Genomic DNA, 45,780 nt, shown 5'->3' with positions numbered 1-45,780 from the left:
AACAGCAAAAGAACAATAAATCAAAATCACCCCAGTTCTCACAAATTTGGGTAACATTTAATTTTGAGGCAACGGGGACTGAACGCCACAATACCCTGCAACCAGCCTGATCCGTGCACCTTTGCCGCCGGTAGCAGCAGGAGTGCGCGCTTGTTGCATGTTGCTCCGGGAATCTTTACATTGCGCTCCATTCAATTTTTGTGGATGAGGCTGCCTCTGCCTGCAACTGGACGATTCACAATTCGCCGTCGAGGTGATGCCGAGTTATTTTCTATTTTCCGATGCGCATTTGGGTGCCCCCCATCGCAGCGATGACCCGGAACGGGAGCGAAAGGTCGTCGCCTTTCTGCAGCATGTCAAGCAACATGGCGCCGGCCTGTTCATCGTCGGCGATCTCTTCGACTTTTGGTTCGAGTATCGCCATGCGGTGCCGAACCGTCACTTCGCGGTGCTGGCCAAACTTTATGAGCTGCGCCAAGCCGGACTGCCCATCGACTACCTGGCCGGCAACCACGATCTCTGGCTGGGAGAGTACTTTCGCAACCAAATCGGCGTCACCGTGCACGCCGGCGGCATTGCGCGCGATCTTTGCGGCTATCACTGTTTCATCACCCACGGCGACGGCACCGCCCAACGCGACGTGGGCTACCGCTTGCTCAAACGAATCATGCAGCATCCGGTCAACATCTTTTTGTATCGCCTGCTCACGCCCGACCTCGGCGTGCCGCTCGCCAAGAGCATGTCACACACCAGCCGCACTTACGTCCAGAGTGACAGCCGCTGGGAGCGCGAGTATCGCGCCTACGCCGCGAGCAAAATCATGGAGGGGTTCGACGTGGTCTTGATGGGGCACACCCACCAGCCCAAGGTGGAGCAGATCAACGGCAAGACGTTCATCAATCTCGGCGACTGGATGACGCATTTCACCTATTGCCGCCTCGATGAACGCGGCCCGGTGCTGTTGCGGTGGAGCGACGCCGGCCAGCTCGCCGCGGCTGCCGCGCAAGCGGCGGTGTCACCGCCTTGACGCACCGCACTTCCGCCCGGCCGTTCGTCTCGCTGTCGTAAACATCACCAGAGTTGAGGCTCAAACATGCAATCTTCTTCAAGTACGCTGCAGTCGAAAACCACCTGGATGGTCTTTGGCGCCTTGTTTCTGCTGGTCGGGGTGCCATTGGCGCTGCTTCTGAATGATCTCAGCCACGACTTGCCGGATCCGAGTCAGCTCGAGAGCTACAAGCCCAAACTCGGTTCGGAAGTCTATTCGAGCGACGGCAAACTCATCAAGGAATTCTTCGAGGAACGGCGGGCATTCATGCCGCTCAGCCAGATTCCCACCCATCTCAAGCAGGCACTGCTCGCGACAGAAGACCGCAATTTCTACAACCATTGGGGCGTGAACACCCTGCGGCTGGTGCAGGCGCTGGCCATCGATCTCATGTACATGGAGAAACGGCAGGGCGCCAGCACGATCGCGCAGCAGCTCGCCCGCCTGCTGTATTTGACGCCGGAGAAAACCATCACCCGCAAGATCAAGGAGATCATGACCGCGATTCAGATCGAGCGGACCTATACCAAAGACGAGATTCTCGAGATGTATTTGAATCACGTCTATCTCGGGCATGGCGCTTACGGCGTGCAAATGGCGGCACAGCGTTATTTCGGCAAAAACGTGCAAGACCTCGAGTTGCAGGAAGCGGCGACACTGGTCGCGCTGGTGCAACGGCCGGAGCCACTCTCACCGATTCGCAACCCGGCCGGCTGCCAGGCGCGGCGCAATCTCGTTTTGCGTAACATGTACAACACCGGCTTGCTTGCCGCCGCCGAGCTGCAGCACCTCACCGACCTGCCGCTGGGCGTGCACGCCACGCTCGCCAACGAATATTACGGCACCGCGCGCTACTTCACCGAGCACGTACGGCAATTGCTCTGGCAGAAATACGGCCGCGACCTCCTCACCGAGGGCTTCAAGATTTACACCACGCTGGACACCCGCACCCAGTATCTGGCCGAACGCATTATCCAGCAGCATTTACGCGAAGTGCAAAGCCAGGTCAACAAGAATGTCATCCGCAAACGCGAACATCTCAAACTCATCACGCCGACAATGCTCGACAGCCTGGGCCTCACGCTGCAGCAATTCGTGGCCGATTCCGCCCTGCTCAACAATTTCCTCAGCAGCCAGCGCGCCGTGCAGGTCGCCTTCATCTGCATCGAAACCAAGACCGGCTACGTGCGGGCCATGATTGGCGGGCGCGATTTCGACGAAAGCAAGTACAACCGCGTTATCCAGGCGCAGCGCCAGCCCGGCTCGGCTTTCAAGCCCTTCGTCTACGCCACGGTGATCGACAACGGCTACCAGCCCACTTTTGAAGTGCTCAATCAGCCGGTGGTGGTCAAACAGGTCGACGGCACCGAATGGCGGCCGCAGAACTTCGACGGCTCGATTGGCGGCTTTGTCACCTTGCGCGAAGCACTGGCGCGCTCACTCAATTTGCCGACGGTGCGGCTGGTGCAGCAGATTGCCAATCCCGCCACGGTGGTGAAATATGCCCAGAAAATGGGGTTGACCACCAACATTCCGCCCTACGAATCGATCGCGCTCGGCGCCGGCGAAGTGATTCCGATCGAAATCACCTCCGCCTACTCCGCTTTTCCCAATCAGGGCGTGCGCATGGAGCCGATTTTCATCACCCGCGTCGAGGACAAGGACGGCAACCTCATCGAAGAAAACCGGCCGCACGGCAGCGAAGTCTTGAGCAAGGAAACCGCCACCATCATGACCGACATGATGCGCGGCGTGTTGGATTTTCATGCCGGCCCCGGGCGCTTCGGCACCGGCGTGGGCGCGCGCAGCAAATACGGCTTCACCCGGCCCGCCGGCGGCAAATCCGGCACCACCAACGAATATCGCGACACCTGGTTCATCGGCTTCACCCCGCAACTCACCACCGGCGTGTGGGTGGGCTTCGACCGTCAGGATATGTCCTTTGAACGCGGCACCGGCTCTTCGATCTGCCTGCCGATTTGGGCGCCCTTCATGAAAGTCGCGCATGACACGCTGGGTTTGCAGGTGGAAGACTTCAACCAGCCGCCGACCGTCTACAAACTGGAAATCTGCACCATTTCCAAAGAGCTTGCCAACGAAGAATGCCCCAGCACGACCTACGCCATCTTCCGCGCAGGCACTGAACCGAAAACGCGCTGCCACATCCATCACGGCCGCGAAAAGAGTCAGCAACGCCGCCGTTCCGCGCACCGCACGTGAACCAAACAAAAAGCCCGCTGCCTCATACACGTGAAGCAGCGGGCTTGTTCGCTCGCGTCTCTCCCGCCCCGTTGCAGCCGCCACCGTACGAGTGAACGCAGCGCGGCCGCGGCCCGTCAGTTTTCGCTCATGTGCTCGTGCACGAGCTTCCAACCGTTCTCATACACCCACACGCGGGTGACCTTGCCGGAACCTTCCACGAACTTCTCGCCCAATTTTCCCTCGGTCATGTAGTTGTAGGTCACCAGCAAAACTTCGCGGTAAACCTCCCCGCTGGAGTGGATGACGCTGGTGGCGCCGATGGTCTGTTCCATCTGGCTCTTGACCCGCTTGAGCACCTCCCCGGAGCCGTCGATGCGAAACGGCAGTTTGGGCTGAAAGCGTGAAGACTTGGGATGCAGGAAGTCCGCGTAGGCCTTGTCGTCCTTCTTGGCCAGCGCCTCATCCAGTTTCTTGTTGTGGGCGATGGCGTTCTTCTTCCATGTCTCCCGGTCTTCTTTCGTCACCTTGGCCTTTTGAAAGTAGATTTTCGCCAACATGCCGCCGCCGATCACAATGACGAGAAAGACGAGAATCTGCAGAACCAAGTTGATCGAGACGATAAGACACCTCCCGGTCTATTGATGAAGAAACTCCTCCAGCCATGCAAGGAATGCAGTCGGAAAACGGGGGGAATATTGTATTTCCGGGGGAAATTAGCAAGGAAGAAAGCAGGGCGGCCGGCTGGCCGTCATGCGAACCGGTACGCCGCCCTCTCATTTGGCAGGTTCAATTCGACAGTTGTTTCAACTTCTCCTGCGCCACCCGCGTGCGTGCAGCGGCCTCAGCCTCACACGCCGCGCCCTGGCCTTGCGCGACCGCCGCCTGGTAAGCATCATGCGCCTGGCCGGTTCGCTGCAGCGCCTCGAAGGCCTGGCCCAGCGAGAACTGCATTTCGCCGCAATCCACCACCTCCGGATATCTCGCCATGATTTGATGCAGCCGCAGAATAGCGTTGGGGAAATAGCGTTGCGCCAGCAGCGCGTTGGCGCCATTCACTTCGCGGCGCCAGCGCACGGTTTCCGCCGCTGCGCTGGGCGCCGGCGCTGCCGTCTTTTGCTCGCCGTGCACCGCGCTGACATTGCCGATGCGCAAACGAGTCTTCTCCGCCGGCGCGGGAATCTTGCTGATCTTTTGCGACATCAACGCCAGAAACAATTCACGCTCGCTGATAGTGCGCAGATCCGACAGCTCCAGCCAGGTGTTGCCGCTCAAGCGGAAGGTTGCGCCCGTCGGCATCTCCAGCACGACTTCACCATTTTCAAACGTCAGGATGGTGTCAATCGTCTCCAACAGCATCCCGACCCGTGCCGGCTGCCAGTTTTCCTCCACGCCGCGGCGAACTTTCACTTCGCCCTTCAGGCTGATGATCTTCGCAGCCGGCGCCGCCCACAGCATCGAAGCCATCAGCAACCCGGCCGCCACCGCCATGCCAATTCTCTTGATCATGTTATTCCACCTCGATGACTTTGACCCAGCCCTCGGCCAGGCCGTTGCGCAGCATGCCGTCTTCGAGATATTGCAGCGCGCCCGCCTGCCACGCTTCCGCAAAGCCCTTCGCCACCAGGGTGGTCTCCAGCGGAATCCAGGCAGTGGCTTGGCCGATGCGATTCTCGCGCAACAGATAGCGTTTCTCATTGCTGCTCAGGCTGGCGGCCTGCGCTGCGGTCACGCCGGTATCGAACATCAAATAGAGATGCGCCAACTCCTTTTGCGGATCGCGCACATCGACAAAGGCGGTGTGAATGCCGGCGCTTTCGAACAGGGAGGCACACAACACCGCCAGATCATCGCAATCACCGGCGCCCAGGGCCAGCGTTTCGGAAGCAAATTGCACGCGATCATCGCGATAGAACGGAATGTTGGGATCACTGTGATAGCGCAGACCGGTGTGCGCGAGCGCGCCGAAGAGCGCCTGGGCTTTAGCGAAGACGCCGGCCGCGCTGGAATCGCGCAGGACGCGCCGGCTCAAGCCCAGCACGGCTTCATCTTCCGGCGTCACAAAGTAACTCAACTTATCGACTTCACCATTCCAGGCGTTGCGGCTGTGCACCGTGAGCTGCGCGCTGGTCTCCTTGCGCACGTTACCGCCGGCGCGCGCCTCCACCCGAATGTCGAGAATCGCGGGCTCGCGCCGGGCCACGGCTTGCAGGCGCGGACTCAAAATCGCGGTGACTGGAATGTCCTTGGTCTCCTTCTTTTCGATGCGAATGTAGCCGCTGTCCTTCGGCCGTTCCGAGAAGCCGCGAATGCTGCTTTGCACATTGACTTCAATGGGAAAGCCCGCCGTGTTCTTGATCGTCACCAACGCCAACGGATAAGTCTGATAGAAAGGATAATAGGCCGGGTACAAATCCTGCACCACCAGCTTGGTCGATTTGATTTGAAACAACTCGCGTCTGCTGCCCCACATGAAAGTAAGACCCAGGCCGAAATCGAGGCCGCTGAATTCGTTGCCGGCATGCAGCCCCGCCAAACCCCGCTGCGTTTTGATATCGACAAAATGATACTTGACGTCGAAGTTGAACGCCACCCAGCTTCGCATCACCAAATTCAAGCCGCCGCCGGCATAGGCGCCAAACAGGCTCCTGCCGCCGCCGGAGACCGTCTCGCCCGTGCCGACGTCGCGCATTTGAAAGGAAGAAACCCAATAAGGGCCAAGCCCGGCAGACAAGTAGGGCTGCGCCGCGCTGCTGCTCTTCGCCGGCAGCATCTCATAGCGCATGCCGGCAAGAATGGGAAGAACAACGGCGACATCGAGATTGGTGCCGCTCGCCGGCGTTTCATCGCCGCGCACGCGCGCGATCGCACCCAGGCTGAACTCCACCGACCAACTGTCGTCCAATCGCGAAAAATAATTGAGCCAGCCGCCGACACCGCTGACCGTGAACTTGGTGTTGGTGGTGGAAATGTCGAAACGCGTCGCTTGATCACCGAGATTCCAATAACTCGCGCGCACGCCAATGCCATTTGCCCGCGAAGGTCTCTGCGCCCAGAGCGCGCCCGGCAGCAGTAACACGGCCGCCACGACCACCAGAATGGATCCACGCATCGCTTCCCTCTTTGCCATCATATGATTGCCGGTTTGCGCCGGAAAATACCAAATTCTCTTCATCCAACCAAGCCCAAACAACGCCGGTGCGGGCACGGCACCTCCGGCAGCCGCGCCCGCCGGGTTCGTGCCTCAGAAACCGGCGACCAGAATGTTGCCGTTCACCGTTGCCAGCGCAATCCGGCCTTCGCCGGCGCCCAGCCGGCCGCGCAGGGTTTGCGGCGAAGAAGCTGCCACCTGCAGCGTCAATCCGGAAAGATTGATGGTGCCGTTCGAAACCTTCGCTTCCAACTCCGCCGAGGTGGCTTTGGGAATCTGCAAACTGATGATGCCGTTCACCGCGCTCAGTTCACACACGCCGTTCGGCACCAGCCTGGTTTCCACCAAGATATTGCCGTTGATCAGCTCGCCACTGACATTGCCATGCACGCCGCGCATGACGAGGTTGCCGTTGGTCAGCGCGGCAGTGGCCGTGCCGCTGATCTCGTACAGCTCCACGTTGCCATTGGCGAGGTTGATTTTCGCCTGCTGTTGCAGCGAATCGACGCGAACATTGCCGTTGACATTCTTCACCTGCACCTGCCACGCCGCCGGCAGCCGGAGATGATAAACGACTTCGAGCGTGCGGCCGTGCGTATCATTCGGCTGGATCGTTTTGACCAGAACCTCCTCGCGGCTGTCACTCACCCGCACCTCGAGATGGCGCAGATACGCGGCCGCATCTTCGTGGCTCTGCGAGGTGACGCGGCGCTCACCCCAGATCTCGACCGTGGTCGCACCGGGCACCCCCACGATCTCGACCGGCCCATTGATGCCCTCCACCCGCAGACGGCTCTGATTCACGGCCTCGACTTGAAAAGAGAAAGTCTCCCGCTCGGTCGCCTGGCCGCCGGCGTCCACCACGCGGTCAATTTCACATGCGCTGAATGGCAACCACGCCAGGCTGACAAGCAGCCACAGCATACGTCTCGTATCGGTAAGTGTTTTCATTTTTTTCTCCTTTGCCTGCATGTGCACGGACAGTGCCGCAGCAAGCAGCGGCACCGCCCGGCGGTTGCTGAGTGTTGGATTCGCCTCGCAGCGCGCCGTCAGTCACGGCGCGCCGGGCGATGCTTGCCCCACATGAACTGCAAACCGAAGCCGCACTCATAGCCGCTGAAATCCGAGTTGGCGTTGAAATCGACGAAGTGATACTTGGCATCGAAATTCAGGCCGAGCCAGCTCGTGAGCATGAAATCCAGGCCGCCGCCGAGATAACCGCCGGGCTTGAGTTCGGTGTCGACGTTGACCTCTTCATCGTGGAAGTACTCTTCGCGCACGAACACATCGGCAAACCAGTAGGGTCCGCCGCCGGCTGCGAGATAAGGCCGCAGATTGCTGCGGTTCTGCGCTGGCAAGGGATAGAAGCGCATGCCCAACAACACCGGCACCACGGTCATCACCTGCGTGTCCTGGCCGTCAATGCGGGATACGCTTGCGATCTCGCGTGAAATGCCGCCCAGGCTGAATTCCATGAACCAGTAGTCGCTGGTGCGCGAGAGTAAGGTCAGCCAGCCGCCGGCGCCGCCACCTTCCACGGCGTGATAGTGCGGCCGGTCAATGATGCGAATATGGTCCGGACCTTCGTTCATATCCCAAAAGCTGCCGCGCACCACCAGGCCGGTGGACCTGGGCGTGTGTTGTGCTTGTGCTGAACCATACCACAACACTGCAAGGGCGGCGGCGCATGCCATGCCGAATGTTTTGCGTTTCATTTCACTCCTCACTTTCACTTGATGAGTATTGCTGGACTGCGGATTTTTCCGGGTGATTCTTGTGTTTGCGGAAGTCCCGCAATTGCCTTCTCATCAGGCAAGCAGAATGCCAGTTTTGCCGTAGCGCTTCAATTCGAATGATTCCAGAGAATTGCAGGGAAAGAGAGAATGGTTGGAAATGCGGAAACTACGGGCGAATGCGGAATTATTCCGCGGGAAAAGAGCGGCGCCGGTGTCTTTAGAAATGGCTTGCATCATTCGGCCGGCCTGCTAAATTGGCCGACCGTGCTGTCTCGAACAAACGATCACCCTGAAACCGCGATCGAGCCTGGTCACCAAGCTCTCGCAATCTTCAGCCCTCAAAGGAGACTGCCGTGAAGACCTACTACCGCAAACTCACGCATTACAAATATCAGCTCATGGAGGAATACCAGCAAGAGATCGACATCAAGCCGGCCGAAGACATCCTACTCAGATTCCTCGAGCTGCACCGCGACGGCCTGCTGATCGTGCGCAAAGCCTACGCGTGGGACGGCCCCAGCGGCCCGACCTTCGACACCAAGAACTTCATGCGCGGCTCGCTGGTCCACGATGCCCTCTATCAGTTGATGCGGCTGCGCGCGCTCGACGACAAAGTCTACCGCAAGCGCGCGGACGAAATCCTGCGCGAGTGCTGCCGCGCAGACGGCATGACTGCCTTTCGCGCTTGGTACGTGTTCCTGGGAGTGCGCCTGTTCGGCTTTCTCAATGCCAAACCGCGAAACGAGCCGGAGGTCAAAATCATTGCCGCGCCATGAAGACAGGCAGCGCGTCCTCGTTTCCCGCAGAATGGTGAGCCGGCGATGAACCAATGGGATCAGCGCTACAGCGTTGCCGATTACGTCTACGGCACACAGGCCAACGACTTTCTCGATTCCGTGTGGCAGCGCCTGCCGGCCGGCAGAGTGTTGTGCTTGGCCGAAGGTGAAGGCCGCAATGCCGTGTTTCTCGCGGAGCAGGGCTTTGAAGTCGTCGCGGTGGATTCGTCGGCAGTGGGCTTGGCCAAGCTCCAGCGCCTGGCGCAGCAGCGCGAGGTGAAAGTGGAAACGGTTTGCGCCGACCTGGCGGAATTCGTCATCGCACGCGAGGCCTGGAGCGCAGTGATTGCGATCTTCGCGCATCTGCCCCGCGCAGTGCGGGCGCCGCTGCATCGCCGCGTGGTGGAGGGATTACAGCCCGGCGGCATGTTTGTGCTGGAAGCCTACACCCCGGCACAGTTGCAATACAAAACCGGCGGGCCTGCCACCATCGAGCTATTGATGGATCTTCCAACCTTGTCGGACGAGTTGCGCGGCCTGGACTTTCACATTGCGCGCGAGATTGAACGCGAGGTGCAGGAAGGATTGCTGCATCGCGGCCGCAGCGCAGTGGTGCAGATTCTGGCCAGCAAGCCCTGAGCATGCAACTCCCGCGGCGGGAGTTGCGCGCAAGCCCCGGCTCGGCCGGCCAACTGGATTTCAGTGGAAATGCAATTCGGAGGGTGGCAGCGGCTGCGAGCCGGCTGCGCGGCAGCGGTGCTCAGCTTGGAGTTTTGCCGAAGCGGCTGCGCTGTTCCATCACTTGCTGCAAATAAGGCCGATATTTCTGCGGCAATCCTTTGAATAGAGAAGAAGAGGAAGCCGGCGTGGCGCCGGCAGGGATATTCTTCAAATACTCCTCGATCTTGGCCTGTACGCGGCCAATCACTTCGGCGTCAGCAGTGGCGGCGATGGCTTGCGCCGCGGCCCGCACTTCAAATCCCGCCTGAACCAAATTCTCAAAACAAATACCGCGAAAATATTCGGTGATCGTGCCGCGATCACGGTTACCCAGCGCCTTGGCCGTCTGGCTGATGGCGGCGCGTGAAAAGCGCAAGCGGCGCAGCATTTCCAGAATCTGCGCGTCGAGCGGTTTGTAGAGCACTGCCGTAGTGGCCTCTGCCGGCGGCTCGGCAAGTTCTTTGGGCAAGTCACTGGCTTGGATCAAATCACGGCCTTCACTGCGCGCCAGAATCGCCGCGCGGCGCACGAGGTTCTCCAGCTCGCGCACGTTGCCGGGCCAGGTATGGGCCTGCAGGCCGGCCATCGCCGCCTCGGAGAACCCGCGCACGGAATGATGGCCGTGCTTGGTCAGGAAATGCGCGGCCAGCAGCGGAATGTCTTCCTTTCTCTCGCGCAGCGGCGGCAGCGTGAGCGGAAAGCCATTGAGGCGATAAAACAAATCGGCGCGAAAGCGGCCGCTCGCGACTTCCGCCGGCAGATCCCGGTTGCAGGCGGCAATGACGCGCACGCTGGCATGCAGGGTTTGCTCGCCGCCCAGCCGCTCGAAGGTGCCGTCCTGCAACACGCGCAGCAGCCTGGCCTGCAGCGCCGGCGTGGTTTCGGTGATTTCATCGAGAAAGATCGTGCCGCCTTCCGCCAGTTCGAAGCGGCCGCGCCGTCGCGCTTGCGCGCCGGTGAAGCTGCCTTTCTCATGGCCAAACAGCTCGCTCTCCAACAGCGTTTCGGGCAGTGCGCTGCAATTGACCGCAACAAACGGCGCATGCGGGTGCGGCCCGGCGCGGTGAATCGCGCGCGCGATCAATTCCTTGCCGCTGCCGGTTTCGCCCATGATCAGCACCGGGAGGTTTTCCGCGGCGACTTTCGCAACCGTGGCCAGCACACGCGCCAGCGGGCTGCCGGCGGCGTGAATGATCTCCGGCGAGGGCGTGGCGCGGACCGGTTCCGCGGCAATGCTGTAATTCTGCAAATCACGCAGTTGCTTCTCGAGCGCGAGAATCGCATTGCGGCGCGCCTCCGCAAGCTGCCGCGTTTGCGCCGAGGCTGCCGTTTCCTCCTGCAATTGCTGCTGCGCCTCCTGCAACCGGGCTTGCGCTTGCGTCAGCTCGGTTTCTTTGGCAGCGATTTGCTGCTGCAACAGGCGCTGCACTTCACCAGACTGTACCTGCCGCGCCTGCTGGCGACGAATGCCGAGGAATGCGATCGCGGTGAGATAAGCCAGCGCCGGCATCAACACCGGCACGATGAGATGGGCCGTGCGAAAAAGAATTACGGCGCGCAGCGCAAGAATGGCCAGCACCGCCAGACTGAGAACGAGAATCGTTGCCGCGTGGCGGGAGCGGCCGATCCACGAGGCTGCCAGCACCAGCAGCGCAATCATCACCACCTGCACCAGTGCGGGCGCCTCGCGCAGGAAATTTTGTTCGATGAGGTTCTCTGCGATCGTCGCATGAATCAACGCGGCCGGCAAGGCCTCGGCGAGCGGCGTGGCCTTGAGCACGGGCAATCCCGGCGCCGTGGCGGCCACCAGCACGATTTTGCCGCTGAAATCAAGGGAATCCGGCGCACTGCTGAAACGCCGCAGGAGATCGACAAAACTCAGGGCCGTGACGTGATCGACACTGCCGAAATGATTGAGCCGCAGCCGGCCGGCAGAATCGAGCGGGATCTCGCGGCGCGCCGATTTGGCGCCGGCCAGCCGCACCGCCCGCGAGGTAGTTTGCACGGAGTCGGCCGCAATCCCCAAGTAAAGCCGCGCCAATTCAAAACCAAAGGCATAGCTCAGCGTGTCACCCTGCCGCAGCACCAGCGGGGTCTTGCGAATGATGCCGGCGCTGGCGAAGTTGCTGAATCCCAATGCCGCGGCATTGGCGCGGAATGCCGGCAGGGGCAGGAGAGCCGCGCGGCCGGTCGCGAGCTGGGGCGGCAGGTTGCGGCTTGCGCCGGCGGCGGAATCCGCGGGTGTCAGTTCCGCAAACGCCAGCGGCAGGCAGACGTTGCCGGAGGAACGCATGAAGTCGGCGAGCAGGGTGTCGAATTCGGGATAGTGGCGATCGCTGCGATCAAAGAGAATGTCGATGCCCACGGCCTGCGCGCGGGCGCGGCTCAAGCCGTGCAGGAGATAGCCGTAGTAGTCACGCGTGATCGGCCAGCCGCCCAGCGCCTGCACGTCTTCTGCGCCGAGATAAACCAGGACAATTTTATCCGAAAGCGGCCGTTCGCCCCGCAGCCGAAATTGCAGATCGACCACGGCCTCTTCCGCATTTTTCCGCCAGGCAAACGGCATGAGAGCCAAAACACTGAAGCACATCGCGATAATGCTGAGCATGACCGCGGGGTGTGCGCTTATCTTGCGAAAGGTGTGCGGCATCATGGCAGGCGCAAGCAAATGTCCCGGCACTCACCGCCCGGCCGCCTCGCTTCGGCAGGCGGGCGGGTGAAGTCGTGGCTTTTTCGGGAATGAGGAAGCCCAAATCCGGCGCAGCAGCGCTTCAATCATGACCGGTGGGCGCCGGCGGTGTTTTGAGTGTGGTGTGCCGCCTGGCAAATTGAAACGTCTCGCGGCGATAGGCGGAATAGTCGTCGTCGTTTTCCGCAAGACTGTTGATTTGAACGAAATCCGAGGCGTGAATGAAGCGCGGCCCGCCCAGCGAGATCGCGACGTGGCTGATCCTGCCTGCTGTCTCGCCGAAGAAGAGCAGATCGCCGGGCTGCAGATTTTCGAAATCATTGCCTGGCGCCACGGCCACGCCCTGGCGCGCCTGTTGGCTGGCATCGCGCAGCAGCGCCACGCCGTTCAGACGAAACACCATTTGTGTGAAGCCGGAACAATCGAATCCGTTGGGTGAGGACCCGCCCCAGAGATAGGGCACGCCGAGAAACTTCTGCGCGGTTGCCACCACCGCCTGGGCGGAGCCGGGTGTGGTCAGGAAGACTTTGTCGCGCTCACTGAGCAATTCCGCCTCGAGAAATCCCTGGCGGCCGTCGGGCAATTCCACCTTCACCCATTTCTGTTTGCCCGCACCGGCTTTGGGCTCGATCGTTTCCAACCGGCGCAGGGTGCAGCCCCACACCAGCGCAGTCAGGGGAAGGGCACTGGTCTTGGGTTCGAGATGCACGTGGCCATCCAGACGATTGAACGCCACCAACTCGGCGGCAAGCCAGGCATCGAGGCCTGCTTGCGTCACGACTTCGAGCGAGCCGGAGGGCAGCCACCCGAGATAGCCGTCTTCCGTCTGCGCGTAATACCAGCCGCGTTCCTTCTTGAGCAGCGCCAGCAGGCTGCCCATGAGAAGCTGGTTGGACAACTCGGCCTCGTGTTCCGGCTGGCTGCGCATGTTGGCGACCGCGGTGCGCACGATCGCAAAGCGCCTGCCGCCCAGCGTCTCGTCCGGCAACAGCCGAATTTCTTCCTCGACCTTGAAGTTGGGCGCGGCCTGTTTCACTGCCGCCACCAGTTCATTGCGCGTCGCCGTGTCGGACAGTTCACCGATGAGCTTGAGATTGGCGCCGAGCATGACGACTTGCACATTGAAGACGCAGAGCCGCCGGTCCGGACAGTGTTTTTCCTGCACACTCTTGATCGCCTCGGTCACCGCCGGCGGCAGATCTTTCTCCAGGCGCTTGCATCCCATCCCGAACAGCAACGCAATCAACAGCACCGCACCAGATCGGCGCAGCGAAGGCAAAAATGGCGGCATGATCTTACTCCCGGTTGAACTCGGCCACAAGTCGCTCGATGAGGGTGCGGTCCTCGGCCTGCGGCACCAGCTCCAGGTAACGCTTGAAATGGGCGAGGGCGCGGTGGCTTTGCGCGGGCTCCGCGTGCAAAAGATATCCCAGATTCAAGTGGGCGATGGCATCCTCCGGACAGTGCGCGAGAATCCTGTCGTAGAGCAGCGTCGCCTCTTCATCGCGTTGTTTGAAAACTTTGACCACGGCCAGACTGTGCAGCATCTCAACATGGGCCGGCAGACGGGCAGACAGATTCTCAAGATAATGCTCCAAATCGTCCAGACAGTCCTGTTCCTGCAGTACGGCGAGGTCCGCTCCCACGGCCTCCCCGAAGGCGGCCGCCGCCGCCTCGCTGCGGCCCAGTTCAAAGAGTAGCACGCCGCGGTTGAATTGCAGCACGGCGCGTTCTTCCGTGAGCGGCAGCAATTGATCGTACAACTCGAGTCGCTGCTCTTCCCGGCCGCGTGGCGGCAGCTTGTCGATTGCCGCTTCCAGCGCGGCGCGGCGTTGATCGAGACCTTCGACCACGGCACACGCCGGCGCAAAGGCCTGCGCCGGCACCAGCAGGTAGAAGGAAGCTCCCTCACCCGGCTTGACCACATGGGCCACCGCCGCTGCCGTGAGCGCCCGGCTCACATTCTCCAGGCGGACGTGCGAGTTGGACTGCAGCACCGTCTCCCATTCATCCAAATGGAATTCCGCCAACACCGCCACCGCCGCGGTTGCGAGCTGCGCAAACGCCCGGAACAATTCGCGCGCCTGCTCGACATCTTGCAGCAGAAAGGAATGCTGGTAATCCTCCTGATCCAGGAAATCCGCATTCCAAAAGGACAATTGTCGCTGCAGAATCAATTGCTCGCCCACGGCATTGGTGAACATCAGCGGTTTCCACAGCTCAGTTTCAGCGGTGATTTTGGCAAGTGCCGCCGCGATCGTGCAGGCTTGGGTTTCGCCTTCATCGCCGGCAAGCTGCACGCGGCTCAAGAGCTGAATGGCATCCAAACCTCGGCGGGCCATCTCACCGGCAAGGGCCGCGAGCGAAACTGCGCTGTAGTTGTCTTTGGAAATGGTGGTCGCACGCAACAGCTCCGTATCGGTCATGGTTTCATGATTGAGCACGGCGACCGTTCTCCTTCCTGCCCGGGCAGCACCTGCCGGCAGACAAATTGCTTGCAGCGAACCTGCATCAAACTCAACTCGCCTCGCGCGGGGCAAAGAACTTGTTGTAGAGCAGCATCAAAGCGGTGGAAACGAAGCCGACGGCGGCGACGATGTACCACATCATCGCCGGGTTCATAGTGTCGCGCAAATAATGCTGCACCAGCCAGCCGCCGAGCGGCCCGCCGACAAACGATCCGATGGCCACCGGCAGGAAGGCAAATCCCATGAACGTGCCCACCTGGTCTTTGGGTGCGAGGCCGGCCACGTATTCGTAGAAGCGCGGCGCTTGCGTGGCCTCGCCAAAGGCGAACAGCGCGATGCCGACAATGGCCGCCATCACCGTCGGCGAGCCGGCAACGATCAACCAGGAAAAGCTGGCCAGGGCAAAGCCCAGGGTCATGGCAGTGATCGGCCGCCACTTCTTCACCAGCGCGGTCATGGGCACGCCCACCAAAATGATGGTCCACGCATCGATGGTTTCCATCAACTCGAAACGCGGAAATTGGAGCACATCCGTGACATAAAACGGGAAGGAGTAAAAAATCTGCCAGAACATGATCCAAAAGCCGGAGAAGATCACCAGGAAGCTGATGAAGCGAAAATTGCCGAAAACCAGCAGCATGTCACGAAAGACCTGGCCCAGGGTTCGCGGGTTGCCGCCGATTGGCTCGACTTCCGGCTCTTTGAAGAAAAGGAAGGTGCCCAACAGCAGCAGCAGCGATACGAGCGAAGACATCACCAGCACGTACTCGATGCCCAGGCCTTCGCGCACTTGCAGGGCGAGAATCGGGCCGACCGCGCCGCCAAAGTTGACCAGGGTGTAATAGATCGAATAGCCCAGCGCCTTGACGTCGGGATGGGAGGTTTTTGCGACCGTACCCACGATGCAGGGCTTGATCAGCGAGCCGCCGATCGCGGTGAGAACCAGCACCGAGGTGATGTAGCCGGTCTTGCCGAGCGCCTGCACCAGGCCCTGGCCGGCGGACATGCCGCCCAAGCCGATGAGAAAATAACCGAGCGAGAACATCGCGAAGCAGGCCATGAGCGTGCGGCGGAAACCGTAGCGATCGACGAAAGTTCCGGCGATAATCGGCAGCGAGAAAATCAGTCCGGAATAAAGCCCGGCCAGACTACCGGCGGTCTGCGCGCCCAGGCCGATGGTATTGGCGAGATAAACGGCGAGCACGGCCTTTGAGCCATAAAAGGCAAAACGCTCGAACAGCTCCAGCACGTTGGCAATCCAAAAGGCGGATTTGAAACCGTTGCGCCAGGTGACGGCGTGCGCAGGGGGCATGGGTTCTCTCTCTCCGTTGGTTCGGCATGGGTGCGACAGACGGCATCGCGGGGCTGAAAGTGGCGGATAGTGTAACAAATTTTTTCCGCCAACACAAGCGCTGGTCGTGTTTTCCGCCCGATATTTCCAGTTGCTTTTCAGCGCGGAATTGGCTTTCATGGGGGCGCTGTGCCGGGGGTTCCGGGCTGCAATCGCTGAAGGCGGACTCTGCTATGAACACTTCCCTACGATCTGAAGCTCAAGACGACAGCGTGCTGTCGGCGCCGAAGCTCGCCGCAAACGCCGACAACGGCCAACTCGTCAGCGCGACCGCCGAAGCGGCGCTGGCGCAACAACGCATGAACAACCGCGATCTGAGCTGGCTGGAGTTCAATGCGCGCGTGCTGGAAGAAGCGCAGGATGAAACCGTGCCGATTCTCGAGCGGGTGAAGTTTCTCGCCATCTTTGCTTCGAACCTCGATGAGTTTTTCATGGTGCGCGTGGCGACCATCCGGCGGCAGATCGAAGCAGGAGTAACGGTGCCCGGCCCGGACGGATTGGCGCCGGCGCAGGTGATGGCGGCGATCTCTGAGCGCGTCAATCGGGCGCATGAACGCATGGGCCAATGCTTTCAGGAACAAATCCTGCCGGCATTGCAGCGCGCCGGCATCCTGCTGGTTGATGAAAAGAGCGCCAGCGCCAAGCAGGTGGCGTTTGCCGGCAAATACTTCCAAAGCAACGTCAAGCCTCTGCTCACGCCGCTCACCATCGACTACACTCATCCCTTCCCCAGCCTGCACAACAAGACGCTGTACTTCTGCGTGGAACTGGCGCATCGCAAGAAATCGAAGAAGAAACTCTCGCTGCGGCTGGCGCTGGTGCTGATTCCCTCACAGGCGCTGGGCCGGTTCGTGCAATTGCCCTCGGAGGACGACAAGAAGTACGTCATCCGGCTGGATGACATTATTCGCCTGAATCTCAACGAGATTTTTCCGGGCGAACAAGTGCTGGGCTGCTATGCCATCAAAGTCGTGCGGGACGCCGAGCTGGATTACGTGGAGGAGGAAGCCTACGATCTGCTCGTCACCATCGAGAAGAGCCTGATCCAGCGCCGCAAAGCGCCGGCAACGCGTTTTCTCTATGACCCGGCGATGCCGCAGCGCGTGCTCGATACCTTCGTGCATGAATTGAAGCTCTCCCCCAGCAACCTTTTTCCCGGCGGCCGCTATCATTCCTTTTCCGATTTCATGCAGTTCCCCGGCTTCAGCGCGCCGCATTTGCAGTATCCCCCGCTGCCGCCGCTGCCGGTTGCCGTGCTGGAAAAGAACCGCGATCTCTTCGCCGTCATCCGCAAGCGTGACGTGCTGCTGCATCACCCCTACCAGCGCTTCAGCTATGTGGAACAATTCCTGAAGCGGGCGGCGGATGATCCCAACGTGGTCTCCCTCAAGATCACGCTGTACCGCATTTCGGCCAAATCGGAAATCGCCAAGGCCCTGGCGCGCGCCGCGCAGAAGGGCAAGCACGTCACCGCCATCGTCGAGATCAAGGCGCGCTTCGACGAGGAAGCCAACATCTCCTGGGCCAAGAAACTCGAAAAGCACGGCGTGCACGTCATCTACGGCATGCCGCGCTTGAAGACGCATTGCAAGCTCGCCATGATCGCGCGCAAGGAGGCGGGGATGATCCGCCTGTATTGCCATCTCAGCACCGGCAACTACAACGACAAAACCGCGCAGATCTACGGCGATCTCGGCATGCTCACCGCGCGCGAGGAGATCACCCAGGAAGTCGCCACCGTCTTCGACATGCTCACCGGCGATCTCACGCCGCGGCCGTTCAAGCATCTGCTGGTTGCCCCGCACTATCTGCGCGGCGCGTTCGTCAGCCGCATCCACCGGGAAGCGGAAAATGCCCGCGCCGGCAAGCCGGCCGGGATCATCGCCAAGATGAACTCACTGGTGGATGCCGACATGATCAATGAGCTGTATGCCGCGAGCGCCGCCGGCGTGCCGATTCGACTGCTGGTGCGCGGCATCTGCAGCCTGAAACCGGGCGTGCCCGGCTTGAGCGAAAACATTTCCGTGATCAGCATCATCGACCGCTTTCTCGAACATGCGCGTATCTACCGCTTCGAGAACGACGGCAACCCGGAATACTTCCTTTCCAGCGGCGATTGGATGACGCGCAACCTCGACCGCCGCGTGGAAGTCGCCTTTCCGGTGCTCGATCCCGAGCTGCAAAAGCAGGTACAGGACATCATCGACCTGCAAATGGCGGACAACGTCAAAACGCGCGTGCTGCTGCCCGACAGCACCAACCTCCGCCGGAAAACCGAGGGCAAACCGGTGCGCTCCCAGGAGGCCTTGTACGAATACGCCCAGCGCTTCACCAAGCTGGAGCCGGAGAGCAGCGAGGCCGTGCCGCGGCCGCGCGATTAATCCACCGCCAACAAAACCGCCTGCAGATAGCGGCCTTCGGGATGATAGAGGCTGATGGGATGATCAGGAGCGTGGCCGCTCTGCCCGAGGATGCGCACGCGGCGATTGGCATCCACCGCGGCAGCGAACAGGATTTTTTGAAAGAGATCGGGTGAAACCGGCTGCGAGCAGGAACAGGTGAGCAACAATCCGCCCGGCGCGATGATCTTCAGCGCCTGCAAATTGATGTCCTTGTAGGCGCGGGCGGCGTTGTCGACCTCCTTTTGGCGGTGAGCGAAGGCCGGGGGATCGAGAATAATCAAATCGAATGGCAGCGCGGTTTCGCGCAGATAGCGGAAGAGATCCGCGGTCACGAAATTCTCCGCGACCACGGTCAAGCCGTTGCGCCGAAAATTGTCCTGCGCCAGCGCGATGGCCGCGGCAGAAGAGTCCACCGTCACCACGCTGGCGGCGCCGGCATGGGCGGCATAAGCCGAAAACGCTCCGGTGTAGCCAAAGCCGTTGAGCACGCTGCGGCCGGCGCTCAAGCGTGCCACCCAGGCGCGATTCTCGCGTTGATCCAGAAAGAAGCCCGTCTTCTGGCCGGCGCCGACATTCACTTCAAATCGCAAGTTGTTTTCGCGAATCGTAATGATTTCCGGCGGCGCCTCGCCGAACAACACCTGCACCGCCGGCGACAATCCTTCCTCCAGCAGCGCCGGGCCGGCGCTCTTCTCGAAAATGCCGCGCGGCGAAATCACTTCCTGCAGCGCCTCAGCCACCATCGCGCGCCTGGCCGCCATGCCCGCCGTGCCGAGCTGCACCACCAGAAAATCCGCATACTTGTCCACGATCAAGCCGGGCAGGCCGTCACCCTCGGCATTCACCACGCGAAAAGAGTCGGTGCCTTCGGCGGCCGGCCACAGGCGCAGCCGGCTGTGATAGGCTGCTGCGATCCGCTCGCGGAAGAACTCGCGGCCGATCTCCTGCTCCTGCCAGGTGAGCAGACGGCAAACGATTTGGGAGTGGGGATTGTAGAAGCCGCGCGCCAGGAACTTGGCGTCGGCGCCGAACACGTCGACCACGGCACCGGGTTCGGCCTCACCCTCCCGGCGACCGACGGCGCCGGAGAAGATCCAGGGGTGAAACCGGCGCACCGCGCGGTCACGGCCGGGTTTGAGGAAGAGTTTGGGCATGCGGGAACTCATTGGCGGCCGGTTGCTGCCGGCGCAGGGTGCAATACTGATTCGCGCGGAGGAGCACCGGCGAAAGAGGCTATCCTCGCAACCATGCCATGCGATGTCAAACGCTTTCCACCAGCAGGGCAATGCCGAGGCCGCCGCTGATGCACAGCGTGGCGAGGCCGCGCCGGGCCTTGCGCTTCTGCATTTCATACAGCAGCGTCACGGTGATGCGCGCGCCGGTGGCGCCGATGGGATGGCCGAGGGCAATCGCGCCGCCGTTGACATTCAAGCGCGCGCGGTCGAAATGCAGCTCGCGGTCGCACGCCAAAACCTGCGCGGCAAACGCTTCATTCAATTCGATGAGATCGATGTCGCTGAGTTGGAGATTGTGCTGCTGCAGCAGCCGGCGCACCGCCGGCACCGGAGCGATGCCCATGATCGCGGGATCGACCCCGGCAGTGGTATAGCCGGCAATCCGGGCGAGCACGGGCGTCTGGTTGCGCTTGACGAAGGCCTCGGTGGCCACCACCAGCGCGGCCGCAGCATCGACGAGGCCGGAGGAATTGCCGGCGTGAACGCTGCCCCCCTCGGCGAACACCGGCGGCAGCTTGGCCAGACTTGCCATGGTCACACCGTCGCGCGGGTGTTCATCTGCGGTGATAATCTTTTTCTCGCCCCTGCCCACGGTGATTTCGACCGGCACGATTTCGTCGTCGAAGCGGCCCTGTTGGCGCGCCGCCTCGCAACGATGCTGGGTCTCCATCGCATAACGATCCTGTTCTTCCCGCGAAATATTGTACTGCTGCGCCAGCGTCTCGGCGGTCTCGCCCATGATTTGGCCGCACAGCGGGCAGAGAAAACCGTCTTGATACATGGCATCGACGACTTTCTCATGGCCCAGCCGGTAGCCCCAGCGCGCCTTGGTGAGCAGATAGGGCACGCGGCTCATGCTCTCGCTGCCGCCCACCAGAATGGCTTCAGCGTCGCCGCATTTCAGTGCCTGCACGGCATTGATCAGCGCGCGCAAACTCGAGCCGCAGGCTTTGTTCACCGTGTAGGCCGGAACTTCAGCGGGCACGCCGGCGCGTTTGGCGATTTGCCGCGCCGGGTTGGGCCCGACGCCGGCGGGCCGGGCATTGCCCATGATCACTTCATTGAATTGGGAAGGCTGCAAACGGGCGCGCTCGAGCGCGGCCCGCGCGGCAATGGCGCCCAGCTCGGGCGCGCTCATTTCCGCAAATGCACCGCCAAACTTGCCGTTGGGCGTGCGCGCCGCGGACACGATGAAGATCTCAGGAAACATGACGGGCTGGCATCCTCTCTTTCATTTCAATCAACGGGCGTGGGAAGATTTGACCAGATAGAAAACCAACGTGCCGACATTCACCAGAATGATCACCGGCAACAAAAGCATGCTCACGCCGCCGGCGTTTTGCTGCGCTGATACCATCAGCCGCCATCCGAGGTAGGTGAATAGCCAAACCACTTGCACCTGCAGAACGGCCAGCAGCTCGCACGCCAGGCGGTACTGTTTCTCGGCGTTTTGCGGGGTGATCGGATACAGGTAGTTGAACTTGTGGGGATAGCGCCGCAGGATGGTCAGACCCAGCAGCAACACGGCGGTCAACGCAAACAGGAAAAGCAGCGTGTGCTTGCTGCCCCAGCCATCCACCTGGCCGGCAGCATTGAAATGAACCGGAATTCTGGCGGGCAGCGCCGGAAAGTATTGCACCAACAGATAGACGAATGTCAGAATTCCCAGCGCGGCCGCGAGACGGAGGGCAATCTCGAGGCGGGAGGGCGAAAGGGTCAGGACCGGGCGCTGCGCCGGCCGGGCAGATGCGTTCATGGTGGCGTTGCCATCGTGCGACGGGAGAAACTCAACTCAAATCCACCCATACACTCTTCGACTGGGAATAGAACTCGAAAGCTTCCATGCCGCTCTCGCGGCCGAAGCCGCTGGCCTTGTAACCGCCATACGGCATGGCGGCATCATAGTTGTTGTAGGTGTTGATCCACACCGTGCCCGCCTTCAGATCTCTGGCCAGCCGGTGCGCCTTCTTGATGTCCTTCGTCCAAATCGCAGCCGCCAGTCCGTAGATCGTGCCGTTGGCGATCTTGAGCAACTCGTCGCCGTCGGCAAACGGCATGGCCGCGAGCACCGGACCAAAAATCTCCTCCTGCGCAATGGTGGAATTCGGCGCAACGTTATCGAAGATCGTGGGCTGGAAGAAATAACCCTTGCCAGGCGCAGGCTCAGGCGGCTGGCCGCCGGTGCGCAGACGCGCGCCTTCGCGTTCGCCGATCTCGACGTACCGTTTCACATTTGCCAATTGCGCCTCGGAAACCAGCGGCCCCAGGCGGGTCTTGGGATCGAGCGGATCACCGGGCTGCAGTTTCTGGACGCGCTCGACGAGCTTTTCCATGAAGACGTCATAGATTCCCTTTTCAACCAGCAAGCGCGACCCCGCCGTGCACACTTCGCCTTTGTTATAGAAAATGCCCAGCAGCGCCATGCGCGCGGCCGCCTCGAGATCGGCATCCGCGAAGACGATATTCGGCGATTTGCCGCCGAGTTCGAGATGGAGTTTCTTCACCGTCGCGGCGGCATCGCGCATGAGTTGCTGGCCGGTGGCGGTGCCGCCGGTGAGCGCAATGCCATCCACCGCAGGATGCTTCACCAAAGCCGCGCCGGCAGTGGCGCCGTGGCCGGGCACCACATTCAACACGCCCGGCGGCAAGCCGGCTTCCATGCCGATCTCCGCCAGCAGCAGCGCCGTCAACGGCGTTTGCGCCGCCGGCTTCAACACCACGGTGTTGCCCGCGGCCAGCGCCGCCGCCACTTTGCGCGAGGCCAGCAACAAGGGAAAATTCCACGGCACGATCAGGCCCACCACGCCGAGCGGTTCACGCAAGGTGTAGTTGAAGTACGGCCCAGTCACGGGAATGGTATGGCCCTCGAGTTTGGTGGCAGCGCCGGCATAGTAGAAATACAAGTCCGCTGAATAAGGCACATCAATGCGGCTTGATTCGGTGATGGTCTTGCCGTTGTCGAGCGTTTCCAGCCGGGCCAGTTCCTCGGCGCGGGCGAGAATGCGTTCGCCCATTTTCCAGATGAGGCGGCCACGCTGCGCGGCCTCCATCTTGCCCCAGGGGCCTGCAAGTGCGGCGACGGCGGCTTTCACCGCGCGGTCAATGTCCGCCGCGCCACCCTCGGCGACGTGGGCAATCACTTCCGTCGTGGCGGGATTGATGGTGGGGAAGGTGCGGCCACTGGCCGCATCCTGCCATTGTCCGTTGATGAAAAGTTGTGTGTGCATGGCGATTCAAAATGGGTGAATGAAGCACACGGCGGCAAAGCCGTGGAAGGTTCAATTACTTGTCAACGACTTTGAAATAGCGCGCCAGCTCAGCCGGCATGATGTGGGAGGGATCTTTGTCGAAAATCGCGCCGGTACGCTCCAAGGCCCGCGCCACCAGTCCGGAACAGATGGCCTGGCCATCGAATCCGAATTTGAACTTGCCGCCCATCAGCAGGCTGACACCGATGCTGGCGATGGTGGTGTAGCCGTACTCTTCGCCCAGGCACCATTCGGCAAAGCGGATCACTTTTTCGCGATCGCGCTCGGTGGCAATCTCGCCGAGCCGCACGATGCGGTACTCGACGTCGCGATATTCGCGCAGATTCGAGCGCCGTACGCCCGAGCCGACCGCTTCGGTCAAATCGCCCTCGCGCGAGACGATCACGGCGGCGTGCGTCCATTTGATGAATTTGCGGTAACGGCCGCGATGGCGCAGCGACTGTCCCCAGCGAATCACGCGGTTGTGCCATTCATGACCCTGAGTCAGAATGAAATCACCGGGATCGAATTCATTCTCCGCCGCCTGCTCGCCGGGCCGGTAAATTTGCCAGGTCGCGCCTGCAATTTCTTGAAAGCGATTTTTCTTCCTTCTCATCTCTCACAGCCTTGCAGGTTCTGCAGGATTCGTTCCGGCAACGGCAGGCCGGCGCCCGCGGGCGCCAGCCCCTGCCCGCAGAAACCTCACTTGCCGGCGAAGTTTGCTTTGCGCTTTTCGTTGTACGCGGTCAAACCTTCCTTGGCGTCTTCACTTTGGAAAAGCTGTTGCTGCAGCTCGCGCTCGATGGCCAGGCTCTCGCTGAACGAAACCTCGACGCCCGATTGCACCGCGCGCTTGATCAAGCCCACGGCCTTGCTGGCCTTGTTGGGCGGCAGGAACTGGCGCGCGTATTCCAACACTTTTTCCCAGAAGCCCTCCGCGGGCAACACGTGAGTGACCAGGCCCAACTGCTCGGCTTCCTCGAATTCGAACGTACGGCCGGTGGCCATCATTTCGAGAGCGCGCGCCTTGCCAACCAGACGCGCCAGCCGCTGCGTGCCGCCCGTGCCCGGCAGCACGCCCAGCGTCACTTCCGGCAAACCAATCTTGCCCGCGCCCTTTTTCGCCAACCGAATGTCCGCTGCCATGGCGATTTCCAAGCCGCCGCCGACGCAATGGCCGTTCAACGCCGCGATCACCAGCTTGGGTGTTTGCTCCAGCCGGTTCAGCGTCTCATTGGCGTGCAGGCAGAAGAAGTATTTGAACCGCGGCGTGACTTCCTGCAGCATGCGAATGTTGGCGCCGGCGCAAAAAAACTTCTCCCCGCCGCCTTTGAGCACGATCACGTGCACGCTGTCATCCATGCGCGCTTCGAGAATGGCGGCATCCAACTGCTTCATCATTTCATAGGTGTAGGTATTGGCAGGGGGGTCGGTCAATTCAATGATCGCCAGGCCGTTGGCGGTGGTGTAATTCACCAGGTTCTTGTCGGACATCTCCTTCTCCTTGATTGGTTTGGCAATGAGGGATTGATTGCAGTCGTTGCTTGCGGGGACGTGCAGGCAAATCACGCGCAGGTGCACGCACAAAAGCACGAGTAAATAGTCAAAAAAAGAATGAATGTCAAGGCTGGTGCGAGGGGCCCGCGGCGGTGATCACATCGCAATCGAACGGCAACGACTGAAGCGACGTTCGGCGCCGAGGCCTTGCTCACGTGACAGGAGCATCCGGTTCAGCCAGTGCCGCGGCCAGCGCCTCCCAAGCCAGCGTTACGCATTGCATGCGTCCGGGAACCTGCTTCACCGCGGCGAACGCCGCCAGCGCCCCCAAGTCCGGCGCGATTGCAGCAACACCGGCGATCATCGCGAAAAAGTTTGAAATGATTGCACGCACGGCAACAACCGGCTTGCCCTTTACCGCTTCGCCCATCAGCGAGGCGGAGGCCAGGCACAGCACACACCCGTGACCGTCGAATTTGAAATCACGAATGGTGCCCTCGACCACGCCCGCGAGCTGCAACTCGAGACGGTCGCCGCAGGCGGGATTGTCGTGCCGGCGCCGCACCGTCGCCGCCTCCAGCCGCCCAAAATTGCGCGGGTTCTTGGCGTGATCGAGCAAAAGCTGTTGATAAAGAGGATCAAGCATGGCGTTCGGCCTGCCAACTCCGCGTCAGTGTTTGCCTATTACTACAACGTTGAGTACACAATGTTTTCTCCAGAAGGCCGGCTTGACCCCGACGGGGTCGCATGTAATAGCCCACGGGCAGCGCCCTGGGAACCGATAGGATTTGTCGCATTTAGCCCTGCAGAGGCGGCATTCCGGACCTGGCTCCATGGCGCCCCGGGGCTTGGTGATATCTCATGATTACTGATCTTCCAGGGCGTTGCCCTTCGCTCTTACATTTCGCCCGTTTGGGGCTATTTATCTGTGCAATAGATTCGACCTAACGTTCCACACCCGATCTCAGACAAGCTGAAACCTGAAACCCGCGGGCAGCAAGAAGCCCAATTCGCACACTGTTTTCTCGCACGATTTATCCACCACCACTGTCATCCAGTAAGGAGATTGTAAAGATTTGGGCACACTGCCGTGTCATTCACATCAAAGACTCACCGCGAAGCGAAGAGCGCGCAGAAGGCCTCCCTTGATTCTAAAACTCTGCGCTCTCCGCGACTCTGCGGCTACGGTGTTGACTTTTCTAACTTCGTGGTGTTCCAAGTCTGACAGGTTCGAGACTGCCAGGAGGGCTTGAGAATTCAACTTGTCTGAAATTTGGCGCCGCTTTCTTAGAGTGAAATCGTTGCCTTGAAGGCAAGAAATTTCTCCGCTGGGTTGATTCAATCCGTTGGCGATTTCCTTTGCGTTGCGGTTTATCCGTATTGGGATGACCGAAATTCATGCGCCAGGATGAACAGGACTCACCGGATTGATTGATCAAAAAAATCCTGTCTATCCTGTCGAACCTCCCCGCCGGTTAACGGTAACCCAGGGCCTCGCGCAGAAATCGATTCATGGGTTTGCCGGCGTGGTAGTAGGTCATGATAAACTCCGGCAGTTTCCTTTTGAGAATGGTGTCAGGCGGCAATTCGGCAAGATAGTAGAATTGCTTGTTGGCGATCAGCGGTTGCTGTTGCGCCGCGGCTTTGAATTCCGCGGGCAGGATCTTGTTCTGCTCGCCCTGCAAGGTGCCATACTTGGCCCTGAATTTTCGATCACGTAACAGTGCGGCGAATTCCTGCGGCCGCTGCAGGAGGGCGCGGCGGAGGCGCGGCACGTTCTCGCCGGCCACTGAGTAAGCACCGCCGCCGAGCATCACCATGGCGCTGCCCAGCTCCAGATAGAATCCGGGATATTCGAGATTGCCACGGCCGGCCGGCGAGATCAACGCCGACATGTGGAGCTTGTACGGCGTTTTGTCTTTGGCAAAGCGAATGTCGCGATAGATGCGAAAGATCGCTTCCTTCGAGGAAATCCTCACTTCCGGATCATCGGCATGAATGCGGGCGATCATTTCCTCCACAAACGCGGTGAAGGGCTGTTTGACCTCGGTTTCGAACCAGTCGCGGTTGGCCTCGAACCAGGATTTCTGATTGTGTTTGGTCAAGGCACGGAAGAACTTCAGGTATTGCTCGGTGAAGTAACTCATGGCTCCTCTCCTGCGCAGGATGCGGGGGTGAATGGGATGGCGGGCAATTGCCCTGACGAATATCCCGCCGGGCGCGTGACTCGGGCTGGGCACAATCGCCGGCTGTCTTGAAGACGGCACTGCCGGCTGCGGGGTTCAAGCCATCAACCGGAGGGTTCCTGCCGGCGGCCATTTTCGCTGTTGCGCTTTTTCAAGCCTTCTGCCAGCAGCGAAAAGGGAAATTGCAGAGCATAGCGCAAACCGGCGATGGTCGACAGACTGAACATGAAACGGCGCGCCTCGGCAATCAGCTCCAAAATGACGATCTCTTCCTCCACCTCGCCGACTTCCTTGACTTTGGCAAGGCGGTGCATGGCATACAAGCCGAGCAGGCACGCGAGAATAAAAAAGAAATCCCAATGCTGCAAATCCAAAGTTTCGATTGCCACTTCACCCGCGGGCGTTTTCCAGCGCAACGTCCACGAGAGGGCATAGCCGGAGAACAAATCCACGAAATTGCCGCCCAAGATCGGTGCCAACCCGGCCGCCAGAGAGTTGACCAGACTGTTGGCGGCCAAATAGGCCGTGGCCTGGCCCTGCGGCGCCAGCTTCAGGCCGATGTTGCCGGTGGCCAGCGTGACGCCGGCGGTGGCGATTCCCATGAACACATGAATGAAGATGAGCAGCGGCACGGTCAACACGTACTTGTTCGGCAGCGTGGTGAAGGTAAAGGCGAAGACGCAAATCATGTAGAGCGGCGCGCTGACGCTGAGCACCGACTTGTTGCTGAAGCGATCGGTGAGCCTGCCCCAAATGCGAAAGAACAGCAGGTTCATCACCTGGCTGAGCACCTGCAGGCTGATGATCACCCGCATGTCGAGATCGAGCATCTTCAGCATGTAAACGGTGAAAAAAGGCGCCGCGAGGTTGATCGCGAAGTTCCATGCGCCCTGAAACGTGATCAGCCTTTTGAAATTGCGATCCTTGAACGGCTGGCGCAGCAAAATGGAAAAGGGCAAATGCCGGCTTTCGGCGGCCATGGCCGGCTCGGGAATCGTGGAGATGAAATAAACGCCCAGCATGCCGGCGAGTCCGCCGGCGAAAATCAGGGCCGAGTAGCTGTACACTTTGGCGGCGAAGGCACGCGAGTCATACCAATCCACGAACACGGCCGCCGCCAGATTCAACAGGATGCCGAAGCCCGCCATCCACGCCATGCGCTTGGCGAAGAAACTGCCCAGGCGATCGAGCGGAATCAAGTCGCGCATCCAGGAGTTCCAACTGCAACCGGAGATCGCGGCAAACAGGGCGTAGATCAAAATGCAAAAGGTCAAGGCGGCCAGTGCCGCGCCGCCCGCGAGAAAAAAGGGAATGGCCGCCGCCGCCACCAGAAATGCCCGGCCGAAGCCGGAACTCAAAACACAGATCAGCCGCCGGGCGCGAAACTTCTCGACCAGATAAATTGAAGGTACCTGCACGAGCTGCGCCAGAAAAGGGATCGCGGCCAATACGCCAATCAGCAGATTGGAAGCGCCGAACTGCAAAGCAAAATCCACCAGAAAGGCGCCGCCGGTCAAGGTCAACATTGCCTGCGTGGTCAAACCATCTTTGAGCACGCCGCGCAGGCCGGCTTGCACCTGCGATTCGGATAATCGCTCTGGGGAGGGAGAAGGTGTCACGACAGCATCCATGCGAATTGTGAGTGTGCCTTCCTGCTCACGCGTGCCGCTCGTTGGCAGGGGATTCCTTGCCGGCCTCGGCGTGTTTCGGCAGCGGCGAAGCGATCGGAACGGGATCGCGATGTCCGGCATAAAGCGAAGCCAGCATGCCGACGGCCAAAAGACTGGCAATGACCACCAGTGACGTCATGGTGGGAATGGGATAATGGTGGGTGAGAATCATTTTGGCGCCGACGTAGCTCAACACGAAAACCAGGCTGTGTTTCAAGTAGCGGAACCTGTCCATCATCGCGGCCAGGGCGAAATACAGCGAACGCAGCCCCAGAATGGCGAAGATATTCGAGGTGAAAACCAGAAAGGGATCGCTGGTCACCGCAAAAATCGCGGGAATCGAATCGATCGCAAACACCACATCCGTGCTTTCGATCACCAGCAGCACGACAAACAGCGGGGTGATCGCCCGCTGTTCGTTCAGGCGCGTGAAGAAATGCCGGCCGGCGTAATCCGGACTGACGCGATACCAGCGCCGCACCAGCCGCACGAACGGATTTTTCTCGGGCGCCACCGTCTCATGGCGCGTGACCAGCATCTTGACCGCGGTGGCGATCAGCACGCCGCCGAACAGGTAGGTCATCCATTTGAAGCGCGCGATCAGGGCCGCGCCCGCCACGATCATCGCGCCGCGCAGCACCACGGCGCCCACGATGCCCCAAAACAGCACGCGATGTTGATACATTGCCGGCACTTTGAAATAGGCAAAGATGACGGCGATGACGAAAATGTTGTCGAGGCTGAGCGACTTCTCCACGAGATAGCCGGTGAAGAATTGCAGCGCCGCTTGTTTGCCGCCGAGCTGCTGGCCGATTTCACTGCCGATCCCCAGCCAGTTGTGCGCATAGGCAAAATAGATGGCGGTATTGAACACCAGCGACAGCATGATCCAGAATGCCGACCAGAGCAACGCCTCTTTGGCTTTGATGACATGCGGCCGCCGGTTGAACACGCCCAGATCGAGCGCGAGCAGCAATCCCACCAGCAGCAAGAACCCCAGCCAAACCCCGATTTCCATGGCAGGCTCCTCTCTGGAATCGCGGCGGCGGCGCCGGCACCAGCGCGCCGGCAGCGCCGCGGCACAACGCGCTCACGCGGCAAACAGAACCCAGAACGTGCCGGCGATTACCGTGATCAGCGTCAGCGGCAGGCCGACCTTGACGTAGTCGATGAACGACAATGTGATGCCGTACCCGGCGGCCTTTTCCGCGACGATGAGATTCGCGATGCTGCCGAGCAAAGTCAGGTTGCCGGCCAGCGTGCTCGCCATCGCGAGCAAATACCACAGCCGGGCCGTCGCACCGGGAATATCCTGCATCAACAAAACCGCGGGCACGTTGCTGACCAAATTCGAAAGCAGCGTGCAAAGCGAGACCAACACCACGGGCTGGTCGAGGTGAATACCGGCACCGGCCAAACCGGCGAGCGCTTGTTCCATCAGGCCGCGCTGCTGCAGCGCGCCGATGATGACGAACAACGCGATGAACAGCATGATGAGATTCCAATCCACCAGCGCAAACAGCTTTTCGGAAGGATTGCGGCGCGAAGGCAACAGCAGCGCGGCGGCGGCCAGCGCGCACAGATCGCGGGGCCAGCCGAGCAAGAAAGCCGCCAACAGCAGACCGGTGATCAACAGCGTCTTCTTGATCGAGCGGTAATCGGGTTTGAACGCGACCAGCTCATGCGGCAACGGGGTGAGGCCGGCGTTTTCAGCGCCGGTGGTAAACTCCGCGCGCCAAATCCAACGCACCACCAACGCGTTGGCCGCCACGCCGAACAGCGTGACCGGCGCCATCACCAGCAAATAGCTGCCAAAATCCAGCCCGGAAGCCTGGCCGATGAACATGTTTTGCGGATTACCGATCAGCGTCGCCACGCTGCCGATGTTGCTGGAAGTGGCGAGCGCGATCAAGTAAGGCAGCGGGTTGCGCCGCGCGGTCTGCGCCACTTCACACAGCGCCGGCGTGAAAGCCAGACAAACGATGTCGTTGGCAAATACACTGGAGAGCAGAGCACTGGCCAGCACGATGCCGACCAGCAGGGTGAACGGGCGGTGGGCGAAAGCCAGCACCTGCCGCGCCACCAGCCGATAGAAGCCGGCCACGCGCAACTGCGCCGAGAGAATCATCAGGCCGAACAGCAGCAGCAAAGTGGAATAGTCGATGGTGGCGGTGGCCTGCTCCACCGTCAATGCGCCCGCCACCATCAGCATAATGGCACCGAAAATGGCGATGCCGGTGCGGTTGATCTGCAAGCCGGGCAGCCGGCCGCCGGCTATGCCGAGATAGGTGGCAACGAAGATGAAAACGACGAGGGCGTTGAGTGACATGGGCAGGGTTGGCATGAACCAGGACGGCTTCACGGATTTCAATAATGGCGGGGTAAGATAACCGCGCGCGGGCACAAAGTGCAAGGGCTAAAAAATATTCTCGCCAAAGCCCGCTGGCAGGGCGGCGCGTTTTTTTGTCTTCGCAGCCAAAGGTGCGGCGATTCTCCCGCACGATCACCCAGCGCAGGCTGCCAAACTGCAAACGAACCAGGAACCAAGCGGGAAGAAAACGCTGCGGTCGCGCGCGTTGTGCCAGAATAATGCCGGAAAAGGAATGAAAATGGCAATCAACAACGGTGTGGCCGTTGCACCAAATTCCTCAGCGTTACAACGACACTCGAGGTTTTGGCACCTCGGCTCAGCCGAGGTCAGCATGCAAGGTGGGTCGTCTGGCGTGGGTGAAACCGTTGCTGGTAATTTGGACCGCGACCGGCGCTCGGCCCTCATGCGCACACGCAAGGGCAAGCTCAACAAGGGGCCGTACAGACAAATCCTGCAACCCGGCGGGAGAGAGAATCATTGTTTCACTGCCCGGCGCGGCCCTCAGCGGAGCCGGCCGCGCTGCCAGCGTTGCGCCACCTCTGCCACGCGCCGGCCCAGTGCCTCGCCCTTGGCAAGAAAGGGCGCTGCCACCAGCGTTGAATCGGCGCGCGTGCCGAATGGCTCCTCCTCCACCACTGCCGAAGCGCCGAAGGCCGAACGCCAATCCGGCCCGCCGACCACGACCATGCCGAAAATCAACATGGAATGGAGAATGCTCATCTGCACCAATTCTTCGCCGGCTGAAATGCCGCCGGCGGTGACAAAGGCCGCACCGATCTTGTCGCGCAGCGGCGTGCCTGCAAACGGCCATTGATTGATGAATTGCTGCAGCGCCGGCGTAACATTGGCATTGTGCACCGGGCAGCCGAGAATGATCGCGTCCGCGGCGAGCAGCTTGGCTGTGGTTGCTTCCGCCACCGGGAGCAACTCCACCGCCGTACCACTCACCGCTCGCGCGCCGCGAGCCACGGCCTCGGCCATCGCCGCGGTGTGGCCGTGCTCGGAGTGATACACGATGAGCACCGCCGCGCGATCCTGGCCGCGCAGAGCAGTGGCCGGCATGATCGCGGCGAGCCAGCAAAGAGTCAGGAAAGTCTTCATGGGTTTCTCTTGTGCGGAGTGATTGAATGACAAACCCGCACTCAACCGATGCGCAAATAGCTGCGGAAGGCGGGATGCACGATGAAGGACTCGGCCAGGGTGATGTTATAATCCGGGTCTTGCGCGCTCTGCCAGTGCTTGCCGTGGCTGGCGCATTTGAGAAAGCCGATGTCGTAAAGGAGCTGAGTCAACTCGTCGGCGTCGCGCAGGTTTTCGAGCCAGTCGGGCCGTCGCCCCGGCCGCGGATCGGTGAGCGCCTCCTCCAGCAGGTTGCGCAAGCGCGCCGCCAAAAAGCGTGAAGGCCCGCCGAGAAAACGCTGCAGCACGTTTTCCTTCAAGCCGGGATAGGAAAAGAGAAACTCATTGCTGAGATCGTCGATCTTCCAGCGCGAGTACTCGCGCTCGCAATCGAGAATGTCTTCACAAGTGATTTTGGTGTGGCCCCGGCCATGGGCCTTTTCCGCGGCCAGCCGGCAAAACTGCAACACCTCCCGCGGCCGCAGCAGGCTGCGCTCGATGATGTAAGCCGGCACGTTGCTGATGGCGGGATGCGGCTCGAACACGGTTTCCCACACTTCGAAGGCGCTCAACGGGCGTTTGATCTTGCGGTTGACGCGCAGGCGCTGCGCCACCAATTCCATGATCTCCTTGTGGCCCCAATAAATGTGCTCCTGATACTGCCGGTATTTGTCCACGTGCTGGAATTGGCGCGTCACCGAGTCGTACATGTCGGCGCGGAAGAACACGATCAGCCGCACCGGAATATTGGGCTGGCAGATTTCGTAGACCGCCAACAGCAGGCCGCGCACGAAGGCATTGGCTTCGGCGGAATTGTCCCAACCCTCGTCCAGGTTGTCGATCAAAATATAAACGCCCTGCGGCAAATGGCGTGCGATGAAGCTGGCCAGCGGCGCGCGCAGATTCTCCATTTCGGTTTCCACCGCGATGGGATCGAAGCCGCGGCTGGGGCGGCGCACGCTCAGCGGCCCGATGCCGAGTTCGAGCTGTTCGAGAAAGAGCGCAGTGGTTTTCAGCAGGCGGGCAAAGGGATTGGGCTCGCTGTAATTGTAATGCTTCTCCACGAACGCCGCGATTCTGGCAAACTCTGAATCATGCTCCTTCCGGCTTTGGCGCACCAGCGCCAGCGCGGTCTCGCACAGCAGGCCGTAGTACCACACGCGTTGCAGCACCGCGTCGGACTCGCTGCCCCAGCGCGACAAATCACTCAAGCCCAGTTTCAAAGCGGTGAATTGGATGCGTTGCGGCGCGAGCGGCACGCACAGCGCACCGGTCTTGGGGAGTTGCTTCTGCAATTGCTGGCAGATCGCGCTTTTGCCCGCGCCTTTGCGGCCGATAATGAACCGCTTTTCGCCGGACAGCGCCATGCGATACGCCGGCGTCTCGATGAAGTATTCGGAAAGTTGGGCGTCATTTTCCGCCACGTCATCGCCGAAGAGTCGTCTGAGCATGAGTCTTCCCATCCCAATGTGGCCGCGCCGCGGCAGTCTGTTTGAACCAGCGCGTCGCGCAGCCGGTTTTTCTGCTCGAGGAAAAAGAGAAGCCGGTGGGCAATGGTAAAGAGTTTGGTGGGAAATGTCAAGCCATGCGCCGGTGGGGAAAAGCCGGGAGAAAGGCGGCGCCGCCTTTCTCCCGCAAGGCGAAAAGGATTACGCAACGACCGCGAGAATGTCGTCCTCCGACAATATCAGGAATTTCTCGCCCTCGTATTCGAATTCATCGCCCGCCCACTTCGAGAACACGATCACGTCGCCGGCCTTCACGGTCAACTCCTGGCGGGTGCCATCCTTCTTGATCTTGCCCTTGCCCACCGCCAGCACTTCACCCTTCATGGGCTTTTCGGTGACAGTGTCGGGAATGATGATGTTACCGTACTTCTTGCCCTCGTCTTCCAGGCGCTTGATCATCACCCGGTCGTGCAAGGGCCGAATGTTGAATGCCATAACCTACCTCCTTGTGAGTCATTGAACGATTATTCCGACAGGCCGACTTCAGGATTTGAAGATCGGCTCCAGATGCCGCACGGAACAGGGATGCCCGCCGTTTTGGTATTCGCAGTCATCCCAATAGAAGCACTTGATCGAGCAAATCGGTGCCTGCGCCTGCAAATGCAGCTCGGGATACTCCGCGCGCTGCTCCAGCAACTGCCGCCGCAGCTTGCGCTTTTCCCAAAAACTCTTGAAGGAAGAGCGCGTGCCCAGCAGCTTGACGCTGATGAGCTTGGCGAGATCCTGGGCGGCCGGCGAGGCCGGATCAGACAACATAAAGGGTCTCAACTCGCGCACCGCGGTGCGCACCGCCGGGTCGTGGGAAACAAAGCCGAGGTAATCGACCTCGAGCGCGAGCAGCTCCGCCGCCGCGGTCTGAATGGCCAGCCCCTCCTTGATATCGTCTTTCTCCCGCACCATGTTCAAAATCAGTTTCAAGCGGTGGGATTCCACGATGGTTTCCATCAGGTTGGCGGCTTCCGGCACCACCTCGCGGACGTTGTCGAGCAACTGGCTGGTGGTCAGGCCTAGGCGGCCGGGCTTGTCCACCTCTTCATGATTGAGAATTGCGGTGACGACGGCATTGTCTTGAAACGCCAGCCGCAAGCGGCGCAACTGGCAAATGCGAATGAAATTGAAGCATTCCTGAATCGCGGTGGGTTCGGGATTGGTGACCACGATGCCCTCGTCCGCCGCCAGAAAAAAATCGATGACGTTGTAGGAGGAACCGGCGCCCAGATCGAGCAGGATGAAATCGGCATCGATGCTGCGCAGTTGCTTAATGAAGCGCAGTTTCTGTGCGTATTTCGGATTGGCCAAGCCGAGCGTGCCGCAGGCGCCGCTGATCAGGCGCAGCCCCGGAATGGGTGTCGGCAGGGCAATGTCACTGAGGTTTTCGACCTTGAGCGTGTAGAAGTCATGAAAAGTGCGTTCCGGTTCGAGGATGCCCATCACGGTGTGCAGGTTGGCGCCGCCCAAGTCGGCATCGACCAACACCACCTCCTTGCCCAGGCTGGCGAGGCCCACGCCCAGCGAGGCGGTCAGCACGGTTTTGCCTACGCCGCCCTTGCCGCCGCCGACGGCAATGATGCGTTTGCTGCGTTCGGAGGTGGCTTTGCCGTTGCCCTCGAACACCGGCTGCAGTGAGCGCAATTCCGAGGCCGGCACCCACTTGCCGTCTTCATCATCCCACACTTCGTCGGAGGGATGAAACCCTCCCTTGCTGGCCAGCGAGCGCAGCTCCTGCGGTGAGAACGGGCCGTATTGCTTTTCGTTCACCCGGACAAAGACATCATTCAGCGCGGCTGTGTAATCCATCAGACTCATTCGGTCTCCTCGTGCACATGCGTCCTGAAATCTGAAATCATCTAATGGTAGTACCGCCAAACGCCGCGTTTGCGGAGGGTAGGGCGGCCTGGAACTCACCGGCGGGAGTGCGACGCTTTGGCCATCTGCAACACGCCTTCGGCAATGGCCCCGGCGATGGCCGCCTGGTTGAACTCCGAGGCGAGAAACTCGAGTTGAGCGGGATTGGTGAGAAATTCCGTCTCAACGTGGCACGCCGGCATGTTGGCATGACGAAACAGCAGCAAGTCCTTGGCTTTGACCCCGCGGTTGAGATGGTTGCCGAATTTCACCATCAACGCGGTTTGAATGGCGCGCGCCAATTTTTCCGAGGCCGCGGAATGCGGGCGATGCCAGGTCTCGATGCCCTCGGGATTGGGGTCGGAAAACGCGTTGCAATGAACGCTGACCAGCAGATCGGCGGCCGCGAGATTGGCGATTCCCGCGCGCTGGCGCAGATCCTCACGCATGGCCTCGGCCAGGTGCACATCGCTGCTGCGCGTCAGTATGACTTTGTGGCCGGCGGCCTTGAGCAGATCCTTCATCTTCAGGCAAATCGCGAGTGTCACGTCCTTCTCACGCAATTCGTAGGGTACCGTGCCGATTGCACCGGTGTAGATGCCGCCGTGTCCGGGATCAAGCGCGATTTTCATTATGCCTCAACCTCACTTGTGCCCCGCCGAGAAGCCTGCACGCACCCACCTCGTATCTTTGGAAAATGTATGTTTGCCACATGGAATTTACTATTAGCGGTTCTATTTGCGCAAGGAGACGCCACTTTTCCTGTCATCCCGTCGCACGGCAAAATGCCCTTGCGTCAGCATGCTCTGCGCCCGCTCCCGCGGACGGCTGTGCCGGACCGCGGTAGGCTCGTGGTTCGGCAGTGGCCGATTCGGTCGCCGGAATTGATGGCATCACTCCATCGAGACGCGGAGAACGGAGCGAAAGGCTTTTTGAGGTGGAAGCTCAGCGCTCTCCGCGGTGCAAGCGCTTGCGTTGTGGTCAAGAATCGTTCAGAGTTTTGTTCAATGTTTGAATAGGTAATCCGCTTATCACCGCAACGCACACATACTTTGGCCGGAATACCTTGCACCGAGACGTGCTTGCCGTTGTGTTTGAACAATTCATCAAAAGTTCCTTCGGACGCCTCATTCGGGCCACAAATATGGCAATGAAAAATGATCATCTCCGTTCCGAATCGTTGCAGGCCCGACTCCTTCTTTGGGTTGGCAAACGGCGATGATTTTGATCAGGCCATTGCCGGTCCCTGCTCGTGTAACCTGCAGAGCAAGAGGCCGCCTCAACTTCGTAAATTCCAACACAAGGCAGCGCGGTGCGTATTTGTCATTGCGGATAGTCCTCTATGATTTCTGCGTTTTCCGCAATTTCACACATTTCGCCTTCGCTCATGTTCTGCTCAACCATCCGTCCGAAAGCGTGAAAACTGAATTCGAATCTGCCCGATTTCAAATGCCCACGAATTTCTGCGATCGCTTTCACTCAAAGAACGCCAATCGGTGAGAACGTCGGAAACTAAGATCTGCCCAGCCAATACTGTGGTCGCCGGCGCTGGTTCGCTGCAGCAAGAACTTGAATCATACCATCCTTTTCACGGTACAGTATTGTGAACGGGAAGCGATTCATCCGAATTCGTCTCATGTCCGGCTCATTCTCGATTGGATATCTACGTGGTCCCCCCACACACACTCTTCATCACCTTCTCGAATTCCGCCAAGAAAGCCGCACCAAGACCCGGCTGCCTCGACTCGCAGAATGCGACTGTCTCAAGGTATTCAGCCTCTGCGGCGGGATGAAAAAAGTAACTCATCGTAACAGCGCCTGAGCCTTACGTCTCACCTCTTCAACCGGCATGAGTCGGACAGTGCCAGAATCTATTTCCCTCGCGCGATGTTTCGCCTCGGCTAACCAGTCTTCTGCTATTTCGGCATCAGATAGCGCATCAAGACTCAACAGGAGTCTCTGTGCGAGCTTTGCACGATCTTCTTCCGAGAGCTGCAACGCCTTTTCCTCAATCTGTTCAAAATTCATGATGCTCTTGCCTTTTTTGTTTCCATGCATGATGATACGCGCCACAGCAAGTATGCCGTCACGTCATGTGGCCAGAAAAACACCAAAAAGGCCGCGCGCGCCTGAATTTCGTAAGTTTAGCCGCGGTCAATATATAGTGGTGATCTCCGCAAGTCAAGCGGAAATTCGGAACTGGGGCAACGCCTCCGTAACTGTGGGCCGCGCAGACATCTTGCCTGCCGCAGGCGTGAGGCCCGCGCTGTGTTTGCCGCCGTGACTATTGCGATGCACCCTGGACGCGGTACGCCGGTCATCAGTGGCGCGAACACAATGACGGCGTGCGTCATGCTGCCAGAAACCCTCTCAAGAATCGGAATGGTGCCGTTGCCGAGAAGGTGCTGCCAGCAGGATCGAGCGGTTTCGGTTTTATTGTCGACAAATCGGAGAAGGAATGCGGCTGCGCATGGCATTCCCCATTCTGAGCCGCAAAAAACTTGCGGGGGGGCAGGTGGCGGGAGGCAAAGGCGCGAATCAACTCAGGCGGCGTGAGAATGAAAAACTCTGCCGTGGTATTGAAAGCAACGATCGCGGCAGAGTCTGATCACAGCATTTGGAGGAAGTCAGCTCGTGCCGGTAGGGGAATGTCCCCGTCTCGGCTGAGCCGCGGTTTGCAAAGCTTAGAGTCTCGTGGAAACTCTGAGGATGCTGACGCAACGGCTGAGCCATTGCAGGAGCTTTTTCTCAAGAGTTCGCGATTTCGGACGGAGGCTAGCTGACTTTGCTTGCGCGCTGCAATTCGGCGAGTTGTTGCTGCGCGAATTGCCGGTCTTTGCTGGCCAAGCCGGTGGGCAGCGCCAAAGCGGATTCGAAATGGCGCTTCGCCTTCTCGTTTTGGCCCAGGCTCGCGGCCATCACGCCAGCGCGGAATTGGAACTCCGGCCGCGGCGTACGCAGGCGCAGCGCCTGTTCCATCAACGGCAGGGCTTCCGCGGTTTTCCCGCTCAGATGCAAGGCCCAAGCGTAAGTAGCCAGCACCTCGAGGTGAGCCGGCCGGCGTTCATACTCGCGACGGGCGCGCTCGAGCGCTTCCTCCCTTCGCAGATCATGTTCGAGACAGAAGCGCGCGAATTCGAGATCCACGTTCCAGCCCTGCGCTTCATGCTGCCGGAAGTTTTCCAGCACCATTGCGATCATTTCGTTGGCTTTCGCAGGTTCGCCCTGCTCGCGATAGAGCACGGCGAGCTGTTCGAGAAAGCCGTGATCCGGGATTTCGCGGTAGGCTTGCTGGAGCGCCGCGACCGCTTGTTCGCGCTGGCCGTGCGCGGCCTGCACCTGCGCCAGCCCGGCGAGCGCGTACGCATAATTCGGCCGCTCTTCCAGAATGCCGTTGTAAAGGTGAGCGGCGGTGTCGAGCTTGCCCTGGATGAAGTAGAGCTTGCCCAATTGATACAACACCCAGGCCCGGTTTTCCTGGCCGAACACGCCGGCATCACATGCCAATTTCATCGCCTGGCAGGCGCCGGCGAGATCGCCGTGCAGCTCGCGCAAATAGGCGGCGCGCGCATAAGCCCGCAGATCAGGCTTCAGGCCGAGCATCGCGTCGCACATTTTGACCGCGCCAGCATAATCGCCCAGCTCGACCAGCGCATCGCACAGCACGCCGTAGAGGAAGGCGGTTTGCGGCGCGCGCACCCGCGCCTGCTCCACCAGCTTCTGCGCTTCTTCAAACTGATGCAGCGTCAACAGCAGCGAAGCTTTGGTGGCGAGCGCGAGAAAATGATCCGGATCGCGGTGCAGCGCCTCGGCCAGCATGGTTTGTGCTTGCGGCAAATACTCATGGTGCCGCCCGGTGACGCGTGCCTCCTGCAAAAAGATCTGCGCAAGCTGCACGTAGTTCTCCACCACTTCGGGCCGGCGGCGAATCTCGTATTGATAGTATTCCACCGCCTTCCTGGCGTTCAAGAACTCGGCGCCGGGCCGCGGACTCAGCCCGGGCAGCGGTTGTTCCGCAACGGGCTGCCAATACAAGAAGTAAGCGCCCAGCCAAAGCGCCAGAAATCCGGCGAGTGCCGCCGCGGTTTTTTGTTTTCTGCTCCAATGACGCATAATGAACTCGATCGTTCCAGTTCAAGCGATGCCAAGTTTTGCTCTCGCTCCTACTCCTACTCCTACTCCTACTCTTACTCTTACTCTTACTCCAACTCTTACTCCTAGCCGATTTCAGCGAGTAGGAGTAGGAGTAAGAGTAAGAGTAAGAGTAAGAGTAAGAGTAAGAGTAAGAGTAAGAGTAAGAGTAAGAGTAAGAGTAAGAGTAGGTGTAGTAAAGAGAACACCTCCCCCGGCTACTTCACCAGAATCGCCTTCTTTGCGGGCAGCACTTCGTTGCCGACTTCCAGGCGATAGTAGTAGGTGCCGCTGGCGAAGCCCTTGCTGTCCCATGACACGGTGTAGGTGCCGGGTTGATGCAGCTTATCGACCAGCGTCGCCACTTCCTGCCCCAGCGCATTGAACACCTTCAACTTCACCACCTCGCGCTGGGCAACGTGATACTGAATCTGCGTGGAGGGATTGAAGGGGTTCGGGTAATTCTGCTCGAGCAGAAAGCCGTTGGGCACGCCGATACCCAAGCCGCGGCTCTGCACCAGATTGGGCGCGTCCGCCGCCAGCTTCTTCACATAGTCATAGCCGCGATGGGGATTGGGCAGATACGGAAACGCGGTCGAGATCGGCAAATCGTTCTTGGTCGGTCCGGCGTTGTAAAGCAGCTCGGCCAGCAGCTTGGAAGAAGCCAGATCGGCGTAGTTTCCTTGCAGGGCGTCATCAAACGGCAAGCCCACCGCGGCCAGCACCAAACCGCCGACGGCCTGCAGTTCGATGGTGGTGACGTCATCTTCCAACCGGCGGCCGTTGGGGAAGCCGTCCATGTGCGGAATGGCTTCGAGATTGGCGTTGGTGTTGTATGGCGAAGTGGTGAGGCCGAGCACGGCGGCGCGCACGAGGCCAAAGCGCGCATTGACGCTGTACTCCGCCGAGGTGCGCGCGGTCACCGGCACGGCCATGTTCAAGCGCAGCATGTCGCCGCCGTAGAAGACGCCGTTGTCGTTGGTGATGGGCAGAAAGTTGTTGATGAACGGCTTGCCGGCACTGAGCGGGCCGCCGGTTTTGCCGGTGGCGAGCTGATAGGGAATGGCATTCGGCACGCCGAAATAGAAGATGGGAAAAATGTCGACGCGCCGCGGCTCACCCGGCGCCACCAACGCCGTTTGAATCGGCACATTCGGATGCTTGGGACCGGTGGGCACGGCAAGCGCGGTGCCGGTGAAATCAATCCCTGGAATGCTGGCGGCGGCAAACGCGCCGTCCTTGCCGTTGCGGAAATCAAAGCCGGGCGTGGTGTAACCCGGAATCACGCCGAGGGCGGGATAGGATTGCGCCTGAATGCGCAGCGCGGACAACGCCGGCACCGCGCCGCCAAACTGGCTGTCATCCATATACAGCGCCAGCTCGGGATTCACGAAATAGGGAACGAAATTCTGCTCATCCGCGCTGTACGGCGTCACCGCATTCCAATAATCTTTCATGCCGATTGGAATCACGGCTTCGTTGGTGAGCGGCATGCCCAGACGCGAGACCTGCACCCATTCGCCGCTGTACGCCGGCTTGGAGCCCGGGCCTTCCGGCTGCAGGGTGGTGACTTTCTGGCGGCTGGCGGAAGCCCACACACCAATGACGAAATCGCCATCGAGAATGTTGGTCGCCTGCGTGGTCGACTTCCCGTCCTTCTGCAGCTTGGTGATCGGAATGTTCATCACGATGCAATGCACGTTGTAGCCCGCCACCGCATCGCGCGCGTTATTGGGATCCGATCCGTCGGCGCCATACGCGCTGCGCGTCTGGCCGAGATCGAACACGCCGCCGAGATCGACGAAGAAGACATCATCGCGCGGGCCGCAGAAGACCTTCTCGCCGTCGGGCGAGCTGGTGTTGACCGCTTCCTGCACCACTTGCTCGTAGGTCTTGCCCAAACCAGCCGGACTGCCGCCAAACGTGCGCGGGCCGATGTGATTCGGCGGCACGATACCGTTGCTGATCATCGTGCTCCAGGTGGCGCCGCCATCCACGCTCTTTTCCATCGTGTAGGTCGTTTTGAGATTCTGTTTGCCCAGGCGGATGTTGAAGAACGTGGTGGGATCCTCGTTTTCCTGGCGGAAGGTGAAACGATAGGTAATGTCATCTTTCGCCGAACCCAGCGGGCCAACCGAAGTTTTGTTTTTGATGTGAATCTCATAACGCACACCTTCCGCGAAGGTCACCCAATTGGGGCCGCCCTCCGGCAATTCCAGACCAATGTAGCCGGCCACGATCGTCACGGTGTTGGGATCATCCGGCGAGCGGAACACCCACAGATCGGTGTTGTCGGCCAGCGGATCGTTGGCAATCAACGGCGCTTCACGATGGCTGGAGGCCTCGATGGTCGGCGCCTGATAATGCAGCAGCCACGCCAGCGCCAGCACCAGCGCAGACAGCGCAATCAAATACTTCCGCATACACACATCTCCTTAACTGTTGAGTAAGTGGGTAAAAGATTGAATCGCAGCGTGCGCACGCAGCCGGCTGGCATTGGTCCGGACTTCAGCCGCTGGTGCGAGCAAGGCATGCCCTGCGCTGGGATCACGCGTCAGCGCGCGGCAGCGGCGGCTTGCCGCATTCTTTTCGCAACGCGCGGTAAAGATACGAAGCTCCTCGAAAAACGGATTCAACCAGGGCGGGAACCGGCGCGAGGGGCGAGACTACTTGGAGAGCAGGGCATTCGCCACCCATTGAAACACGAAGATGCCCAACAGCACCAGCGCGAGCAGCGCGCCGGTCAGCGGCGAATTCGCGAACTCGAGCGCGATCGCCAACAACACCAATCCCCCCAGCACACCGGTGTAGATCGCCAGCGTGCGGCGCGGTTTGCCGCTGGCGCGAAAAGTGCCGGCAATGGGTATGACCATCAAACCGCTCGTCAGGGCAGCGAGCAGCGCCGTCGAGTTGCGCGTGACCAGCCAGAGCGCCAGGCACAGCAGCGCCAACGCCAGGCTGCCGCCCACCCAGTTGGAGGCGAGGGTTTCTTCGCGGGACAGCGCCAGGCGGCCGAAACGATGACAGCGCAGCAGCAAATTGAACAGCGGCCGCGCAATCCAGGTCATCACGGCAAAGAGAAAATAGAGAATCAGCACCGGCCAGAGAAAAGGCGCATAGGCCGGGTTGCTTTGGGCGAAGCTGTACAGGAAGCGATAGCCGAGATAGCCGCCAATCACCACGCCCCACTGCGCGCGCCGGCTGAGGCGTGACATCCAAAAAAAATAACCGAGCATGAGGCGGTAGATGAAATGCCGCGCCTTGAGCGCCTCCACAATGCCGGCCCGCGCCCAGTCAAGTTCGGGGTCGAGGCGCAACGCTTCGCGGAAATGCTCCATGGCCTTTTCCGGCTGGTGGCGCTGCAGCAGCGTCCACCCCTGGTTGGCGTGCGTGACCGCATTCTCCGGATTACGCGCCAGCGCCGCATCGATGGTGGCGCCGGCTTCCTCCCGGCGATTGAGTTTCACCAATGCCAGCGCACGCAGATTGGTGCATCCCACGTGTTCAGCATCCAATTGCAGGCCTTGTTCGGCGGCGGCCAGCGCTTCATTCCAACGCCGCCGGCCAAGATGAATGCGGCTGAGCAGCGCGTAGTAATCCGCGTCTTCAGGATCGAGGCGCAACGCTTCCCGTGCCACCGGTTCGGCGTCGGCGTACCGGTCCTGATCTGCGAGCACGCTGGCGAGTACATAGTGGCAGTAGGCAAGATCAGGCGCGAGATGAACCGCGGCCTCGGCTTCGCGTTGCGCCTCGGCGTATTTTTCCTCGCCCGCCAGGCAAAGCGCCAGCATGGCATGCGCGTGCGGCTGGTGCGGATCTTCCGCCAATTCCTGCCGCAGTTCCTGTTGCGCCAGATTGAAACGCGATTGCTGCATCAGTAACTCGACGCGGTCCAAACGCGCACTCATGTCGCCCTCCAGTTCAGGTTGTCTTTTGTTTTTGCCGCAGCCGTGCTTCGCGGCGGGTTAAATCGGCTTTGTAGGCCAGCAAGTTGTGCGGGCGGTGCAGTTCCTCCATATGCGCCAGCGCCTGCAAAGCCCGTTGCACGACTTCGTGCGCGTAGCGGTAGTCGCGGCGGCGGTGCTCGAGATGTTTGGCAAATTCGATGAACGGCAGCGGATGAAACGGAAAGCCCTCGATCAAGCGCTGCCACACGCGATTGGCGTCTTCAAAGCGGCGCTGGCTTTTGTAACAAAAGCCGAGCGCGAGATGATCATCGAGGCCGTGCTGCTGGTGTTGCACCAGCTCTTCGAACAATCTGATGCTGGTTTCCAGCTCGCCGGCTTCGCGATAGAGCCGGCCGACTTGCTGCAGTTCCTGCCGCGAGGCGGCATACTGAAAGGGTGATTGCACCAGCCGGCCGATGCAGCCCAGCAGCGCGGCGGTCGTCACGATGTCCTGGCGATTGTGCGCCAGCACCTCGCGAAGTTGATCGGCCTTGCCGGTACGCAGGAAATCAAAATAGATTTGCGGAATCAGCGCGCCGGGCACGTCTTCGCGGCGCTGCACGCCGAGAATCTGCGCTTCGAGATTGCCGAGCGAGCAATCCTGCAGCCGCGCTTTCCACAGCCGGCGCGCGGCGTGCAAAACGTCGACATGCGGCCGGCTGGCGAAATCGAACCGCAGGCGGTGCAACACCGTGCGCGTGAGCAGCAGGGGAATGTCGAAGCTCTTGCCGTTGAAAGTGACCAGGCCGCGGCGCTCAGCGAGGTGGCGTTGCAGCGCCGCCAGCATGGCGCGCTCTTCATGCGGCTGGCGCAGAAAGTATTGCCGCACCACGAAATGATCCTGCTCGAAGTAACCCACGCCCACGAGAAACGCAAGCGTGCCGGAGCCGCCCGCCAGTCCCGTGGTTTCGGTGTCGATGAACAACGCCTCGTCGGGCGCCAGGGCATTGACGCTGTCATCTTTGGCCGCGATGCCGAGCACCGCGCCGGGCAGCTCGCGCAGCCGGGCGAGGGTGATGGCACCGTAAGGCTCGTGCACGGCATAGCGTTGTTCGACGACGAAGCAGCCCTCCTGCTCTCCGCCGCCCAGGAGTTGTTCAAGCGGCGCGACCGGCGGCGGCACGCTGGTTCTGGCCGGCGGCCGCACGCGTTCCAACTCGCGCAGCTTGTCCTTGATGCTCATGGTCATTTGGACTGGTAGGCAGTTTGTGCCATCACTTGAGGTCATCAACAGCTCCGCCGGCGGCCCGGGCGTGGAGTTGTTGTTTGTAAATTTCCCGCAGGCGCAGAAACACCGGCTCATACCGGCCGCTGCGAAAGTCGGGAAAGCTCCACGGCAAGGCGGTGAAATGACCCTTCTCGTAATGCAAGGTCATATCGGCCCAGACGCCCTCGCTGAGGTAAATCTTGTAGCCGTGATATTTCAATGACGCGAGCACGAACTTGTCGGCATCCAAGTAACCCGGATCGAGATTCACGGCGCGTTTGCCGGCGTGGGCAAAGTCCTGTTCGAGGGCGCGGCAGCGCTGTTTGGCGCCGGCCAGCGCTTGCGGCGAAACCAGATGCGCAAACGAAAGGAAGAGACGGTAAAGAGGAGAACCCATCTCGGCATGGTAGTAGTCGGTGAGGTCAAACGGAAAGCGCGGACTGAGGTAGTCGATCTCGCCGAAGGCCTGCACCAGTTCATGCTGCACCGCCGGCAGCAACTCCTCCCGGGCGAACAACATTGCGACAATCAGCTTAACCGGCTTGGGTTCATGCATGTGCGCCATGCCGCAAAATAGACGTTGTCATCCGCGAAAGCAAGGGCTTTTTCGAGCTTGCATGAAACCGCTCGAATGGCTACATTGCCGCCCCAAAATTTTCTTCACCTGAACCGGCGGCCGGCCACCGGCTGCTGCGCCGTCCATGTCTCGCCCCGCCCGCAGGAGGCGGCGCGGCAGGCCGCGGACATTCCCAACAAGTGATCGGAATTCAATGCGAGGACACGAGGTTGCATGAACAGGAGAACTGCCGTTTGTTTTTTGGGGAGCATGCTGACACATTTGCTGGTTTTGCTCGCGCCGGCCTCCGCTCTGCCGGGCGCGGACAGTACTGCGGAGATGCAGCGCATCATCCGCCAATATGATGAATATGTGGCGAAGACTTTGCAGGAGGCCGGGATTCCGGGGGCGGCCATTGCCATCGTCAAAGGCGGCAATCTGGTTTACTTGAAGAGTTTCGGCGTGCGCGAGTTCGGCCGGCCGGAAAAGATCGATCCGCACACCGTCTTCCGCATTGCCTCGGTATCGAAAGGGTTTGCTGCCATTCTCACCGCGCTGTTCGTCGAGGAAGGCAAGCTGCGCTGGGAAGATCCCGTGATCAAGTATCTGCCGCGCTTCTCCCTGCGCGACGACCACAACTCACGCGCGCTGACCGTCACGCATCTGCTGAATCACACCACCGGCTTGCCGCCGCACACTTACGACAATCTCATCGAGGCC

The 45,780-nt window shown here is 60.4% G+C and carries 39 protein-coding genes (1 of these 39 only partly in view); 6 read left to right on the top strand and 33 right to left on the bottom strand.

Annotation, left to right across the window (positions count from 1 at the left end; translation table 11 throughout):
- Window positions 1-256 precede the first annotated feature (256 nt).
- Both L6R21_20550 and L6R21_20545 read left to right on the top strand, forming a co-directional pair.
- Window positions 257-1,027: a UDP-2,3-diacylglucosamine diphosphatase gene (locus L6R21_20550; GenBank protein ID MCK6561595.1), complete on the top strand. Its 771-nt coding sequence runs from the start codon at window positions 257-259 to the stop codon at window positions 1,025-1,027.
- Window positions 1,028-1,093: 66 nt separating this feature from the next.
- Window positions 1,094-3,268 carry a PBP1A family penicillin-binding protein gene (locus tag L6R21_20545; GenBank protein ID MCK6561594.1) on the top strand — a complete coding sequence of 725 codons (2,175 nt, stop codon included), beginning with the start codon at window positions 1,094-1,096 and terminating at the stop codon, window positions 3,266-3,268.
- 116 nt (window positions 3,269-3,384) lie between these two features.
- On the opposite strand, the gene L6R21_20540 is transcribed toward L6R21_20545, so the two are convergent.
- The 6 genes from L6R21_20540 to L6R21_20515 form a co-directional block, all read right to left on the bottom strand.
- Window positions 3,385-3,855, bottom strand: coding sequence for a nuclear transport factor 2 family protein (locus tag L6R21_20540; GenBank protein MCK6561593.1), 471 nt, complete (start codon window positions 3,853-3,855; stop codon window positions 3,385-3,387).
- A gap of 181 nt (window positions 3,856-4,036) precedes the next feature.
- Entirely contained in the window at window positions 4,037-4,756 is a 720-nt protein-coding gene (locus L6R21_20535) for a hypothetical protein (GenBank protein ID MCK6561592.1), read from the bottom strand.
- A 1-nt stretch (window position 4,757) separates the two neighbouring features.
- Entirely contained in the window at window positions 4,758-6,359 is a 1,602-nt protein-coding gene (locus L6R21_20530; GenBank protein ID MCK6561591.1) for a hypothetical protein, read from the bottom strand.
- 132 nt (window positions 6,360-6,491) lie between these two features.
- Window positions 6,492-7,349, bottom strand: coding sequence for a DUF4097 domain-containing protein (locus tag L6R21_20525; GenBank protein MCK6561590.1), 858 nt, complete (start codon window positions 7,347-7,349; stop codon window positions 6,492-6,494).
- Window positions 7,350-7,447: 98 nt separating this feature from the next.
- Window positions 7,448-8,113 (bottom strand): outer membrane beta-barrel protein, encoded by a 666-nt coding sequence (locus L6R21_20520; protein ID MCK6561589.1) that lies wholly within the window; start codon window positions 8,111-8,113, stop codon window positions 7,448-7,450.
- A gap of 93 nt (window positions 8,114-8,206) precedes the next feature.
- The gene (locus L6R21_20515; GenBank protein MCK6561588.1) at window positions 8,207-8,371 is read right to left on the bottom strand and encodes a hypothetical protein; all 165 of its coding nucleotides are present in this window, start codon (window positions 8,369-8,371) and stop codon (window positions 8,207-8,209) included.
- A gap of 161 nt (window positions 8,372-8,532) precedes the next feature.
- On the opposite strand from L6R21_20515, the gene L6R21_20510 reads away from it, so the two are divergent.
- Both L6R21_20510 and L6R21_20505 read left to right on the top strand, forming a co-directional pair.
- On the top strand, window positions 8,533-8,910 hold the full coding sequence (locus tag L6R21_20510) for a DUF1353 domain-containing protein (protein MCK6561587.1): 378 nt from the start codon (window positions 8,533-8,535) through the stop codon (window positions 8,908-8,910).
- Between the two features lie 45 nt (window positions 8,911-8,955).
- Window positions 8,956-9,549 carry a class I SAM-dependent methyltransferase gene (locus L6R21_20505; protein ID MCK6561586.1) on the top strand — a complete coding sequence of 198 codons (594 nt, stop codon included), beginning with the start codon at window positions 8,956-8,958 and terminating at the stop codon, window positions 9,547-9,549.
- A gap of 121 nt (window positions 9,550-9,670) precedes the next feature.
- Here the strand turns inward: L6R21_20505 and L6R21_20500 are convergent, their stop codons facing one another.
- From L6R21_20500 to L6R21_20485, 4 genes are all read right to left on the bottom strand, one after another.
- Complete coding sequence (locus L6R21_20500) at window positions 9,671-12,283, bottom strand: sigma 54-interacting transcriptional regulator (protein MCK6561585.1); 2,613 nt, start codon at window positions 12,281-12,283, stop codon at window positions 9,671-9,673.
- A 118-nt stretch (window positions 12,284-12,401) separates the two neighbouring features.
- Complete coding sequence (locus L6R21_20495) at window positions 12,402-13,610, bottom strand: C40 family peptidase (GenBank protein ID MCK6561584.1); 1,209 nt, start codon at window positions 13,608-13,610, stop codon at window positions 12,402-12,404.
- Window positions 13,611-13,614: 4 nt separating this feature from the next.
- Window positions 13,615-14,763 (bottom strand): hypothetical protein, encoded by a 1,149-nt coding sequence (locus L6R21_20490; protein ID MCK6561583.1) that lies wholly within the window; start codon window positions 14,761-14,763, stop codon window positions 13,615-13,617.
- Between the two features lie 73 nt (window positions 14,764-14,836).
- Window positions 14,837-16,099, bottom strand: coding sequence for an MFS transporter (locus tag L6R21_20485; protein ID MCK6561582.1), 1,263 nt, complete (start codon window positions 16,097-16,099; stop codon window positions 14,837-14,839).
- A gap of 212 nt (window positions 16,100-16,311) precedes the next feature.
- Here L6R21_20485 and ppk1 point away from each other — a divergent pair, with 212 nt between their 5' ends.
- Window positions 16,312-18,519: a polyphosphate kinase 1 gene (gene ppk1 / locus L6R21_20480; protein MCK6561581.1), complete on the top strand. Its 2,208-nt coding sequence runs from the start codon at window positions 16,312-16,314 to the stop codon at window positions 18,517-18,519.
- Here the strand turns inward: ppk1 and L6R21_20475 are convergent.
- The 23 genes from L6R21_20475 to L6R21_20365 all read right to left on the bottom strand — a co-directional run bounded on the left by L6R21_20475 (window position 18,516) and on the right by L6R21_20365 (window position 45,060).
- Entirely contained in the window at window positions 18,516-19,694 is a 1,179-nt protein-coding gene (locus L6R21_20475; protein MCK6561580.1) for a class I SAM-dependent rRNA methyltransferase, read from the bottom strand. The two genes, ppk1 and L6R21_20475, sit on opposite strands and share 4 nt — an antisense overlap.
- A 106-nt stretch (window positions 19,695-19,800) precedes the next feature.
- Entirely contained in the window at window positions 19,801-20,985 is a 1,185-nt protein-coding gene (locus tag L6R21_20470; protein ID MCK6561579.1) for an acetyl-CoA C-acyltransferase, read from the bottom strand.
- Between the two features lie 30 nt (window positions 20,986-21,015).
- Entirely contained in the window at window positions 21,016-21,531 is a 516-nt protein-coding gene (locus L6R21_20465) for a DUF1648 domain-containing protein (GenBank protein ID MCK6561578.1), read from the bottom strand.
- Between the two features lie 31 nt (window positions 21,532-21,562).
- Entirely contained in the window at window positions 21,563-23,002 is a 1,440-nt protein-coding gene (locus tag L6R21_20460; GenBank protein MCK6561577.1) for an aldehyde dehydrogenase family protein, read from the bottom strand.
- Window positions 23,003-23,057: 55 nt separating this feature from the next.
- A complete protein-coding gene (locus L6R21_20455) occupies window positions 23,058-23,639 on the bottom strand; it encodes a hypothetical protein (protein MCK6561576.1) in 582 nt (193 codons plus the stop codon).
- 86 nt (window positions 23,640-23,725) lie between these two features.
- Window positions 23,726-24,517 (bottom strand): enoyl-CoA hydratase-related protein, encoded by a 792-nt coding sequence (locus L6R21_20450; GenBank protein MCK6561575.1) that lies wholly within the window; start codon window positions 24,515-24,517, stop codon window positions 23,726-23,728.
- 214 nt (window positions 24,518-24,731) lie between these two features.
- On the bottom strand, window positions 24,732-25,166 hold the full coding sequence (locus L6R21_20445) for an SUF system NifU family Fe-S cluster assembly protein (GenBank protein ID MCK6561574.1): 435 nt from the start codon (window positions 25,164-25,166) through the stop codon (window positions 24,732-24,734).
- Between the two features lie 829 nt (window positions 25,167-25,995).
- Window positions 25,996-26,667, bottom strand: coding sequence for a DUF2461 domain-containing protein (locus L6R21_20440; GenBank protein MCK6561573.1), 672 nt, complete (start codon window positions 26,665-26,667; stop codon window positions 25,996-25,998).
- A gap of 143 nt (window positions 26,668-26,810) precedes the next feature.
- The gene (locus tag L6R21_20435) at window positions 26,811-28,325 is read right to left on the bottom strand and encodes an MFS transporter (protein ID MCK6561572.1); all 1,515 of its coding nucleotides are present in this window, start codon (window positions 28,323-28,325) and stop codon (window positions 26,811-26,813) included.
- Window positions 28,326-28,362: 37 nt separating this feature from the next.
- The gene (locus L6R21_20430) at window positions 28,363-29,394 is read right to left on the bottom strand and encodes a TerC family protein (GenBank protein ID MCK6561571.1); all 1,032 of its coding nucleotides are present in this window, start codon (window positions 29,392-29,394) and stop codon (window positions 28,363-28,365) included.
- Window positions 29,395-29,466: 72 nt separating this feature from the next.
- On the bottom strand, window positions 29,467-30,720 hold the full coding sequence (locus L6R21_20425) for an anion transporter (GenBank protein MCK6561570.1): 1,254 nt from the start codon (window positions 30,718-30,720) through the stop codon (window positions 29,467-29,469).
- 528 nt (window positions 30,721-31,248) lie between these two features.
- The gene (locus L6R21_20420; protein ID MCK6561569.1) at window positions 31,249-31,848 is read right to left on the bottom strand and encodes a flavodoxin family protein; all 600 of its coding nucleotides are present in this window, start codon (window positions 31,846-31,848) and stop codon (window positions 31,249-31,251) included.
- Between the two features lie 41 nt (window positions 31,849-31,889).
- The gene (locus L6R21_20415; protein MCK6561568.1) at window positions 31,890-33,317 is read right to left on the bottom strand and encodes a hypothetical protein; all 1,428 of its coding nucleotides are present in this window, start codon (window positions 33,315-33,317) and stop codon (window positions 31,890-31,892) included.
- 198 nt (window positions 33,318-33,515) lie between these two features.
- Complete coding sequence (locus tag L6R21_20410) at window positions 33,516-33,809, bottom strand: co-chaperone GroES (GenBank protein ID MCK6561567.1); 294 nt, start codon at window positions 33,807-33,809, stop codon at window positions 33,516-33,518.
- Between the two features lie 48 nt (window positions 33,810-33,857).
- Window positions 33,858-35,180, bottom strand: a complete 1,323-nt coding sequence (locus tag L6R21_20405) for a P-loop NTPase (GenBank protein ID MCK6561566.1) — start codon at window positions 35,178-35,180, stop codon at window positions 33,858-33,860.
- 95 nt (window positions 35,181-35,275) lie between these two features.
- Window positions 35,276-35,851 (bottom strand): N-acetylmuramoyl-L-alanine amidase, encoded by a 576-nt coding sequence (locus L6R21_20400; protein MCK6561565.1) that lies wholly within the window; start codon window positions 35,849-35,851, stop codon window positions 35,276-35,278.
- Between the two features lie 691 nt (window positions 35,852-36,542).
- Entirely contained in the window at window positions 36,543-36,698 is a 156-nt protein-coding gene (locus L6R21_20395) for a DUF4258 domain-containing protein (protein ID MCK6561564.1), read from the bottom strand.
- Between the two features lie 324 nt (window positions 36,699-37,022).
- Window positions 37,023-37,247 carry an addiction module protein gene (locus L6R21_20390; GenBank protein ID MCK6561563.1) on the bottom strand — a complete coding sequence of 75 codons (225 nt, stop codon included), beginning with the start codon at window positions 37,245-37,247 and terminating at the stop codon, window positions 37,023-37,025.
- Window positions 37,248-37,994: 747 nt separating this feature from the next.
- Window positions 37,995-39,332, bottom strand: a complete 1,338-nt coding sequence (locus L6R21_20385) for a tetratricopeptide repeat protein (protein ID MCK6561562.1) — start codon at window positions 39,330-39,332, stop codon at window positions 37,995-37,997.
- Window positions 39,333-39,568: 236 nt separating this feature from the next.
- Entirely contained in the window at window positions 39,569-41,773 is a 2,205-nt protein-coding gene (locus tag L6R21_20380; protein MCK6561561.1) for a DUF4331 family protein, read from the bottom strand.
- Window positions 41,774-42,016: 243 nt separating this feature from the next.
- Window positions 42,017-43,258: a tetratricopeptide repeat protein gene (locus L6R21_20375; GenBank protein ID MCK6561560.1), complete on the bottom strand. Its 1,242-nt coding sequence runs from the start codon at window positions 43,256-43,258 to the stop codon at window positions 42,017-42,019.
- Window positions 43,259-43,271: 13 nt separating this feature from the next.
- Window positions 43,272-44,486, bottom strand: a complete 1,215-nt coding sequence (locus tag L6R21_20370) for a ribonuclease H-like domain-containing protein (protein ID MCK6561559.1) — start codon at window positions 44,484-44,486, stop codon at window positions 43,272-43,274.
- A gap of 25 nt (window positions 44,487-44,511) precedes the next feature.
- Window positions 44,512-45,060: a DUF4416 family protein gene (locus tag L6R21_20365; protein MCK6561558.1), complete on the bottom strand. Its 549-nt coding sequence runs from the start codon at window positions 45,058-45,060 to the stop codon at window positions 44,512-44,514.
- 234 nt (window positions 45,061-45,294) lie between these two features.
- Between L6R21_20365 and L6R21_20360 the strand changes: the two genes are divergently transcribed.
- Window positions 45,295-45,780 carry the start of a beta-lactamase family protein gene (locus L6R21_20360; protein MCK6561557.1) on the top strand. Its footprint extends 717 nt past the window's final position, so the window shows 486 of its 1,203 coding nt (coding positions 1-486); it begins with the start codon at window positions 45,295-45,297; the stop codon falls past the right edge of the window.

It is taken from the genome of bacterium (genome assembly GCA_023150945.1).
In the GTDB taxonomy this organism is placed as follows: domain Bacteria; phylum Zhuqueibacterota; class Zhuqueibacteria; order Zhuqueibacterales; family Zhuqueibacteraceae; genus Coneutiohabitans.
This window is presented reverse-complemented; position numbering and strand designations above follow the sequence as displayed.

Excerpts from the sequence above, each read along its gene's own strand:
- L6R21_20550 (MCK6561595.1), top strand. The coding sequence starts at position 257 with ATGCCGAGTTATTTTCTATTTTCCGATGCGCATTTGGGTGCCCCCCAT.
- L6R21_20545 (MCK6561594.1), top strand. The coding sequence starts at position 1,094 with ATGCAATCTTCTTCAAGTACGCTGCAGTCGAAAACCACCTGGATGGTC.
- L6R21_20535 (MCK6561592.1), bottom strand. The coding sequence starts at position 4,756 with ATGATCAAGAGAATTGGCATGGCGGTGGCGGCCGGGTTGCTGATGGCT.
- L6R21_20530 (MCK6561591.1), bottom strand. The coding sequence starts at position 6,359 with ATGCGTGGATCCATTCTGGTGGTCGTGGCGGCCGTGTTACTGCTGCCG.
- L6R21_20525 (MCK6561590.1), bottom strand. The coding sequence starts at position 7,349 with ATGAAAACACTTACCGATACGAGACGTATGCTGTGGCTGCTTGTCAGC.
- L6R21_20520 (MCK6561589.1), bottom strand. The coding sequence starts at position 8,113 with ATGAAACGCAAAACATTCGGCATGGCATGCGCCGCCGCCCTTGCAGTG.
- L6R21_20515 (MCK6561588.1), bottom strand. The coding sequence starts at position 8,371 with ATGATGCAAGCCATTTCTAAAGACACCGGCGCCGCTCTTTTCCCGCGG.
- L6R21_20510 (MCK6561587.1), top strand. The coding sequence starts at position 8,533 with ATGGAGGAATACCAGCAAGAGATCGACATCAAGCCGGCCGAAGACATC.
- L6R21_20505 (MCK6561586.1), top strand. The coding sequence starts at position 8,956 with ATGAACCAATGGGATCAGCGCTACAGCGTTGCCGATTACGTCTACGGC.
- L6R21_20500 (MCK6561585.1), bottom strand. The coding sequence starts at position 12,283 with ATGATGCCGCACACCTTTCGCAAGATAAGCGCACACCCCGCGGTCATG.
- L6R21_20495 (MCK6561584.1), bottom strand. The coding sequence starts at position 13,610 with ATGCCGCCATTTTTGCCTTCGCTGCGCCGATCTGGTGCGGTGCTGTTG.
- L6R21_20485 (MCK6561582.1), bottom strand. The coding sequence starts at position 16,099 with ATGCCCCCTGCGCACGCCGTCACCTGGCGCAACGGTTTCAAATCCGCC.
- ppk1 (MCK6561581.1), top strand. The coding sequence starts at position 16,312 with ATGAACACTTCCCTACGATCTGAAGCTCAAGACGACAGCGTGCTGTCG.
- L6R21_20475 (MCK6561580.1), bottom strand. The coding sequence starts at position 19,694 with ATGCCCAAACTCTTCCTCAAACCCGGCCGTGACCGCGCGGTGCGCCGG.
- L6R21_20470 (MCK6561579.1), bottom strand. The coding sequence starts at position 20,985 with ATGTTTCCTGAGATCTTCATCGTGTCCGCGGCGCGCACGCCCAACGGC.
- L6R21_20465 (MCK6561578.1), bottom strand. The coding sequence starts at position 21,531 with ATGAACGCATCTGCCCGGCCGGCGCAGCGCCCGGTCCTGACCCTTTCG.
- L6R21_20460 (MCK6561577.1), bottom strand. The coding sequence starts at position 23,002 with ATGCACACACAACTTTTCATCAACGGACAATGGCAGGATGCGGCCAGT.
- L6R21_20455 (MCK6561576.1), bottom strand. The coding sequence starts at position 23,639 with ATGAGAAGGAAGAAAAATCGCTTTCAAGAAATTGCAGGCGCGACCTGG.
- L6R21_20450 (MCK6561575.1), bottom strand. The coding sequence starts at position 24,517 with ATGTCCGACAAGAACCTGGTGAATTACACCACCGCCAACGGCCTGGCG.
- L6R21_20445 (MCK6561574.1), bottom strand. The coding sequence starts at position 25,166 with ATGCTTGATCCTCTTTATCAACAGCTTTTGCTCGATCACGCCAAGAAC.
- L6R21_20440 (MCK6561573.1), bottom strand. The coding sequence starts at position 26,667 with ATGAGTTACTTCACCGAGCAATACCTGAAGTTCTTCCGTGCCTTGACC.
- L6R21_20430 (MCK6561571.1), bottom strand. The coding sequence starts at position 29,394 with ATGGAAATCGGGGTTTGGCTGGGGTTCTTGCTGCTGGTGGGATTGCTG.
- L6R21_20425 (MCK6561570.1), bottom strand. The coding sequence starts at position 30,720 with ATGCCAACCCTGCCCATGTCACTCAACGCCCTCGTCGTTTTCATCTTC.
- L6R21_20420 (MCK6561569.1), bottom strand. The coding sequence starts at position 31,848 with ATGAAGACTTTCCTGACTCTTTGCTGGCTCGCCGCGATCATGCCGGCC.
- L6R21_20415 (MCK6561568.1), bottom strand. The coding sequence starts at position 33,317 with ATGCTCAGACGACTCTTCGGCGATGACGTGGCGGAAAATGACGCCCAA.
- L6R21_20410 (MCK6561567.1), bottom strand. The coding sequence starts at position 33,809 with ATGGCATTCAACATTCGGCCCTTGCACGACCGGGTGATGATCAAGCGC.
- L6R21_20405 (MCK6561566.1), bottom strand. The coding sequence starts at position 35,180 with ATGAGTCTGATGGATTACACAGCCGCGCTGAATGATGTCTTTGTCCGG.
- L6R21_20400 (MCK6561565.1), bottom strand. The coding sequence starts at position 35,851 with ATGAAAATCGCGCTTGATCCCGGACACGGCGGCATCTACACCGGTGCA.
- L6R21_20390 (MCK6561563.1), bottom strand. The coding sequence starts at position 37,247 with ATGAATTTTGAACAGATTGAGGAAAAGGCGTTGCAGCTCTCGGAAGAA.
- L6R21_20385 (MCK6561562.1), bottom strand. The coding sequence starts at position 39,332 with ATGCGTCATTGGAGCAGAAAACAAAAAACCGCGGCGGCACTCGCCGGA.
- L6R21_20380 (MCK6561561.1), bottom strand. The coding sequence starts at position 41,773 with ATGCGGAAGTATTTGATTGCGCTGTCTGCGCTGGTGCTGGCGCTGGCG.
- L6R21_20375 (MCK6561560.1), bottom strand. The coding sequence starts at position 43,258 with ATGAGTGCGCGTTTGGACCGCGTCGAGTTACTGATGCAGCAATCGCGT.
- L6R21_20370 (MCK6561559.1), bottom strand. The coding sequence starts at position 44,486 with ATGACCATGAGCATCAAGGACAAGCTGCGCGAGTTGGAACGCGTGCGG.
- L6R21_20365 (MCK6561558.1), bottom strand. The coding sequence starts at position 45,060 with ATGCATGAACCCAAGCCGGTTAAGCTGATTGTCGCAATGTTGTTCGCC.